The 46,322-nt window shown below is 64.3% G+C and carries 48 protein-coding genes and 1 pseudogene; 26 read left to right on the top strand and 23 right to left on the bottom strand.

Annotation, left to right across the window (positions count from 1 at the left end; translation table 11 throughout):
• Window positions 1-515: 515 nt before the first annotated feature.
• From rpsN to rpmB, 3 genes are read right to left on the bottom strand one after another with little or no spacing between them, the layout of a single operon-like run.
• The gene (gene rpsN / locus BMF89_RS11960) at window positions 516-821 is read right to left on the bottom strand and encodes a 30S ribosomal protein S14 (protein ID WP_028267656.1); all 306 of its coding nucleotides are present in this window, start codon (window positions 819-821) and stop codon (window positions 516-518) included.
• A gap of 2 nt (window positions 822-823) precedes the next feature.
• The gene (rpmG, locus tag BMF89_RS11955; protein ID WP_003798558.1) at window positions 824-991 is read right to left on the bottom strand and encodes a 50S ribosomal protein L33; all 168 of its coding nucleotides are present in this window, start codon (window positions 989-991) and stop codon (window positions 824-826) included.
• On the bottom strand, window positions 991-1,227 hold the full coding sequence (gene rpmB, locus BMF89_RS11950) for a 50S ribosomal protein L28 (protein WP_078107326.1): 237 nt from the start codon (window positions 1,225-1,227) through the stop codon (window positions 991-993). Before rpmB ends, rpmG begins: the two co-directional genes overlap by 1 nt.
• Before the next feature lie 427 nt (window positions 1,228-1,654).
• Here rpmB and BMF89_RS11945 point away from each other — a divergent pair, with 427 nt between their 5' ends.
• The 3 genes from BMF89_RS11945 to BMF89_RS11935 are packed head-to-tail and all read left to right on the top strand — an operon-like array spanning window position 1,655 to window position 4,519.
• The gene (locus BMF89_RS11945) at window positions 1,655-3,127 is read left to right on the top strand and encodes a ferredoxin reductase family protein (protein WP_078107325.1); all 1,473 of its coding nucleotides are present in this window, start codon (window positions 1,655-1,657) and stop codon (window positions 3,125-3,127) included.
• Window positions 3,124-3,687 (top strand): FMN-binding protein, encoded by a 564-nt coding sequence (locus BMF89_RS11940; protein ID WP_078107324.1) that lies wholly within the window; start codon window positions 3,124-3,126, stop codon window positions 3,685-3,687. The genes BMF89_RS11945 and BMF89_RS11940 overlap by 4 nt, the downstream gene beginning before the upstream one ends.
• A complete protein-coding gene (locus tag BMF89_RS11935; RefSeq protein ID WP_306876458.1) occupies window positions 3,671-4,519 on the top strand; it encodes an FAD:protein FMN transferase in 849 nt (282 codons plus the stop codon). Before BMF89_RS11940 ends, BMF89_RS11935 begins: the two co-directional genes overlap by 17 nt.
• On the opposite strand, the gene BMF89_RS11930 is transcribed toward BMF89_RS11935, so the two are convergent.
• Both BMF89_RS11930 and BMF89_RS11925 read right to left on the bottom strand, forming a co-directional pair.
• Entirely contained in the window at window positions 4,506-5,267 is a 762-nt protein-coding gene (locus BMF89_RS11930) for an SGNH/GDSL hydrolase family protein (RefSeq protein ID WP_078107322.1), read from the bottom strand. The genes BMF89_RS11935 and BMF89_RS11930 overlap by 14 nt on opposite strands.
• A gap of 74 nt (window positions 5,268-5,341) precedes the next feature.
• Complete coding sequence (locus BMF89_RS11925; protein WP_078107321.1) at window positions 5,342-5,821, bottom strand: MarR family transcriptional regulator; 480 nt, start codon at window positions 5,819-5,821, stop codon at window positions 5,342-5,344.
• 111 nt (window positions 5,822-5,932) lie between these two features.
• Between BMF89_RS11925 and BMF89_RS11920 the strand changes: the two genes are divergently transcribed.
• On the top strand, window positions 5,933-6,565 hold the full coding sequence (locus BMF89_RS11920) for an NADPH-dependent F420 reductase (RefSeq protein WP_078107320.1): 633 nt from the start codon (window positions 5,933-5,935) through the stop codon (window positions 6,563-6,565).
• Between the two features lie 56 nt (window positions 6,566-6,621).
• On the top strand, window positions 6,622-6,906 hold the full coding sequence (locus tag BMF89_RS11915) for a YciI family protein (protein WP_078107319.1): 285 nt from the start codon (window positions 6,622-6,624) through the stop codon (window positions 6,904-6,906).
• Window positions 6,907-6,954: 48 nt separating this feature from the next.
• On the opposite strand, the gene BMF89_RS11910 is transcribed toward BMF89_RS11915, so the two are convergent.
• From BMF89_RS11910 to BMF89_RS11880, 7 genes are all read right to left on the bottom strand, one after another.
• Complete coding sequence (locus tag BMF89_RS11910) at window positions 6,955-7,767, bottom strand: SGNH/GDSL hydrolase family protein (RefSeq protein ID WP_139359639.1); 813 nt, start codon at window positions 7,765-7,767, stop codon at window positions 6,955-6,957.
• A 2-nt stretch (window positions 7,768-7,769) separates the two neighbouring features.
• A complete protein-coding gene (locus BMF89_RS11905; RefSeq protein WP_253190801.1) occupies window positions 7,770-8,660 on the bottom strand; it encodes an SGNH/GDSL hydrolase family protein in 891 nt (296 codons plus the stop codon).
• A 190-nt stretch (window positions 8,661-8,850) separates the two neighbouring features.
• Window positions 8,851-9,966 carry a siderophore-interacting protein gene (locus tag BMF89_RS11900; protein WP_078107317.1) on the bottom strand — a complete coding sequence of 372 codons (1,116 nt, stop codon included), beginning with the start codon at window positions 9,964-9,966 and terminating at the stop codon, window positions 8,851-8,853.
• Window positions 9,963-10,802 carry an ABC transporter ATP-binding protein gene (locus BMF89_RS11895; RefSeq protein WP_078107316.1) on the bottom strand — a complete coding sequence of 280 codons (840 nt, stop codon included), beginning with the start codon at window positions 10,800-10,802 and terminating at the stop codon, window positions 9,963-9,965. The genes BMF89_RS11900 and BMF89_RS11895 overlap by 4 nt, the downstream gene beginning before the upstream one ends.
• A gap of 1 nt (window position 10,803) precedes the next feature.
• Window positions 10,804-11,841: an iron chelate uptake ABC transporter family permease subunit gene (locus BMF89_RS11890; protein WP_253190800.1), complete on the bottom strand. Its 1,038-nt coding sequence runs from the start codon at window positions 11,839-11,841 to the stop codon at window positions 10,804-10,806.
• Window positions 11,838-12,935, bottom strand: coding sequence for an iron ABC transporter permease (locus tag BMF89_RS11885; RefSeq protein WP_078107314.1), 1,098 nt, complete (start codon window positions 12,933-12,935; stop codon window positions 11,838-11,840). Before BMF89_RS11885 ends, BMF89_RS11890 begins: the two co-directional genes overlap by 4 nt.
• 14 nt (window positions 12,936-12,949) lie before the next feature.
• The gene (locus tag BMF89_RS11880) at window positions 12,950-14,020 is read right to left on the bottom strand and encodes an ABC transporter substrate-binding protein (protein WP_078107313.1); all 1,071 of its coding nucleotides are present in this window, start codon (window positions 14,018-14,020) and stop codon (window positions 12,950-12,952) included.
• Window positions 14,021-14,517: 497 nt separating this feature from the next.
• On the opposite strand from BMF89_RS11880, the gene BMF89_RS11875 reads away from it, so the two are divergent.
• Window positions 14,518-15,012 carry an FBP domain-containing protein gene (locus tag BMF89_RS11875; RefSeq protein WP_078107312.1) on the top strand — a complete coding sequence of 165 codons (495 nt, stop codon included), beginning with the start codon at window positions 14,518-14,520 and terminating at the stop codon, window positions 15,010-15,012.
• A gap of 141 nt (window positions 15,013-15,153) precedes the next feature.
• Here BMF89_RS11875 and BMF89_RS11870 read toward each other — a convergent pair whose 3' ends face one another.
• From BMF89_RS11870 to BMF89_RS11860, 3 genes and pseudogenes are all read right to left on the bottom strand, one after another.
• Window positions 15,154-18,633 carry an ATP-binding protein gene (locus BMF89_RS11870; RefSeq protein ID WP_078107311.1) on the bottom strand — a complete coding sequence of 1,160 codons (3,480 nt, stop codon included), beginning with the start codon at window positions 18,631-18,633 and terminating at the stop codon, window positions 15,154-15,156.
• A 278-nt stretch (window positions 18,634-18,911) separates the two neighbouring features.
• A pseudogene (locus BMF89_RS11865) lies at window positions 18,912-19,577 on the bottom strand (DUF4194 domain-containing protein); the annotation flags it as partial.
• Between the two features lie 163 nt (window positions 19,578-19,740).
• Window positions 19,741-21,198, bottom strand: coding sequence for a DUF3375 family protein (locus tag BMF89_RS11860; RefSeq protein ID WP_078107309.1), 1,458 nt, complete (start codon window positions 21,196-21,198; stop codon window positions 19,741-19,743).
• Between the two features lie 245 nt (window positions 21,199-21,443).
• On the opposite strand from BMF89_RS11860, the gene BMF89_RS11855 reads away from it, so the two are divergent.
• Entirely contained in the window at window positions 21,444-21,746 is a 303-nt protein-coding gene (locus BMF89_RS11855) for a hypothetical protein (protein WP_078107308.1), read from the top strand.
• Window positions 21,747-21,810: 64 nt separating this feature from the next.
• The gene (locus BMF89_RS11850) at window positions 21,811-23,763 is read left to right on the top strand and encodes an acyl-CoA dehydrogenase family protein (protein WP_078107307.1); all 1,953 of its coding nucleotides are present in this window, start codon (window positions 21,811-21,813) and stop codon (window positions 23,761-23,763) included.
• Here the strand turns inward: BMF89_RS11850 and BMF89_RS11845 are convergent.
• Window positions 23,760-24,164 (bottom strand): YchJ family protein, encoded by a 405-nt coding sequence (locus BMF89_RS11845; protein WP_078107306.1) that lies wholly within the window; start codon window positions 24,162-24,164, stop codon window positions 23,760-23,762. The two genes, BMF89_RS11850 and BMF89_RS11845, sit on opposite strands and share 4 nt — an antisense overlap.
• Before the next feature lie 191 nt (window positions 24,165-24,355).
• Here BMF89_RS11845 and BMF89_RS11840 point away from each other — a divergent pair, with 191 nt between their 5' ends.
• Window positions 24,356-25,093, top strand: coding sequence for a hypothetical protein (locus BMF89_RS11840; RefSeq protein ID WP_078107305.1), 738 nt, complete (start codon window positions 24,356-24,358; stop codon window positions 25,091-25,093).
• A 91-nt stretch (window positions 25,094-25,184) separates the two neighbouring features.
• Here the strand turns inward: BMF89_RS11840 and BMF89_RS11835 are convergent, their stop codons facing one another.
• A complete protein-coding gene (locus BMF89_RS11835) occupies window positions 25,185-25,676 on the bottom strand; it encodes a flavin reductase family protein (protein WP_078107304.1) in 492 nt (163 codons plus the stop codon).
• Between the two features lie 245 nt (window positions 25,677-25,921).
• Between BMF89_RS11835 and BMF89_RS11830 the strand changes: the two genes are divergently transcribed.
• The 3 genes from BMF89_RS11830 (at window position 25,922) to BMF89_RS11820 (ending at window position 28,181) form a co-directional block, all read left to right on the top strand.
• Window positions 25,922-26,956 carry an aldo/keto reductase gene (locus BMF89_RS11830; RefSeq protein ID WP_078107303.1) on the top strand — a complete coding sequence of 345 codons (1,035 nt, stop codon included), beginning with the start codon at window positions 25,922-25,924 and terminating at the stop codon, window positions 26,954-26,956.
• Window positions 26,957-27,010: 54 nt separating this feature from the next.
• Window positions 27,011-27,406, top strand: a complete 396-nt coding sequence (locus BMF89_RS11825; protein WP_078107302.1) for an RNA-binding S4 domain-containing protein — start codon at window positions 27,011-27,013, stop codon at window positions 27,404-27,406.
• 157 nt (window positions 27,407-27,563) lie between these two features.
• Window positions 27,564-28,181 (top strand): uracil-DNA glycosylase, encoded by a 618-nt coding sequence (locus tag BMF89_RS11820; protein WP_078107301.1) that lies wholly within the window; start codon window positions 27,564-27,566, stop codon window positions 28,179-28,181.
• A 13-nt stretch (window positions 28,182-28,194) separates the two neighbouring features.
• Here the strand turns inward: BMF89_RS11820 and BMF89_RS11815 are convergent, their stop codons facing one another.
• On the bottom strand, window positions 28,195-29,205 hold the full coding sequence (locus BMF89_RS11815; RefSeq protein WP_253190799.1) for a glycosyltransferase family 4 protein: 1,011 nt from the start codon (window positions 29,203-29,205) through the stop codon (window positions 28,195-28,197).
• A 135-nt stretch (window positions 29,206-29,340) separates the two neighbouring features.
• On the opposite strand from BMF89_RS11815, the gene BMF89_RS11810 reads away from it, so the two are divergent.
• Entirely contained in the window at window positions 29,341-29,847 is a 507-nt protein-coding gene (locus tag BMF89_RS11810) for a DUF1772 domain-containing protein (protein ID WP_078107300.1), read from the top strand.
• Window positions 29,848-29,916: 69 nt separating this feature from the next.
• Here the strand turns inward: BMF89_RS11810 and BMF89_RS11805 are convergent, their stop codons facing one another.
• Window positions 29,917-30,534, bottom strand: a complete 618-nt coding sequence (locus tag BMF89_RS11805) for a hypothetical protein (protein WP_078107299.1) — start codon at window positions 30,532-30,534, stop codon at window positions 29,917-29,919.
• A gap of 58 nt (window positions 30,535-30,592) precedes the next feature.
• Between BMF89_RS11805 and BMF89_RS11800 the strand changes: the two genes are divergently transcribed.
• The 11 genes from BMF89_RS11800 (at window position 30,593) to BMF89_RS11755 (ending at window position 41,579) form a co-directional block, all read left to right on the top strand.
• Window positions 30,593-31,399 (top strand): FadR/GntR family transcriptional regulator, encoded by an 807-nt coding sequence (locus BMF89_RS11800; protein WP_253190798.1) that lies wholly within the window; start codon window positions 30,593-30,595, stop codon window positions 31,397-31,399.
• 20 nt (window positions 31,400-31,419) lie between these two features.
• The gene (locus tag BMF89_RS11795; protein WP_078107327.1) at window positions 31,420-32,436 is read left to right on the top strand and encodes an asparaginase; all 1,017 of its coding nucleotides are present in this window, start codon (window positions 31,420-31,422) and stop codon (window positions 32,434-32,436) included.
• Window positions 32,437-32,471: 35 nt separating this feature from the next.
• Window positions 32,472-33,896: an aspartate ammonia-lyase gene (gene aspA / locus BMF89_RS11790; RefSeq protein ID WP_078107297.1), complete on the top strand. Its 1,425-nt coding sequence runs from the start codon at window positions 32,472-32,474 to the stop codon at window positions 33,894-33,896.
• Between the two features lie 123 nt (window positions 33,897-34,019).
• Entirely contained in the window at window positions 34,020-35,537 is a 1,518-nt protein-coding gene (locus BMF89_RS11785) for an amino acid permease (RefSeq protein WP_078107296.1), read from the top strand.
• A 259-nt stretch (window positions 35,538-35,796) separates the two neighbouring features.
• Window positions 35,797-36,666 (top strand): fumarylacetoacetate hydrolase family protein, encoded by an 870-nt coding sequence (locus BMF89_RS11780; RefSeq protein ID WP_078107295.1) that lies wholly within the window; start codon window positions 35,797-35,799, stop codon window positions 36,664-36,666.
• Window positions 36,667-36,752: 86 nt separating this feature from the next.
• Window positions 36,753-38,075 carry a GNAT family N-acetyltransferase gene (locus BMF89_RS11775; RefSeq protein ID WP_078107294.1) on the top strand — a complete coding sequence of 441 codons (1,323 nt, stop codon included), beginning with the start codon at window positions 36,753-36,755 and terminating at the stop codon, window positions 38,073-38,075.
• Window positions 38,076-38,155: 80 nt separating this feature from the next.
• Window positions 38,156-38,815, top strand: coding sequence for a hypothetical protein (locus tag BMF89_RS11770; RefSeq protein WP_078107293.1), 660 nt, complete (start codon window positions 38,156-38,158; stop codon window positions 38,813-38,815).
• 276 nt (window positions 38,816-39,091) lie between these two features.
• Complete coding sequence (locus BMF89_RS11765) at window positions 39,092-39,325, top strand: helix-turn-helix transcriptional regulator (RefSeq protein WP_139359637.1); 234 nt, start codon at window positions 39,092-39,094, stop codon at window positions 39,323-39,325.
• A complete protein-coding gene (locus BMF89_RS11760) occupies window positions 39,322-40,533 on the top strand; it encodes a HipA domain-containing protein (RefSeq protein WP_078107291.1) in 1,212 nt (403 codons plus the stop codon). The genes BMF89_RS11765 and BMF89_RS11760 overlap by 4 nt, the downstream gene beginning before the upstream one ends.
• A gap of 171 nt (window positions 40,534-40,704) precedes the next feature.
• Window positions 40,705-40,854: a lmo0937 family membrane protein gene (locus BMF89_RS21610; protein ID WP_139359636.1), complete on the top strand. Its 150-nt coding sequence runs from the start codon at window positions 40,705-40,707 to the stop codon at window positions 40,852-40,854.
• A gap of 182 nt (window positions 40,855-41,036) precedes the next feature.
• Window positions 41,037-41,579, top strand: coding sequence for a DUF1003 domain-containing protein (locus tag BMF89_RS11755; RefSeq protein ID WP_078107290.1), 543 nt, complete (start codon window positions 41,037-41,039; stop codon window positions 41,577-41,579).
• 26 nt (window positions 41,580-41,605) lie between these two features.
• Here BMF89_RS11755 and BMF89_RS11750 read toward each other — a convergent pair whose 3' ends face one another.
• The 4 genes from BMF89_RS11750 to gluQRS all read right to left on the bottom strand — a co-directional run bounded on the left by BMF89_RS11750 (window position 41,606) and on the right by gluQRS (window position 45,266).
• Window positions 41,606-42,139, bottom strand: a complete 534-nt coding sequence (locus BMF89_RS11750) for an HD domain-containing protein (RefSeq protein ID WP_078107289.1) — start codon at window positions 42,137-42,139, stop codon at window positions 41,606-41,608.
• An 8-nt stretch (window positions 42,140-42,147) separates the two neighbouring features.
• On the bottom strand, window positions 42,148-43,275 hold the full coding sequence (locus BMF89_RS11745; RefSeq protein ID WP_078107288.1) for a serine hydrolase domain-containing protein: 1,128 nt from the start codon (window positions 43,273-43,275) through the stop codon (window positions 42,148-42,150).
• Window positions 43,276-43,343: 68 nt separating this feature from the next.
• Window positions 43,344-44,357, bottom strand: coding sequence for an NADP-dependent oxidoreductase (locus tag BMF89_RS11740; RefSeq protein WP_078107287.1), 1,014 nt, complete (start codon window positions 44,355-44,357; stop codon window positions 43,344-43,346).
• On the bottom strand, window positions 44,358-45,266 hold the full coding sequence (gene gluQRS / locus BMF89_RS11735) for a tRNA glutamyl-Q(34) synthetase GluQRS (protein WP_078107286.1): 909 nt from the start codon (window positions 45,264-45,266) through the stop codon (window positions 44,358-44,360).
• Window positions 45,267-45,477: 211 nt separating this feature from the next.
• Here gluQRS and BMF89_RS21605 point away from each other — a divergent pair, with 211 nt between their 5' ends.
• Window positions 45,478-45,747, top strand: coding sequence for a hypothetical protein (locus BMF89_RS21605; protein WP_139359635.1), 270 nt, complete (start codon window positions 45,478-45,480; stop codon window positions 45,745-45,747).
• Window positions 45,748-45,786: 39 nt separating this feature from the next.
• Window positions 45,787-46,245, top strand: a complete 459-nt coding sequence (locus BMF89_RS11730; RefSeq protein ID WP_078107285.1) for an Lrp/AsnC family transcriptional regulator — start codon at window positions 45,787-45,789, stop codon at window positions 46,243-46,245.
• The last annotated feature ends 77 nt before the right edge of the window (window positions 46,246-46,322 follow it).

Raw genomic sequence — 46,322 nt, 5'->3', positions numbered from 1 at the left:
CAAAATCAACCAATCCATAAAAACAAATCGGTATCAACAAACTTGGCACACTATTGAGTTCTCAAACAACAGACACACCCGGCACCACCCACACCCACAAGGGTCCAAGATCGCTCCGGAGCAACTTCCCAAACTTACCCGAACTGCCAGCATCAAGCAAATCGGCGTTTCCGCGATTCACTGCTCAACAAGGGTCCCCACCCATCCACAGCACGCTAATCAGCACGCCATTTCCAGGCCGTTTATCAGAGGGGGTCGGTCGCTATCTTTCCGCATCAGCGGCGGCGACTCGATCTACTCTACACACCCCCAAGACCCCACGCAAATCACGCCTCAGGCGAGCAAGAACCGCGGTAATCCGGGACAAACGGCGGTTTCCGCGCAAAAAGAAGCCGCCGGCGTCGTAATTCAACACTGTGTCCTGCACCACTTAATCGCGAAGCCACAAGACCGCCGCCTTAAACGCAAGAAGGGCCGGCAACCAAACGGTTGCCGGCCCTTCTAGTGCTTCTGGATTACCAGGAAGACTTGGTGATGCCCGGGAGCTCACCGCGGTGAGCCATGTCGCGGAAGCGAACACGGGAGATACCGAACTTCTGGAAGGTACCGCGCGGGCGACCGTCGATGATGTCGCGGTTACGCAGACGGATCGGGGAGGCGTTGCGGGGCAGCTTCTGCAGGCCGAGGCGAGCCTCTTCGCGTGCTTCGTCAGTCGCGTTGGCGTCAACCAGGGTCTTCTTCAGTTCGAGACGCTTGGCAGCGTAACGCTCAACGATGACCTTGCGCTGCTCGTTGCGAGCAATCTTGGACTTCTTAGCCATGTTTAGCGCTCCTCTCGGAATTCGACGTGCTGGCGGATCTTGGGGTCGTACTTCTTCAGGACCAGACGGTCCGGGTCGTTACGACGGTTCTTGCGGGTTACGTAGGTGTAACCGGTTCCCGCAGTGGACTTCAGCTTGATGATCGGACGTACGTCCTTGTCTTTTGCCACTAGAGCTTCACCCCACGAGCCAGAACTTCGGCGACGACTGCGTCGATGCCGCGAACGTCGATGGTCTTGATGCCCTTGGCCGACAGGGTCAGCGTGACATTACGGCGCAGGGACGGAACCCAGTAGCGCTTCTTCTGGATGTTGGGGTCGAACCGACGCTTGTTGCGGCGGTGCGAGTGCGAAATGCTGTGTCCAAAGCCCGGCTCGGCTCCGGTCACCTGGCAGTTTGCTGCCATGACGACTCTCCTAAAAAGTAAAATGAAACGGGCAGCAGAGTTCCTGCTTCCCGTGCAATAGGCGACGTCCGCAACCAGTCCACACCGTTTTCGGTAGTTCCCGCAGCTCGGATCGCTCGACTGAAACCAGCCAATGATCACCGCTGCGGCGAAGGTAGTGGGTCCGGACAACAGGCCGGAATACTGGGCGAATACTGGAATGCACGCAACTTGAGCCCCTAACTACCGGCCCGCGGATCTCCTGTTGTTGCCAACAGTCACCGCCAACCGGAGCAATTGCACACGCTCCGCGCCACCTAGCGCCTAATAAGTCTAGGGGCTGGGGGAAATTAAGACCAATCGGGTGTATAAGAACCAGGCCACAAGTCATAAGCGGGGGCTAGCCCCTTCACAGGAGAACGAAAGGTTGAGCATTCAATCTTGAGGCATGAACTCACAACTCCTCGCCTCCCCGGGCCAACGCGTGGATACACCGCCAGGCCGTCGTCCTCAAACATCACCGCGTCGCAATCCGGCTAAGGGACGGTTCGCGGCGCAACATCGCCGGCGCATGCGCCGGGCGGACATGCTCACGGTTGCGCTTTGGGCATCCCTTGCGGCGGCGCTGGCGTTGTGGCTCGCCGACGGCGGAGTGTCGACCGTCGGCAACCTCACCCAGGCGGTCACCGCCGTCGGGATCCTGGCCGGACTCGCCGGCATGGACCTGGTCATCCTGATGCTTCTGCTCGCGGCACGCCTCCCTTTCGTGGACGGCGCAGTCGGGCATGACAGGGCACTGGAATTCCACCGGAAACTCGGCAAGCCGGCACTGTACTTGCTGTTGGCACATGGACTTCTCCTTGCCACCGGCTACGGCATGGCCGAGGGCCTGAATCCCGTCAGCGAGGCCGTTTCCCTGTGGGTCTTGGTACCCGATATGTGGCTGGCGTTCGTCTCCATGGCGTTGTTCATTGCCGTGGTGGTCACTTCGCTGGTGGCTGTGCGGCGCCGTTTTCCCTACGAATTCTGGTATTTCGTTCATCTGCTCACCTACCTTGCGGTAGCGACGGCAATCCCGCACCAATTCAGCGTGGGCGGCCTGTTCGCCGAAGGCACTTGGCAGCGCTGGTACTGGCTCCTGCTTTGCATCGGAACGGGCGCGGCGCTGGTTTGGTACCGCATTGCCCAACCGGTAATAGCCACCTACCGGCACCAACTGACGGTGCGCCGCGTAGTGCGGGTGTCCCCCGACGTCGTGAGCATCGAAATGACCGGGCTGCGATTGAACGAATTGTCGGGTAGCGGTGGCCGGTTCTTCGTGTGGCGCTTCCTCGCTCCCGGCATGTGGTGGCAGGCGCATCCATTCAGCTTGTCGGCAGAACCGCAAACCGGAAAGTCATCGCGGCAGCCGATGTTGCGGATCACTGTTCGGAACCTGGGGACCGGTTCGGGCCGCCTCGGCTCCCTCAAGCCGGGGACGAAAGTAGCGATCGAAGGACCATACGGGGTTTTCAGCACGGCAGCCCGAAGCAGGGACCGCGTCGTGATGATCGGTGCGGGAATCGGGATTACGCCCCTCCGGGCGCTCTTGGAATCAACTCCCTTCGCGCCAGGCCAGGCGACAGTCCTGCTGCGCGGCAGTAGCGCGGAGGAACTGTTCCTCGGAGACGAGATCATGGAACTGTGCCGGAAGCGTGGCGCGACCCTGTTCCACCTGACGGGTCCGCGGTCCGGCCATCCCCAAAGCGCCTGGCTGCCTGCCTCTGCAGGCTCCTCGAGTCTGCGGGACTTTGTGCCGGACATAGCGGACGCTGATGTTTACGTTTGCGGCCCGACAGCATGGGCCGGCGAGGTACTAGCCGAAGCAAAAAGCTCCGGCGTCCGGGAGGAACAACTCCACTACGAAAGGTTTGACTGGTGAGACTCAGGGCAGGAATTTCAGCAGCGCTGGCATCGGCGGCAATCCTCGTGGTCGGCTGGCAGGCGGGCACACAGGTGACGGCATCCAACGCCTCCACCGTCACGACGTCCGCGGCGGGAACCACCGGTGGGACCGCTTCAGGTACGGGCTCGACGGCGAATGGAACCACCGGGAGCAGCACGTCCGGGTCCTCGGGAACCGGGGCCGGAACGGGCTCCAGTTCCAGCACCAGTTCCGGCACAGGCTCCAGTTCCACTTCCACCCTGGGAGCCTCGGCCAAAGCGGGCGGCACCTACGCAGGCACGGCGGTGGAGACCCGTTTCGGAACAGTCCAGGTCCAGGTAACCATCAAGGCCGGCGTGATCACCGATGTCACAGCCCTGCATCTGACCGACCAGGAGCAACGATCCGTCCAGATCAGCGCCAGGGCAGCACCCCTGCTCCGCTCCGAAGTCCTGAGCGCCCAGTCGGCGAACGTGCAGACCATCGGCGGGGCCACTTATACCAGCGAGGCATATTTGACATCCCTCCAGGCGGCCCTCGATGCAGCCCACTTCTAAGCCAAGCGAGCCCGGACAGGGCAGCGCGGAACCCCGCCTTCGTTCCCGCACGTTCACCAGCATGGGCACCGTGGTGAGCCTGGCCATCCCCGCCGCTCCAAGGACGGCTCCCCAAGCTTCGGTGGAAGAGCTCGAGGCGACTACCGCCGTCGTCGAGCAGTTGTTCAAAGGGCTGGATCGGACATTTAGTCTCTACCGCCCCGACTCGGAGGCGAGCGCGTTGGCGCGGGGCGAGCTGGCTCTGAGGGACGCCTCCCCGGACATGCGCCGGCTGTACGTCGAGGCGAGCGAATGGCGCACCCTCACGGAAGGCGCGTTCACGGCGGAACGGCCCGACGGCGTCGTTGACTTGTCCGGGATCGTCAAGGCACACGCCATACGGGAAGCTGGAACGTCGCTGCTCGCGCTCGGCTTGAAGGATTGGTGCCTCAACGCGGGCGGGGACGTCCTGGTGGACGGTTCGCCGACGCCGGGCAGTGCGCGGCCGTGGCTGGCGGGGATTATCGACCCGGAGGACCGGTCGACGCTCCTGACCGCATTTCCGCTCGGCAACGCCGGCAAGCACGCGCTGGCGACCTCGGGAACGAGCGAACGCGGCCATCACATTTGGTCCGCGGGCCTCCAAGCGGCGCGGAACGAGGGGTTCCGCCAGGTTTCCGTGGCAGCGGCAGACATCATCACGGCCGACGTCCTGGCCACCGCCATCATGGCGGGCGGCGCCGCAACCCTGGCGCTGGCCACCTCACACTGGGACGTGGACGTGCTCGCGGTAAAGAACGACGGCGGGTTGCTCGCCACCCCGGGTTTCCGGAACCTCGCTACGGCCGGGTGAGCTGCGGGTACTTCGGGCTCAGGCCATCACCTGACGACTTGCCCGTAACGCGGCGGACGACCCACGGGGCGGCATGTTCACGGGCCCAACGCGCGTTGGCCCGCAACGCTTCCACCCGCGCGAGCTGGGGTTGCGGGACCGGCGGCGGGACCTCGAGGGAACCTTCGTGCTCCAGGACGGCGAGCACCCGGTTGGCCATGTTGATGTGACCGGCAGTGGACATGTGCATCCGGTCCTGCGCCCACATGTGCCAGTCGTGATACTCGCTGAAGCGCCAATAGTCCACCACCAGCGCCCCGTGGTTTTCCGCGATTTCCCGCAGCAGTTCGTTGTAAATCGCGGTGCGTCCGCGCATCGTGCCGAAAACTTTTGAACTGCGGGCATCGAAACCGGTGAAGAGAAGCAACGTAGCGCCGGTGGCACTGAGCTTCCCGATGCCGGCCTCGTAGTCCTCCATCAGCCTGTCGATATCGACTTTGGGGCGGAAGATGTCGTTCGCTCCCGCATACAGGGTCACCAGCGTCGGTTGAAGCGCGACGGCGGCATCCACCTGCTCTTTCATGACTTGCCGGAGCTTCTTGCCCCGGATGGCCAGGTTGGCGTAACCGAAATCGTCGTTGCTTTGAGCCAATTGGTGGGCGACGAGGTCCGCCCATCCCCTGACTCCGTTGGGGCGCGAGGGGTCGGCGTCGCCAAGTCCTTCGGTGAACGAGTCACCCAATGCCACGTATCGGGCAGAAAAATCCATGGCGCCAGTCTTTCATCAGTGCGGGGCGGCCGTCACGCTCAGCAGCCGCGGTCGCTGGTCCCGCCAGCCGCGGCTTAGCGTTCGCGCAGGATCCAGTGATCGTCGTCCAACCTGGCCACGATTTTCTCGGCGATCCGCGCGAGGTCCGCAACGTCGTCGTCGGTCATGGCGTCCAACATCAAGGCGCGGACCGCGTCCACATGACCCGGGGCGAGGGACACGATGGTGTCCATCCCGGACTCGGTCAGGTGCGCCACGGTGACACGGGCGTCGCCCGGATGGGCCTCGCGTTCCACCCAACCGCGTCTTTGGAGCTTGGTCACGACGTGCGACAACCTCGACAGGGAAGCGCTGGTGCGGGCGGCAAGCTCACTCATCGGCAGGAAACGCCCATCCGCTTCGGACAGCATCGCAAGCACGTTGTAGTCGAACAGCGACAATTTGCCGGCCGCTTGCAGTTGGGTATCCAAAGCTGCGGGCAGAAGGGTGTTGATGCTCAGGAGGGCCAGCCAGGCACGGCGTTCGTCGGCATTGAGCCAGCGCGGTTCGGTCATGGATTCATCTTAGAAGGAAATAAATACTTGACACTTCAACCCAAGCTCATTATTGTTTTAGTTGAAGCTTCAAGTAAATGAATCCACAGGACTCACGCGAAGGAAAAGACAATGACTGACATCACCATCATCGGCACGGGCAACATGGCGTCCGGCATCGCGGCCCGCGCTGCCACAGCAGGCAAGAGCGTCCAGATCCTCAGCCGCGACGCCGGCTCCGCTGCTGCGCTTGCGGCGACAGTCAACGGAACCTCCGGCATCACGGGATCCCCGGTGGAAGGCAGCATCGTGGTTCTGGCTACGCCGTTCGAGGCCTCCAAAGAAGTCCTTTCTTCCTACGGCTCAGCGCTCAACGGCAAGACCATCGTGGACATCTCCAACCCCGTGAACTTCGAGACCTTCGATTCCCTCACCGTTCCCGCCGGGACCTCGGCCGCCGAAGAACTGCAGGCCTTGGTGCCCGGCGCCTCGGTCGTCAAGGCGTTCAACACCGTCTTCGCCGCCACGCTCGCGGAGGGCGAAGTGGACGGCCAGACCCTCGACGTACTCGTGGCGGGCGACGACGCCGAGGCGACGGCCGCCGTCGTCGACTTCGTCAAAGGCGCCGGGCTGCGTCCGGTGAACGTCGGACCGCTGCGCCGCTCGCGTGAGCTCGAAGCCTTCCAGCTGCTCGTCATGACCCTGCAGATCAGCGAAGCCCACCCCGACTACAACTGGAACTCCGCAGTCAAGCTCCTGCCGTAGTTCATTTTCGGAGGGCGGCCCCTTGTGGCCGTCCTCCGCGTTGTAGGCTGGGCGGCATGTTCGTCGTCTCTCTGACCTACAAAGTTCCCGACGAGATCGTCGATTTCCACCGCCCGGCACATATGGATTGGGTCAAAGAAGCGTTCGACGCCGGCACGTTCCTCGCGTCCGGTCGTCGCGTTCCAGCCATCGGGGGCGTGCTGCTGTCCAACGTCGATCGCGCAACGCTGGACGCTTCGCTGGCGACGGATCCGTTCTACGTCAACGGGGTAGCGGACTTCGAAATCATCGAATTCACGGTGACCTCGGCATCCGCAGGGTTCGACAACCTGCTGGACTAGCCAGCCCGTCCGCAGCCAAAAAGTTGTCAGGCGTGACGCTTGACCATTTCAAAGCCTGACTGATTGACGGGACGTACCCAGCCGCTCCGGCAAGACAACGGGCATCAGGGCCGGCCAGCGGGCGCTCAGATGATCCCCGCTCGAAACTCCCCTGAAGCGACGCGAAAGCCAGGGTGCGACATCGCGCCTGAGCCACGCGGCGTCGTCGGCCATGATCCCGGCGCGGCTCCGCGGTTGCAGCGGCCCGAGTACCGGTGACTCGAGCGAGTGCGTGGCGCCCAAGACTTCCAGGACTTTCTTGGCCATGTAGCGGTGTCCTATACCGGACATATGCAGCCTGTCCGGAGCCCACATCCGGCGGTCCTGATACTTTTCGAAGCACCAATGGTCCACCAGAAGCGTTCCGTAGGCTGCCGAAATGCGCCGGATGTGCTTGTTGAAAACGGCCGTGCGCAGCTTAAGCGGCTCCAGAACGGGCGAGAGCGGCACGTTGTATTCGGTGAACAGCACGACCCGGGCACCACTTTGCGCGATCCTGGCAACGGCGGCCTCGAAACCACGGACCAGTAGGCGCATGTCCAGCCGTGCACCGAGGAGATCGTTGCCGCCGGCATGGAAGCTGACCAACGTGGGAGCCATCGCGAGCGCCGGCTCAAGTTGTTCAACCACGATCTGCTTGAGCCGCCGGCCGCGGAGGGCAAGGTTGGCGTACTGTGCCTGCGGCTGATGCCTGGCCAGTTCCTCTGCCACGCGATCGGCCCAGCCCCGGCAATCGTTGGGAAGACGAAGGTCTACGTCGCCGACGCCTTCGGTGAAGGAATCTCCGATGGCGACGAATCGAAGCGGTGTATGCGTAGCCATGGTCATGTCCCCCCGTTGTGGGCTTTTCCTGTTGTCTGGCTTCCAGAGTCGGTGGCCGCCGCTGCGGCTTGGCGCTCCGCGACCTTCCGCAGCCCGGCCTTCCGCGGCACCTTCACGGGCTCCGGCCAGCGCGGGCGCAAAGTGTCCCCAAGCGTGACGCCGCGAAGCTTCCGGCCGAACAAGGGCAGGACCCAATCGTTCACCCAGCGACGCTGTCGGCGTTCCCAATCGCGCAGCTTGAGGCGCTGTGGTGGTTCCCAGTCCTTGGGAGAGAACTTGTGCGGGACGCCGAGGTGATCCAGGACCTGCGACGCCATGTATTTGTGTCCGGCTTTCGACATGTGGAGACGGTCCGAGGCCCACATCCGGCGGTCGTGGTAGGCGTCAAGGCACCAATAATCCACCAGCACGGCCCCGTACATGGCGGCCAGTTCGCGGACGCGTTCGTTGTAGAGGGCGTTCCGCTTCTTGAACGGTTCCAGCACGGCCGAGACCTTGACGTCGTACCCCGTGAACAGGACCAACGTTGCTCCCGTGGCTGCAAGGCGCGCCACGAGCCTTTCATACTCGGCCATGAGAACCTCCATGTCGGTGCCGAAATCCAGGATGTCGTTGCCGCCCGCGTAAAGCGTGATAAGCGTGGGTTCCATGGCCAAGGCGCGGTCCAGTTGCTCGTCGACAATATGGCGGAGGCGCTTGCTCCGCACGGCAAGATTCGCATACTCCCAGCCAGGTTCGGCCTTGGCCAGCTTCTCGGCAACGCGGTCGGCCCAGCCCCGGACGCCGTTCGGCAGGCCCTCGTTCCGGTCCCCCACGCCTTCGGTGAAGGAATCGCCCAAGGCAACAAACCGCCGTCGTCCGTTCTGGTCAGCATCAAGCACGTTCCCAGCCACCCCGCCAGCGTAGCCCCGCCTGGTTGCCCGCCGGCAAAGCCCAGGTTAATTCGACGCCCGCTCACCTATGGCGCGTTCCGGGCAAACGCCCGCTCACATTGAAGAGCGAGCGTTCCGGCTTTTGGCCGTATACGTGAGCGAGCGTCAGGGAAAGTGACGATATATGTGAGCGGGCGTCGCCAGGGGCGGGCTAGAGTTCGGCTTTCCCCTTGCGCCAGTAGCCCATGAACGCCACCTGTTTCCGGTCGATCCCCACATCCCGGACGAGATACCGGCGGAGCTCCTTGATGACCCCTGCCTCGCCTGCGATCCAGGCATAGAACGGCGAGGCGCCGGCGGGAAGGCCAGGGTTGCGGCTCGCTTCAATCGCGGCCGCGTCCATGCGCAGCGGGGTTTCCCACAAGACGTCCTGGTCCACGTCGACGTCTTCAGGCTCGGGCCCTGCGGCGCCATCGAGCGGGACGATGCCCACCCAACCGGGGACGGGTACGGCTCCGCGGACGGCGCTCTTCAGCAACTCACCATGGGGGCGTGCCCGGGCGAGCGCCGCGCCGCGCGCGAGCCATGTGATTTCGATGTCGGCGTCGGTGTCGAGGTCTTGGAAATCCCCCGCCTCTGGTACTTCGAGGAAGGCATGCCCTGTGATTCCCGCGGGCAAGGATTCCAGGATCGCGCTGATGGCAGGGACCGCCGTTTCGTCGCCGGCAAGGAGGACCCGCTGCGCCAAGCCGGGACGCCATTCAATGCCGAAGTAAGTTTCCGCCGTGATGCAGTGGGCTGCCCGATTGTTGGGGCCGATGATCGTGATCGCATCCCCCGGTTTCGCGGCGAGCGCCCAATTAGCCGCGGGCCCGCCCGTCGGGTGAGTCGAACCGCCGTCGACGTCGGACCCCGCCACGCCGCTGCGCGGCCAGCCGCGGGCGCCGCCGCAGTCATCGAAGTGCATCACGAAGTCGACGTCGATCTCCGGGTAGACGGCGTCAAGCCTCTCGTTCCGCACAGTGTAGGTGCGCATCGAACCGCGCACCGTGGGGTCCATCGCCAACCATTCCTGGTACCAACCGGCGTCGCCCGTATTGAAGGCAGGCAGGGGCAGGGGGCGGCCGACGCCGTCGAGCGAGGGAATCATGAGCTTGATGCGCAGGTCCAGGGTGTCCCCCGAAACCCCGAAACCGCGCAGGCAATATCCCCCGAACGTGATGCGGCGGAAATTGGGTCCCAGGTCCTCGACGGCGGTGACGGTGACGTCGAACGCGAGGGTCATCGGCTCCGTGACGGCGTTTCGCACTGCGGCGTCTGCGTTCATGGGGCGAACTCCAATTCGATGGGTGTTGAGGGCGTGGCGGTGTGGTGCCGGCCGATCGGGAGAATGAGAGGAGTGCCGGAAATTGGGTCTGGAACCACCCGGGACTCCAAGCCGAAAACGTCGCGGACCAAGTCTTCAGTGAGCACATCCAGCGCCCGCCCCTCGGCGACGATCGCCCCGGCCTTCATCGCGATAACGTGGTCCGCGTATCGCGCTGCCAAGTTGAGGTCGTGCAGAACGATTGCCACGGTGGTTCCGCGGCTGCGGTTCAGATCGATCACCAGATCCAGCACCTCCACTTGGTGTGCCAGGTCAAGGTAGGTGGTGGGTTCGTCGAGGAGCAGGACATCCGTCTCCTGGGCAAGGGCCATCGCGATCCACACCCTCTGGCGTTGCCCGCCGGACAGTTCGTCGACGTTCCGTTCAGCAAGCTCAAGCGCTGAAGTGGTCTCGAGTGCGCTTTGGACGGCGAGATCATGCACCGACCGGTCGCCAGTCCTCCAGCTGCGGAAGAACCCTTGGTGCGGATAGCGTCCGCGGCCCACCAGTTCGCGGACGGTGATGCCATCCGGGGCTAGAGGGTGCTGCGGAAGAAGGCCGAGCGTGCGGGCGAGTTCGCGGGCCGGGCGGGAGTGGATGTCCTTGCCATCCAGAGTGACGACGCCGGCGCTCGGCTTCAGGAGCCTGGACAGCCCCCGGAGCAGCGTGGATTTTCCGCAGGCGTTGGCACCGACGATCATGGTCACTTTGCCTTCGGGAATCTGCGTCGAGAGTCCTTCGATCACCCGTCGCTGCTCGTATTGGAGCGTCAAGCCACGTGCGCTCATTCGTGCCATGTCAGGCTTCCTTTCGATTGGACGTGACCAGGAGCCACAACAGGAATGGAGCGCCGAGGGCGCCCGTAATGACTCCGACCGGGAGAACGGTGCCGCTCAATATCAGGGGCGCAACGTTGTACGCGACGTAATCGGCGGCGAGGACAATGCCGGCGCCCGTGAACGCCGACGCCGGCAGGCTGGGGCGCCCGACAATCCGCCGGGCGATCGGTCCGGCAAGGAACGCGACGAAGGCAACCGGCCCGGCAGCCGCCGTCGCCACTGCTGCGAGCGCGACGGCGGTGATCACCAGTCCGAAACGCACGGCCTGCACCTGGATCCCCAGTCCGGCCGCGGCGTCGTCCCCGAGCTCGAGCATGCGCAACGGACCGGCAAGAAAAGCCAGCGCGGGAACAAGCACTGCGAGCGAGGCGATGAGTACGCCCACGCGTTCCCAATCGGCTGAGTTCAAGGAACCGTTGAGCCAAATGAGGGCCTCGGATGCTGTCCGGATATCCGCCCGGGTCATGAGGAAGTTCACCACTGCCCCCAACGCGGCGGCGATCCCGACGCCGGCGAGGATAAGCCGGTTGCCTGCCGGGTTCCCGCCCCGGCCGCCCGATCCGCCACCTGAACCCCCGCCGCCTCGCGACATGGCATAGATGACGAGCGCGACGCCGATTGCACCAGCCAGCGCCGCACCGGACACGGCGGCACCGGACGCGCCGAACACGACAATGGCCAGGACAGCCGCGGCACTCGCACCGTAACTGATGCCGATGACGTCGGGGCTTGCGAGCGGGTTGCGGAGCATGGTCTGGAACAGCCCGCCCGAAAGGCCGAATGCCACGCCGATCAGGATTCCCAGCACGGCCCGGGGCAGTTTGTTTTCCATGACGATGAAGCTTGCGCCCGGGATCTTCTCGCCGCCGGTCAGATGGGCCGCCAGGATCCTGAAGAAATCGGGGACGGTAACCGTGTAGCTGCCAAGGAGCACGGTCACCGCAAAGAGGACAACGACGCCGGCGCCCAGGAGTGCGGTCCTGTTGCGGGGGCTCACAGCGACACTCCCTTGCCTCGGCGGACGAGCCAGACGAAGACGGGAGCACCGACGATGGCCGTCATGATGCCCGCCGGAACTTCGCCGGGCAGGAGCACCACCCGGCCGATCACGTCCGAAACCAGGAGGAGGGCCGGGGCGAGAACCATCGAGAACGGCAGGATCCAGCGGTAGTCCGGGCCCGTGAAGAAGCGCACTGCGTGCGGAACCACGAGTCCGACGAATCCAATGGGACCGGCCATCGCCGTGGCTGATCCGCAGAGCAGAACGATGCCGAGCGCGGCCACGCCCCTGGCCAGGGCCACGTTCTGGCCGAGGCCCCGCGCAACGTCGTCACCAAGGGCAAGACTGTTGAGTGTCCGGCCACTGCCGAGCACGATCACGGCCCCAAGCAGCAGGAACGGCAACCCGGTCAACACGATGGACCAGTCGCTGCCGGCAATTCCACCGACCTGCCAGAAACGGAACCGGTCCAACGTGTCCTGGCTCGAAACCAGGATCACGTTCATCAACGAGTAAAGCCCCGCACTCAGCGCCGCCCCCGCCAAAGCGAGCTTCACCGGCGTCGCACCGTCACGACCCATGGACGCAATCAGATAGACGACGACGGCGGCCGCGGCGGCGCCGACGAAAGCGAACCAGATGTAGCCGCTCGCCCCCGAAATACCGAAGAGGTAGATTCCGGCGACCACGGCCAGTGCCGCCCCGGCATTGACGCCCATGATTCCTGGGTCCGCCAGGGGGTTGCGGGAAACTCCCTGCATCGCGGCGCCGGCAAGGCCAAGGGCAGCCCCCGCCAGCAAACCGAGCACAGTGCGTGGAATCCGGGTGTGGACCACGGCATGGTTGCCGTCCGCGGGGTTGAACTGGGTGAGTGCTTGCCACACGGTTTCGAGGGACATGCCCCGCGCGCCGATCGCGAGCGAGGCCGCACACACCAGCGCAAGGACGACGACGGCGGCCACCAGCCAGGCGGCCTTCGCGCGGACTGGCAGGTGTTGCCCTTTGGAGTCGCTGTGAGGGGCAGGAGCTGCCAGTTCGCGCGCGGCGCCGTCCGCGGAAGGCGGGCCCGCCGTCGTCGTACTCTGTGTCATGTCGGGTGATTCGCTTACTTGGCTGCCGCGTCAGCGCCCTTGGCCAGCTGCGGCAGGAACATGTCCAATGCCCACGGGAGGCTCAGCGGCGAGGATGCGGAAATTGCCAGGGTGAGGGTGTTGTCGGAGCCGGCAACCAAGGCGCCCTTCTTGATCGCCGGAATCTGGCCGAGCAGGGGGTCCTGCTTGATCTGGTCCGTGGTCTTGGAATCCGGCACCCAGGTCACGAAGACGTCCGAGGAAAGCTCGTTGGCCTTTTCCGCGGACCACGGAACGAAGAACTCCTTGGAACCCTTGCTGGCGTTCTCCACCACAGGGGCGAGCTTCATGCCGATTTCGGACAGGAAACGCGGACGGTTGTCGTTGGCTGTGTAGACGTTGACGCCGTCGCCCTTCGCAGGCTCCAGGTTGCCGTAGATGAAGGACTTGCCGGCGAGCTGCGGGAACGCGGAGACCTTGGCCTTGATGGTGGCCTCGGTGTCCGAGACGAGCTTGGCCGCCTCCGGGTTCTTGCCCAAGGCCTTGCCGATGATCGTGGTGGCTTCCTGCCACGGCGTGCCGTACGCGAGTTCGGGCTGCGCCACGACGGGGGCAATTTCCGAGAGCTTCTTGTAATCGGCTTCTGTCAAGCCCGAGTAGGCGGCAAGGATGACGTCCGGGGCCAGCTTGGCGACCTCAGTGAAGTTGATGCCGTCTGCCTCGGAGAACTGGACCGGGGCCTTCGCGGTGCCGAAGCCGGCACCCAACTTCTCCAGCGCGATGTCTTTCCAGGGAGTGGAGCCCTTGTCGTTGTTGCCCCAGGCGACCTTGGGCACCCCGACCGGTACGACGCCGAGAGCCAAGGCGACGTCGTCGTTGACCCACGAGACGGTCACCACGCGCTGCGGTTGCGACTTGATGGTGGTGTCGCCGAAGACGTTCTTGATGGTGACCGGGAACTGGCTGCTTGGGGCCGGCATGGTGGCTGAACCGGCGGTGGTTGAGCCCGTTGAGCAAGCGGTGAGGGACAGTGCGACGGCGGCAAAGGCTGCCGTCGCTGAACCTGCGGTCTTCAGCAGGGCACGGCGTGAGGGGCGGGAAGCCACGGGACTCCTTAGGTAAGTGATGCAAACCTAAGTAAGGCTAGCCTACCCTTTGGGTAATTACGAAACGTTTGAATCACGTAATTACTTTTGTACTGCCGGGCCTCCCAACGCCCGCTCACCTATGGGCACCAAAACCCCAACGCCCGCTCACCTATAGGCACCAAAACCCCGGGGATTTTTGGACACCAAGGACGACCTTTGCAAAGATGACAGAGCCGGTTGATTCAATGAATTGCGCCGGGGCCGTAGACGCGGTAAAGATCGAGAGGATGAGCATGCGCACTGCACACGTTGGCGCTGCCGTGGTTTGCGAGGTGGCCGTGTCGGCCTACTTGGCGTCTCCCCCTGCGTCGGCCATCCCGCTCGGCGGCAAGGGAAACTAAACCCACCGCCCCCGCACTAGATTCACGCGAAGGCTTTCTTCGCCGCGCCCTCGGATCGCCAGACGCCAGCGTCCTTCCTCTTTGGAGCCCAAAACGATCTGAAAGAACTTCGCCGTGCAGAAAATCACCGCCCAGCAAATCCGTTCCTCATTCATCAATGCGAGCCGCTCGGAGGCCGCCAAACTCAACCTCCCGAAGGACTTCGATTCCCTAGACTGGGACAACCTCGAATTCCTTGGCTGGCGCGACGAGAAAATGCCGATGCGCGGCTATCTCGTCCTTCCGAACGAAGGTTCCCTCACTGGCATCATGCTCCGCGCGCCCGAGGGAGGCTCCGGCAAGAAGCGTTCGGTCCTTTGCGAACTGTGCCGCGACGTTTTTTCCAAGGACGATGTTTACCTTTGGGTTGCCAAGCGCGCGGGCCAATCGGGTCGCGACGGCAACACGGTGGGGACATTGATCTGCGCGGAATTCGGTTGCTGCACCAACGTCCGCAAGGAGCCCCCGGCGAATGAGATCAATCCGGACCCGGCCGCCGTCGTTGTTCGCCAAATCGCCGGACTGCAGTCCCGGACCGCCCAGTTCCTGGGGCGGGTCCAAGGAAAATAGGCGCCCCGCGGACGCTCGCTCACCTCAGGTGAGCGAGCGTCCGTCCGAAACCCCACATAGGTGAGCTAGCGTCGGCCGGAAGCGCGACATACGTGAGCGAGCGTCGGCCGGAAGCGCGACATACGTGAGCGAGCGTCCGGGCTAGCGGAGCACGATGTCCACGGGGTTGGCCTCGGAACGCCATTCGCCGGGCACGCCGGGGGCGCCGATAACGGGAGCAGTGAGCACGCCGGAGCGGTTGGTTCGTTTGTCGCGCAGGATTTCGGTGACCGATCCTAGGTGCCGGGAAAGGTCGATGACGTTCTCGGGCGCGGCCAGCAGCAACTGGAAACCGAACTCGTGCAGGGCCTTGATGCCCGCACCGGCGAACTCCTCAGAGGCCAGGACGAACGCCTCATCCATCATCACCGTTCCGTAGGTCGTGAAACCCTGCTCGGCGATGCCCAACTGGTAGCTCAGGGCCGCGGCCATGATGAACGCCGTGAATCTCTGCCGCTCGCCACCGGACATCGAGCCGGTGTCCGCGTGCATGTACACCTCGGTCTTCTTGCCACCCCGCGGGCCTTGGACGGAGCGGTGTTCCTTGCACTGGATGAAGAGATGCCCGCGGACATCCAGCACTTCGGCTCGCCAACGCCGGTCCTCGGGGGTCTGCGAACCGAGCCGTTTGACCAGCGTCTCGAGCGACTTGTAGCGGTTGGTGAGTTCGACGTCGTCGTCCGCTTCAGGCGGGACGCCGGCACCCGAAGCGCCGGCACCCGAAGCTGCGCCCGCCGCGCGGGACGGCCTCGAGTGACGCGTCTTCAACGCGTTGTGGATCGCGTCCTTGAACTGCTTTGCGGTGGCGGGCAGCGTCTGCTTGATGTCGAGTTCCAGGAAGCTCCCCTCGTGGAAATTGACCTCCGATAGGATGCCGTTGAGGGGCAGGATGCGGCTGGTGATGGCGCGGCGTTCCTCGTCGAGCAGGTGGAGCAGCGTGCTGAAGGATTCGTGCGTGCGCTGGTTGAAGAATTGCCTGAATTCGGCTTCCTGGGCGGGCAATCCTTCGCTGACGATCTGGTGGTAGCGGGACTCGAACTCCCCCGCGGCGCCAATCGAGGTGCCATGGTCCGCGGAAATCGCGGTGCCCCATTCGCGCACGAATCCTTCGAACATGCGCGTCAGCCGCTCGGCCAGCGCCTGCCCGCGCGACTCGGTGGCGTGCAGTTCGGCCAGGAGCTTGCTCCGGACTTCGGCAGCCAGGGTGTCGAGTTCGTGGAGCTCGCCCACCTCGCCGAATGCGCTGAAGTACGGTTCGAGGGCAGCAGCGGTAGCGCCCGACGGCGGCGCCTGGTCCAGGCGGTTGCGTGCGGCATCAAGGAGGGCGTCAGCCGTGGTCATCTGCTGGTCGAGCGTCTTGTATTCGCTCTGCAACACCGCCGCCGACCCTGTGGAGGACTGGTGCTTTTCGCGCACGGCCTCGATGTTTGCCCGCAGGGGTTCCAAGTCGGCCTGCGCGGCCAAGGCGTCCTTGAGCCGCTGTTCGATCCTCGCGAGCTCCTCCGCGGCCACCGCTGCGGAGACCTGTTCCCAGCGACGCTCATCGTCGGCGATGCGGCGCAAGGCTTCGAGCTGGCGCGTCATGCCCTGGTGGGAATCTTCGCGGCTTTGGGCAAGTTCCGCGGCTTTCAGAAGCTCGTTTTCGAGCTCGCCGACCTTCGCGGCCACGAGCTCCAGCTTGGAAGCGTTGTCGAAGCCGAGAACGTAGTCCTGCCGGCTCGTGAAGCGGTCGTCCTTCTCGACGGTGTGCCTGTTGCGCTTGACCACTCCGCCCAGGCTCAAGCCTTTGTCCAGCTTCGCGAGCTCGTCCGGGTCTTCGACGCAGGGGTAGGCGAAGTCGAGGGCGATCCGCTCACGGATCCATTCACCGGCGTCGGCGTTCGCCCCCAAGGTGAGGATGTTCAGCTTCGTCAGCAGCTCGCCGTCGGACACGTCCTCCACAGCCAAAGCGCCGCCCGCGAGCGGTTTGGAGACGTCCACTGCCCGCAGCGCGCCGCGGATGGAGTTGTCGTTGAGATAGCGCGTGACGGCTGCAAAGTGCTCGCCCGGAACCAGCAGCGTCGTGGCGAGGTTCCGCAGGGCGCGCTCGGCCGCGGGCCGCCACTGTTCCTCGCCCTCGGCGAGGTCGATCAGCTCGCCTCCAAACGGCATGCGGTCCTCGGGAACGCCGGTGGCTGCCGCGATCGCGGCACGGTTTTCGATGCTCGACGGCGGCAGCAGGGACTTGCGCGTCTTCAGCGAGACGAGTTCCTGCTGGGCTGCGGCGAGCTCACGTTTCTTGGTGGCGTGGCCGTCGAAGGCTTCGAAGCGGAGTTCCCGCAGCGCCTCCGAATCGTCCCTGAGTTCGGCGGAGCGGCTCGCGGCCTGCTCGTGGGCCTGCTCCCAACCCTCAGCCGTCCACTCGAGGTTGAGTCCGGCGTCGGCCAGTGCTTGGCGTGCCGCTTCCTCCACCTGCTGGCGGAGCTTGAGGCCGACCCGGGCATTTTCGAGCGACTGCTCGATCGCCGAAATCGCGTTACCGCCCTGGTTGTTGTAATCCGATTCGAGCTGGCGGAGGTCCTTGGCGAGCGCGTCCCGGACGCCTCGTTCAGTGCTGAGCTCCTTGGCTTTCGCCTGGGCAAGCTCCTTGAAACGGGCCAAAGTCTTGGCATGGACCGTGACCGAGAGCTGCTGCTTGTACGCGTCGAATTCTTCGCCGCTGAGCTCCCGGAGCCGGTTGGCCTCGAGCAATGACTGGGCATACTCCTTGTTCATCCCGGGCACGGGGGCGAGCTGGTCGCGCTGCTGGCGAACGTCCTCCAGCCGCTGCCTGATGGACATGAGGTTGCTGAATTCCTCGACGACGTCGTCCGCAGCCGTCAGCGTCGCCGGCGCGTCGAGCACCTGGTCGCGGAAGAACGTGTTGACGCTGCCCCCCAGCCCCTTGCCGGCCTGGATCACCCGCAAAAGCGGAAGCGCCTGGTCGGAGTTGATCCCGAGAAGCCGGCGGAAACGCTCGGCAAAGGCCTTGTGCACATCGAAGATCTGGGCATCCGGGAAGATGGACTCCAACGCGCCCTTCGTGAAGCGCTTCTCCGCGATTCCCTCAATCGCGCCGAGATCCAGGGGCTTGTTGTCGATCAAATAGAACCGGCCGACGCTGGACTCCGTGCCGTTCTTGGGCAGGTCAAAAAGGGCCGAGATGGTGGTCTTGGTTCCGGCCGCGTTGTCGAACGTCAGCGCGACGGCGGACCACGTGGCACCCGGTCGCTGGAAGGCACTCGCCGAACCCTCGCCCACGGCCTTGTCGCCCACTTTTCCACGCATGTACGTGAACGTGGTCCTCTTGTCCTCCACAGCCCCGCCGGCCCGCTGTGCAGCAGCCTCGTTGGAGCGCGGACGGGCATCGAAGACACGCAGCATGGCATCGAACAGCGTCGACTTGCCGACGCCCGAATTGCCCGTGAGTAGGGTGCCGTTGCGGTCCACGTGCATCGTGTGGGCGCCATGGAACGTGCCCCAGTTGACCACCTGGACCAAGGCGAGGCGCATTTGGCCCGGGTTCGTGAGTTCGCCGATCGGAAGCATCGTCGCAATGGTCATTTGGCCGCCTCCTTGTCGAACGAAACCCCATTGGAGCTGTGGTCACCTGTCGCGACGCCACCGGACACATGCTCTGCGTGCTCGCTCGTTCCTCCCCACGGCCCCCCTGGCCTCGCAGGCTCGGCCAGGGAACCCTGCCCGCGTGGGCTCTGCTTAGACGCATGCTGCCGCATGTCCCCGTCGTCGCCGCTACGGTCGGTCACCGGATCCTCGCCGTCCTCGACGTCGGACTCTGCGTCGCCGTTCGAGTTTGTGTCGCCGTCGTCGTCCGCGTCTGGTAGTTCGATCAGGGGTTCCGTACCTGATTCGTCGGCGGCTACTGCGATCAGCGCTTCGATTTGGGCCGGGATGTCGCCGATGTTTTCGAAGGGGAGGGCTAGCGGGAGGGCCCTGGAGATCGCGAAGGTATCTTCGATGCCCGTGGGCAGGAGGAGTTGGCGGGCCAGGAGCTTCGTGACCGTGCGGTTCACGACGTCGGTGTCGCGGAGGGCGTCTTGTTGGCCGGATGGCTGGTAGTGCGCCACGAGTTCGGCGATTTCTTCGCGGGTGATCACAGGGTCCGTCTGGGCCGTGACGTGGCGGTCGAGGAGGAGCCTCAAGCGCAGAAGCACGATGGTTTCCACCCGGCTCAACGCGCGCTGTTGGCGCAGGACGCTCGAACGGGTGCTTCCTCCGATGGCTTCGGGATCGACGGGTCGGAGCACCGCGATCTTGCGCTCGTGGTCCAGTTGCAGGTTCAGGAAAAGCTCGGAAAGCCTGCTGCGGAGGATCACTTGGTTGTCCAGCAGGGTTGTCCAGAGCTTTTCGTCGCGACCGCCGTCGACATAGGGGCCCTTGAGTAGCCGCACGAGGGCCTGCCGGACCTTCATGGGCAGCACGCCGGTGTCGCCCGGGAACAGCGCAGCGCCGTCGACGAACGTGTCGCGGGGCGTGACCCGGAACGGGTCCGGGTGGACATGTCCATCGGTGGGCACATCCCGACGAGCATGCCCGTCTTCCGCCCCAGTCAAGGAAGGCGCATGTCCATCCTGGGAAGTCTCGGAGCGGACATGCTGCCTTATGTCCACTCCTTGCTTCGAAGAGGGGGCATGCTCGGTGGGGTGGGCGTCAGTCATCGGAATCCTTAGTCAGCGTCACGAGCGGCAGGTACGCGGTGCGTGTGCTGCCATCGATTTGTTCGAAGTCGATGTTTTCCCAGGCGCCCCGGTCGAACGCCGCACCACCGTGCAGCGCTTCGGACAGGAGTGCCCGGACGGTGTTGATGTGCCGTTCTTCCTCCGGGAGGTTCGCCCAGGCCCCGGCCAGTGTGGAGGCACCCGCCATGGCAGAGCGGACGACGGCGGGCCTTGCCTTCGCGGAACGCAGCGAACGGACCCGGTCCGAATCGCTGAAGGCGATCGGGTCGGCGAGCTTCGGCGGCGCAGCGAACTCATCCGGATCGAAGAGCTTGACCATGGCGAGCGATTCGAATCCCGCATTGAACAACACCGGGCCGCGGACCAGTCCGGGACGGTCGCGCTCGTAGGGCATGGAACGGATGGCCTGTTCGGCTTCGCGCAGGACCTGCCGGAGCCGGACGGACTGGCGGATGTCGTCGCTCTGGATGTAGTTGTTGAGGCTTTCGGACAGCCGGCCGTAGATGCGCTGGATCTGGCTGTGCTGGGTACGCAGTTCCGCCACGAGGTTCTTGAGGGTTTCGCGGTCCTCATGGCTGAGGTCATCCGCGAATTGTCGGCTCAACACGTCGCCGATCGCCGACCGGAAGCGCAACTGTTGCTGCGGGTCCTCAAGGAATGCCGTGAAGGAGCGGAACGTGCGGCCTTCGGGACTCTGCCGCAAGCGCTTATCCGCCTCCAGGACCTGCGCCATGGTGGCACCCTTGCTGAGGGACTCCTCGATGATCTGGTTGCGGAGCTCGCCCACCAGCTCTTCGATCCGGTCGCGCATCTTCTTGTAGTCGGCAGGCAGGCTCGCCGCAAGGTCCAGGATGTTCCCGGCGGCTTCCACGGCTTCCTCATCGTCCAAAAGACCGTCGAAGTCGCCGGAACTGATGTCTTCGATCAGTTGCTGGCGCTCCTGGATCTCCTCTTCGAGGGATTCCAACCGGGCGCTTTGGTCCGGGTTCGTCTCGTTGGCGAGCTTTTCGACGTCGCCCAAGAGCGTCCCGAGGCGGGAACCGTTGAGGGTGGACCGTTCGCTGGACAGGCTGTCCAGGAATGCCAGGACGCGCGCGGCGGCCTCGGTGACTTCGTAGACGATCTGGCCGGACTGGCTGCGACGGGTCAGGAACTGCTTGCGGGTCCATTCGTCGGCAAAAGCCTTGCCACTCCCCTGCCCACCCAGCCCCGGATCCTGCCTGCGGAGCTGATCCAGGAAAGCGTCGACGTCGGCGTGGAACTCCTCGAGCGGAAGCTGCGGCCTCGTTCGGGTGAAGGATGCCTGGAGCACCGCGATGACCCAGGGCGCCGAGCGGGTGAGGGCCCACGCGGGACCTTTGGTCAGGAGTTCGAGGTCTCTGAGCCGTGCGCTGATGGCATCGGAGGAGGACATTGCTGAGCGGGACACTTACTCTCCTTCAGCTGCCGCGGAACCTTTTGGCAGCGGAAATCCCGAAAACTGCCCCGTACAAGGTTAACGCAGGGTGCGCCGCAACCCTTCCGTGATCTACCTCCCGGTAGGGTTTCGATCGCGTATCAACCGGCGCGACGCCGGTGTCGTTGCTGGCTGAACCGCCGATGCCGACCCTAGTGTCTACACCAACGACGCCGACACACCGACGTCGACTTTGGCAGCGTTGCGGAGGGGACCCAATGCAGTTCGACTTGACGACCTTAGACACCAGCACTTACGTCTTCGTGGGAACACTAATCCTTGGCCTGGTTCTGGCAGCCTTCATCGCGGTAGCCGCCATGGCCACGCTCGCGTTGGTCGGAGCCGGAAGCCTCGCCTGGTACACCGTGAAGAATGTGCTGGGTGGCCTGGTCCACGGCATCAATTTTGCGTGGGACCAGCTTGTCCACCAGGCCGGAAAGGTTGAACTTCCGGTCGATTTCCCAACGCAAACCGCCCCTAGCACAGGTACCTACCCGCGAGTAGCATTGAGGGACAGCTGAAGGGTCCACCACCCGAGGCGGATCCTGGGCTCGAACCGGCACAACCGGCAAGAGGAGTCCTCCCATGACCTCCGCCACTGACAACAAGAGCAACGGCGTCACGGCCGCAGAAGCCCGCGCAGTCGCAGAGGCCGCCCGCGATACCGAATGGAACCGTCCGAGTTTCGCCAAGGGGCTGTATCTGGGCGACTTCGATCTGGGACTGATCCATCCATGGCCCCAGGCAAAAGCCGAGGACGTCGAGCGCGGCGAAGAGTTCATGGCGAAGCTGACGGAGTTCTCCGGCACGATGTCCGGCCGCGTGATCGAACGCGATGCCAGGATCCCGGACGATTACCTCGCAGGCCTCACCGCATTAGGCGTTTTCGGCATGAAAATTCCGCGCGAGTACGGTGGCCTGGGCCTGTCGCTTGTCTATTACGGCCGGGCATTGGCGCTGTTGGGATCAGTCCATCCCAGCCTTGGCGCTCTGCTGTCGGCCCACCAGTCCATCGGCGTCCCGGAGCCGGTCAAAGTCTTCGGCACGCCCGAACAAAAGCAGGAATACTTGCCGCGGTGCGCCGCCGGCGCCGTCACGGCCTTCCTGCTGACAGAGCCCGACGTCGGCAGCGACCCCGCCCGGATGGGCTGCACCGCAGTGCCAAGCGACGACGGCGAGTCTTACGTTTTGGACGGCGTCAAACTTTGGACCACCAACGGCGTGATCGCCGAACTGGTAGTGGTCATGGCGGTTGTTCCTTCCCGCACTGCTCCCGATGGCACGGTGCTCAAGGGCGGCATCACGGCGTTCGTCGTGGAAATGGACTCCCCCGGCATCACGGTGGAGAACCGCAACGCCTTCATGGGCCTGCGCGGCATCGAGAACGGCGTGACCCGCTTCCACCAAGTCCGTGTGCCGGCAGCCAACCGTCTGGGCCGCGAAGGCCAGGGACTCAAGATCGCGCTCACTACCCTCAACACTGGCCGCCTCTCCATCCCCGGCCTCTGCGTGGCGGCGGGCAAGTGGTCGTTGAAGATCGCCCGCGAATGGTCCAACGCCCGCACCCAATGGGGCCGTCCGGTCGGAAAGCACGAAGCCGTCGGCAAGAAGATCGCGTTCATCGCCGCCACCACCTTTGCCTTGGAAGCCGTTTTTGAACTTTCCGCCGAGATGGCCGATGCCGGCCAGAAGGATGTGCGGATCGAGGCCGCGCTGGCCAAGCTTTGGTCCACTGAGCTGAGCTACACGGTGGCCGATGAGTTGGTGCAGATCCGTGGTGGCCGCGGCTTTGAGACGGCGGACTCCTTGGAAGCCCGTGGGGAGCGTGCCGTGGCCGCCGAGCAATTGCTGAGGGACATGCGCATCAACCGGATCTTCGAAGGCTCGTCCGAGATCATGCGGCTCCTCATTGCCCGCGAAGCCGTCGACGCCCACCTTTCGGCCGCGGGCGAGCTCGCTTCCGCGGACGCGACGCTTCAGGAAAAGGCGCGTGCCGCCGTCGGCGCCTCGGGTTTCTACGCCAAATGGCTCCCCAAGCTTGTGGCCGGGGCGGGCCTGGATCCCCGGTCCTACGGTGAGTTCGGGCGTCTCGCGAAGCAACTGAGGTATGTGGAGCGGGCTTCGCGGAGGCTCGCCAGGCAGACGTTCTACGGGATGGGCCGCTGGCAGGCGAGGCTCGAATACAAACAAGCGTTCCTCGGCAGGATCGTGGATATCGGAGCTGAGTTGTTTGCCATGGCAGCGTGCTGCTCAAGGGCCGAGATGCTGCTTCAGACCGCACCCGAGCGAGGCGCGGCGGCGTACGAACTTGCAGAGGCCTACTGCGAGCAGGCCCGGATTCGCGTGGATGGATACTTCGATCAGTTGTGGCGGAACACCGACGACGTCGATCACGAGTTGTCCTCGAACGTGCTCGCGGGCGACTACGCCTGGCTTGAGGCCGGAATCCTTGACCAATCAGAAGGAACGGGCCCATGGATCGCCGACGCCACCCCGGGCGCCTCGCCGAAGGAGAGCCTGCACCGGAAGTACCGCTAGCCGACGTCGCCGTCGAGATAGTACCAACGGCGCTCGATCCGCTTAAAGCGGCTGTTTTCGCGCTGGACTCCGCGTTCGCCGTCGGACCTGTAGTGCGCCGCGAACTCGACGGTCCCGTCGGCGTCCAGGGGGCCGCCCCGGCGCGTCGCCAAGATGTCCAGCCGGCGCCATTCAATATCCGGGTCCAGGTCCAGCGCGACGGGCCTCGTGTCAGGGTGCCAAGTGCGCAGAAGGTAATCGCTATCGAGAACCACAAAGGCCGAGTAGCGCGAACGCATGAGCTGTTCCGCCGTTGGCGCATCGGCGTCTCCGCGGTGGAAGCGTCCACAGCATTCGGTGTACTGCTCCCCCGACAAACAAGGGCAAGCGCCTAGGCGGAGGCGGGCCGGATCGACTGGCATTGAACCCTATCTGGAAGAGAACATGAGAGCTAGGTAACAAATTTTGTCACAGCAGATAACAGCTTCGAAACAACCTCGGCGAGCCGGAGTTTGGCGGATGATTCCTTAAGATTTCGCCCTTAGGCTAGAAGACATGCCCGCAGACCTTCGGTTGCGGCGACCACCCCACAACTCTGGCTTGAGGAGGCTACGTGGAGGATCCAACAACACTTGGCCTCAATCTGACTTTTTTCGGAACGCTCGGGGTGGCTTTGCTGATGTCCATTGGTTTGGGCCTGCTGATCGTGGTCACCTTGGTGCTGGCCGGCGTCGCGAAGCTGGTTTGGATCATCCTGCTCGCCATGGTGGGGGTCTTCCCGAAACGCCATGCCGAACCGGTGGTACACCTGCCCCCGAGGCCCCGGCGCACCCCCTCCCCGCTGGCGGATTCCGAGGAATCGGCGACGGCGGAAGACTTACTGGACGCGGGGCCTTTGGTCCCCCGGAAATCGCGTCCTGGAATCATTGCGACCGTCAGGTTGCTGTGGTCTGCTGTCCGGAACGTCCCCTGGAAGTCGCTTGTCAACCCGCGGACGTGGCCTAAGCCCGCCCAGGTCAAGGCCGGAATCACGGCCGCAGCCACAACCCAGGCCAAAGAACATCCGTTTGTGGTTGCGGTGAAGCAGGATCCTCTGGCCATGAACAGCGAATGGGCCGCCGCCGTCGCCGAGGCTGACGCCAGGGCCGCCGCCCGCGAAGCTGAACGGGCGCAGGAAGCGGGAGCTTCTGACACCGAACCGCCAGCCTCCGGCGAACCCGCCGGAGGGAACGCCGCGGAGTCGTCCGAGACGTCCGCGCCGGTGCGCGAACACCGGGGAGAGCCCCACGGTGGCAAGCCTGTGTCGTCCGGCCGCGTGACGGCCTCAGCTGGGGCGCGCCCGAGGGCTTAGCCTCCCGCAGCGCCCAACTGACTCGCATTAGGTGTCGTTTTGACGCGCGAAAACGACAACAAATGCGAGCTAGTTGGGGCCGGACCCAAGCTCAGGCGGCCAATTGCCTGAACCCTGCACCGTGGTAGATGAGGGGCTCGGCGTCGTGATTGATCTCCACGGACTTCACTTCGAGGACGACGATCGCGTGGTCGCCCGCAGGGGTTTCCGAGACCACTTCGCATTCAAGCACCAGCGCCGCGCCGTCGATCGACACCGCACCGGCGTCGCTCGTTGACGTCGTGAGGCCCGAGAACCGGTCCTGGGTCCGCGAGGAGAGCTGCAGGCACACGGCTTCCTGGCCCTGGGCAAGGATGGAAACACCCAGTCGAGGGGCGCGCCGGAGCTTGGGCCACGTCGTGGAGGAGTTCTGCACCGCAAACATGACCAGGGGTGGTTCCAGCGAGACTCCCACGGTGAAGCTCGATGCCACCAAGACCTCGGGCGCAAAGCCGACCAGGGCACTGAAGGCCGCCACGCCTGAGGGAAATTGCGCGAATGCCTGCTTGATCGAAGCGGCTCCATCCACCGTCGCCTGGGTCATGGCGGGTTCCTTCCTCTGTAGTTTCGTGCCTGCCTTTCTACTAATTCACTCGATGCCGATAACGGCAATATTTGTGTATTCACGTGTCGATTGAAGTCAATTCTTAATTCGTCATGCGCTGTCTTCATTACCCCGCAATACGAAAAGCGAAGAATTTGTACGTTTTCCGAGTGCGCCGGCCACGACATGTGTAGCGTCGTGTCAATCCATTGCACAGCCTTGATTTTTCACGGAGGAAGCCGGAGATGAGCCTCAACGAGCTTCGAACCCTGGGACGCACAGGCGCCCTGATCAGCCCCCTTACCCTGGGAACCCTCAACCTCGGGACGGGTTCGGCGCCCACGGGCGCCGAAGAAAGCATCCGCATCATCCATGCGGCGCTCGACGGCGGCATCACCAGCGTCGACACCGCCGACATCTATTCCCAAGGCGAGGCAGAGGCTATTGTTGGCCGGGCCCTTCATGGCAGGCGTGATGACGTTTTCCTTTCCACGAAGTTCCACGGGCAAATGGGGCCGAATCCCGCGCACGCGGGGAATTCCCGGCGCTGGATCATGAAAGCAGTGGAGGGCAGCCTGAACCGTTTGCAGACAGACCGGATCGACCTTTACCAAGCGCATCGTCCGGACTACAACACCGACGTCCTGGAAACCATCACGGCCCTCAACGACCTCATCCGGCAGGGCAAGATCCTCTACTACGGAACGTCGGTGTTCACGCCGTCGCAGCTTGTGGAGGCCCAGTGGATCGCCACAACGAACCACCTCATACCGCCCGTGGTGGACCAGGTGCCCTATTCCTTGCTGGTCCGCGCGAATGAGCGCGACGTCTTCGCAATCACGCAGCAGTACAACCTTGGCGTGCTCAGCTATGGACCGCTCGACGGCGGCTGGCTCTCCGGGAACTACCGCGTGGGAGTTCCCCAGCCCGAAAGCTCCCGCGCGTCGGCCGTTCCCGGGCGCTTCGACGTCTCGGCGCCGTTCAACAGGAACAAACTCCTCGCAGCCGATGCCTTGGGGCGCGTCGCCGAACGGCATGGACTGACCCTCATCCAGCTTGCTGTCGGTTTCGCATTGAATCATCCGGCCGTCAGCAGCGTGGTCATCGGTCCGCGCACGGAGGACCATCTGGTCGATTACCTCAAGGCCGCGGATATTGTCCTGAACGAAGCGGTCCTGGATGCCATTGACGATATCGTCGCGCCCGGTACCAACTTCCTGGAACGCGACGCGGGTACGGTCGTCCCGCACCTTGAATACGCGGAACTTCGACGCCGGTAATCGGCCGCTCGGACAATAGTTCAGGCCGCGCGCCGACTATACTCGTTCGCAATCATGACTAGCCTTCCGACCTCCGCCCAAACATCAAAAAGCGGCAATGTGCGCATTGACGCCTGGCTTTGGGCCATCCGTGCTTACAAGACACGCTCCGCAGCCACAACCGCGTGCAGGGCGGGGCACGTGCGAATCAACGGGAACCCGGTCAAAGCGTCCCAGTCTGTGATTATCGGCGACACCATCCGTGTACGGCAGCCCGGCTTCGAGCGCATCCTTGAGGTCCGCGGGCTCATTGCGAAAAGGGTTGGCGCCGAAGCAGCGTCCCATTGCTTCACCGACCACACCCCCGAGCGCCCCGCCGCGCCGGCACTCGGGCTGCCTCAGCGCGATCGCGGCGCAGGACGGCCCACGAAGAAGGACCGGCGCGACATGCAAAAGCTCAAGGGACAGTAGCAACCCGCACTAATGGCGGGGCGGGAAGCTCGCCGCGCCGACCGGCGTCGGGCAGTTTTGTCCCTCGGCTCAGCAGGAGCGTGAGCGACGCGTAAAGCGACGGCGTAAAGTGGCAAGGGACGCCGATTCTGGACGCCGCGCTGCCGAAGGAGAGAACGTGACTATTGACTGGGACGAAAAAAGGGCCTTGCTACAGGAGCCCAACATTGCTGCCGTAACGCAGCTGTGCGACGAACTGATGGCCAAAAGGCCTGGTTCTTCCGTGCCTTACATCGATCCGGTGCATGACGAAGATGAGTGCCGGATCGTCACCCTCCAGACCAGCCCGGGGCGGGCCCCCACCTCGGGTTTCGTATCGCACCTCAATGACGACGACGCCGCCCGACGTGCGCAGCTGATCTATGACTCAGCCGACTTGGACGTCCGTTATGTCATGCCGTGGAACTGCTACCCATGGGTCCGCGACCCCGAACTGCCCCCGGCACTGAGCGCACAAGAGAAGACCGACGGTCTCCGCCCGTTCCGCCAGTTCCTCAAGATCAACAAGAGGGTTTCCGCTGTCGTCGCGCACGGCGCGGAGGCCGCCGCTTTCCTGGCACTCTTCGAGAAGACCTACCACTCGCCGCTCCGGCAGCATGGGATCAAGGTCTACAAGGCCAGCGCGCTCGGTGGCCGGGCTTTTGCCCTGTCCGAGGCGAAGCAGCAGGAACTCCTGGCCAAGAACATCGAAACCTACAGGGACGCGATGCAAAGGGCGGGCATTCAGCACCTGTAGGGCGGGGAAGCCTTTAGGACGCCACGACGGCGCGGAGGACTTCCCGTGCCGTGTCTTCCCATCGCGGCAGCACACTGCTCGCTGCCTCGGCTGCTGACTGCCAGCCCTCGCGTAGTGCAGCGTCGCTGAGCCATCTCCGCAGGAACTTCTCCAACGATCCGATTCCTGCGCTGAGATCAATTGCTTCACCGGCACCGTGGGTACCGAGCGCTTCGACGGCGCCGGTTCCTTTTCGGACCACTACCGGTATGCCGTGGGCCAGGGACTCTTGGACCACCATGCCGAAGGACTCCGAGTGTGAGATCAACAGACTAAGGTCAGCCCGGTTCCACTGGTCTTCCAGAGCCGGGCCGGAGAGCTCGCCTGTTGTTTTCACCCGTTTTTCCAGTCCATTCCGAAGGATGCGCTCCTGCACGGCTGCGGCGTACGAGGGTTCTGCTTTGGTGGAGCCAACAAGCGCCGCTGTCCACGCCAGGTCCTTGATCCGGGCCAGAGCGTCGACGAAGAAAATCTGGTCCTTATTGGGAAGCAGTGCGCCCACCATGATGAAGTGTGCCGCCGCAGCGCCTCGCGGACCTGGGCGTGTTGGGCGATCTACCCCCGGGGTCGCCAGGTGCACGTCGCCCAACCCAAGGCTTCTGGCCGCTTCGGCGGTACGCGAGCCAGTGCAGAGAAGACCCGTCGCGGCGCGTAGCGCTCTCGTCTCAAGTGGGTCATCCGCGGACGGGGGCACGTGGAGCAACACCCAGACACGACGCCCGGCAGTGATTGCGGTCTCGATTTCCGTGGGAGCTCCCGAGGCAATCAGTCCGTCGACAATGTAGATGGCCTGTCCCTCTCCGGCAAGGGCGGCTGCAAAGCGGCTTCGGTCTCCGGCAGTTCCCGAAGGCCAGCCGCCGTCGAGCGTGCAGATCGAGACCTCTGCGCCCTGGGCGCGGAGGGCTTCAGCCAGCCTCGCGTTGTAGATGTTTCCCCCGGAACGATGTCGGACATTCGCGGGCAAAATCATGCGGATCTTGACCAAGGGCTGCTCCCCTCCATCGCTCAGGTCGTTTGGCCTCTCTGTGCTCGGACCATGGTGCTGACCATATAGGCCGGGCGGCTGACGTGGAAGGCGAACCACATGTCCGGCACCGAGCATCGGCGGTAGATTGTGGGCATGGGACAGACTTCTTCAGACCGCCGGGATGTGCTCGCTGATTGGCTCTTGGGCGTCGCGGAATTCACGCACGCACACTGGTTCTTCGGCAACCTCTATGAGGCCGTCGTCAAAATCCCGGACCGGGTCGCGGCCTCGGCACCGAGCAGCGATCTCCCTCGAACCCCGTTTGGCGCGGGGAGCCCCGGGCGCTACTACGCGCCGATCGCGCCCCTCAGTGCCCCTGCCGCCGTCGCTGCCCTCGTCGCCGGGTGGAAGCATTCCGACAACAAGGCTTGGCTGATGGTGGGTGCGGCCAGCTCCGCCACGGGAGCCGTAGCTACGGCGTACCTGCTTCGGTCCGTCAACCCCAAGCTTTTCTTCAGCCCCTATCCGCTCGAAGAGACGCGCCGCAGGCCCCTGTTGAAGCGCTGGTACAGGGTCCACGCCCTCAGGCTCACGGCCAGCGCGGTTGCCCTGGCCGCCATCCACCATGCCCGGACGATCCGGCTCAGAAGCAACGGATAGGAATTCCGGATACACGTTCGTCGAAACTGACGATGGCATCGAGGTGCTAATCGCCGCTTGCAGGTACCGCTATGGCAATTGAGGGAAGGTTTGGCGGTTCCTGATCCGGGATTCGCCGAACTCAATTCCCACCCGGCCAATCTCCCAAGGCCCGCGGCCCCTGTGCAATGGCTTGCCCACTGCCACATGGGGTACCCAGCGAGGCGAACGGAACCCAAGGGCAGGGGAGCTGAGGATGAAGTCGTCGATATTGTCGACAAGCAGTTCATCCAGTAGCCCGTGAAGGGCGTGCACGAGGGAGACCTGAAAGTCACGCACCGAGGCGGGCACCTCTATTTCCAGCCCGCACACTCCGCCGCTGCCGAGGACAATGAGCCTGCCGGCGGCCCCGGAAAAGCCGTCCAGCACCGGCAGAGCCTCGAGCCACGCAACAGTCTTGAGCAAGGCTGACTCTGTGCCGGTGTTGCCTTTGGTCCAACCGGCCACGTCCCGGCAGAAGTCATCCAGGGCACCCAAGTGCAACAGCGTCATGTGCAATCCCCGCGGCCTGCGCAGGGCAAACACGTAGCGCGCCAACTCTTCATAGTCCGAAGGCCCCGCCCCGATACCGACCACCGGCACCTCCACCGTGATGGGCGGTGTTACCTGCGTCGTTGAATCCCATCCCCCGCGCCGATGGTTGGCCATGGGAGTAATTATGCTCCCAACATTGACACCGCCCTGTGACCCGTGCCATATTCGTAGAGTGAACCTGTCAGACAGCCGGACAGCCGGACAGGCCGCCACTGGACAGCCAGCCGTCAGCCAGGAAGCTGCGGCTGGCCAGCGCACCGCCACAAGCGGCGCCGTCCCCCGGCTGGCCCAAGCGGCCAGGCTATCAAGCCCCCGGCCCCTCGCCCGCTTCAGTGCTGCGGAAGCCGTGTTCAGCGCCATCCGCCATGACATTGAAGACGGAACCGTGGAAGTGGGGGCCAAACTCAGCTCCGAAGCCACTCTGGCAGCACACTATGGGGTAAGCCGCTCGGTGATCCGTGAGGCACTCCGCTCCTGCACTGCGCTCGGACTGACGGTCACCAAGACCGGCAAGGGTACATTTGTCGTCGCGGACCGGGTAGCCAATGACCTCACGCTCGGTCAATACTCGGCAAGCGACCTCAACGAGGCACGCCCGCATATCGAAGTCCCGGCAGCCGGCCTGGCGGCGAAACGCCGCAGCCAGGAAGAACTCGAACACCTCAAGGAAATCGTCGGTTCAATGGCCGCCGAGACCGACCCTGAGACCTGGGTCAGCCTCGACGCCAGTTTCCATTCTGCCATCGCCCGTGCAAGCGGCAACAAGGTTTTCGAAAGCGTTGTCGCAGACATCCGCGAAGCCCTGGCCCATCAATCCGAAACCTTGAACATGGTGGCCGACCGCCAGCATGTTTCAGACGATGAACACCTCCGCATCGTCGAAGCCATCGAATCCGGCGACGCTCCCGCCGCCGAAGCCGCCATGGCCGACCATCTCAGCGCCGTCAGCGTTGCGTTGGACACCATCCTCAGCAAATGATCCACCAACTGAAGGAAGTCATGCCCACCCCGCATGCAACGCACACCGCCATGCCCGCATCCACCCCTGCGGCAACCACCCCACGCCATGTTCCCTTGGCGGAGCAGACCCGAGACGGCCTGGTGGAGAGCATCCACTACGGCTCCCTGATCGCCGTCGGGCCGGACGGCCAAACGCTCCTCGAAGCGGGCGAGCCCGAAGCCGCGTTCTACCCGCGGTCTTCGCTCAAGCCGCTGCAAGCGGTCGCCATGGTCCGCGCTGGACTCAAGCTTCCCGGGAACCTCCTCGCCCTCACCGCAGCCAGCCACTCCGGCGCCGCGATGCACCTCGACGGTGCCGCACGCATCCTCGAAATGCACGGCCTGGACAAAAACGCCCTGGAAAACAGCACCGACCTCCCGTACGGCACCGCCGAGCGCGAGGAATGGCTCCGCGCGGGCGGCAAGCCCACCCAGCTCGCACAGAACTGTTCCGGCAAGCACGCTTCCATGGCCGCGACGTGCGTGATCAACGGCTGGCCTGTCCAGGGCTACCTGAATCCCGAGCATCCCCTCCAGGTGCTCGTGAAGGACACAATCACCGAACTCACGGGAGAAGACGCAGCGGCCATCAGCACAGACGGTTGCGGCACTCCGCTCTTTGCCCACAGCCTGCGCGGGATGGCCAGGGCCTATGGCCGTATGGCGGCTGCGGACAGCGCGGTCGCAGAAGGCCAGGTAGCCCGTGCCATGCGCGCCTTCCCCGAGATGGTGGCCGGTGAGGGCCGCGACGTCACGGCGATCATGCGTACGGTTCCCGGGTTGCTCGCCAAGGACGGCTTCGAGGGACTCCAGCTCATCGGCCTGCGGAACGGCACCGGCGTCGCCATCAAGATTTCCGACGGCGGCGATCGCGCCCGCATGCCCGTCACCGTCCGCGTCCTTGAGGAACTAGGGCTCGACGGCGGCCAGCTCGCAACGCTCGCCAGTCCGCCTGTGTTGGGCGGCGGCCACCCTGTCGGCGTACTCCGTGCAGCAAACTTCCTCGCATCCAACTGACGCAGCCAAACAAGCGCAAAGACCAAAGGACAGCAATGACATCTGCCGTGCACTCCACGACAATTCCAGGTTTCCGCTCGGAACACGATCTGCTCGGTGACCGCGACGTCCCTGCCGATGCCTATTGGGGCGTGCACACGCTGCGCGCCATCGAGAACTTTCCCATCACCGGCCACCCCTTGGCCAGCAACGCCAACCTCGTCAAGGGCCTCGCCGCTGTCAAGCTCGCCGCGGCCCGCACCAACCGCGAGCTCGGCCTGCTGGACGACGAACGGGCGGACGCCATCGAGCAGGCATGCCAGGACATCCTGGACGGCAAGCTCCACGAGCAGTTCATGGTGGACGTGATCCAAGGCGGTGCCGGCACCAGCTCCAACATGAACGCCAACGAGGTCATTGCCAACCGCGCCCTTGAAATCCTCGGCCACCCCAAGGGCGACTACGCCAGGCTGCACCCGAACGACCACGTCAACTTGAGCCAGTCGACCAACGACGTCTACCCCACGGCCGTCAACCTGGCCACCATTTTCTCGGTCCAGGGACTTCTTGAGGCTCTTCAGGAACTCCAGGTCGCCTTCGCGGAGAAAGGCCAGGAATTCCGTACGGTGGTCAAGATGGGCCGCACCCAATTGCAGGACGCCGTCCCCATGACCCTCGGCCAGGAATTCGGCGGCTACGCGGTGACCGTGGGCGAGGACCGCGCTCGACTGGCCGAGTCCCAGCTGCTCATCCACGAGATCAACCTCGGCGCCACCGCCATCGGAACCGGCCTGAATGCCCCCGTCGGGTACGCCGCCGCAGCCTGCCGGCACCTGGCAGAGATCACCGGCCTGCCGCTCGTCACCTCGGTGGACCTCATCGAGGCCACCCAGGACGTGGGAGCGTTCGTCCACCTCTCCGGCGTGCTCAAGCGCGTCGCCGTCAAGCTTTCCAAGATTTGCAACGACCTCCGCTTGCTGTCCTCCGGACCGCGTGCGGGACTGGGCGAGATCAACCTCCCGGCTGTGCAGTCGGGATCGTCCATCATGCCAGGCAAGATCAATCCGGTGATCCCGGAAGTGGTCAGCCAAGTGGCCTATGAAGTCATCGGCAACGATGTCACGGTCACCATGGCAGCCGAAGCGGGACAGCTCCAGCTGAACGCCTTCGAACCGATAATTGTCCACAGCCTCCACAAGAGCATCTCCCACCTGGAAGCCGCGTGCCGCACACTCACGTCGCGCTGCATCCGGGGCATCACCGCGAATACCGAGCACCTGCGCCTCACGGTAGAGCAGTCGATCGGACTCGTCACGGCACTCAATCCGCACATCGGCTACGCCTCCGCCACTGCCATTGCGCAAGAAGCGCTGGCAAGTGGCAAGGGCGTCGCCGAGCTCGTTCTCGAACACGGCTTGCTGACCTCGGAGCAGCTCGATGAGCTCCTCCGCCCCGAACGCCTGGCCAACCTCAGCAATTAGACTGAGCCCCGGAGAGCGTCCGACGACGGCGCCACTCACCAGCCGCTGTCGGGCCTGAACGCGCGAAGAAACAGGCCGGACGGCACGATCCGGACCCCCAACAGGACACCCCTAAGGATTCCCATGACCAATGCACCCATCACGGACCACACGGTCCCATCACAGGCGCACTCCACTGAAAAGCTCCTCCATGCCGAGGACAAGGGCTATCACAAGAGCCTGAAGCCGCGTCAGATCCAGATGATCGCCATCGGCGGTGCCATCGGCACCGGCCTGTTCCTGGGCGCCGGAGGCCGCCTCAACGCGGCGGGCCCTTCCCTCGTCATCGCTTACGCAGTCTGCGGCTTCTTTGCCTTCCTGATCCTGCGCGCCCTCGGCGAACTCGTGCTGCACCGCCCGTCGTCGGGCTCCTTCGTCTCCTACGCCCGCGAGTTCTTCGGCGAGAAGGCCGCGTTTGTCTCCGGCTGGTTCTACTGGATCAACTGGGCGACCACCACCATCGTGGACACCACCGCCGCGGCCCTCTATATGAACTTCTTCGGCAAATATGTGCCTTGGATCGGCGTCGTTCCGCAGTGGGCGTGGGCACTGATCGCGCTTCTGGTGGTGCTTTGCCTGAATCTGGTCTCGGTCAAGGTCTTCGGCGAAATGGAGTTCTACTTCGCGCTCATCAAGGTGGCCGCGCTGGTTGCTTTCCTGTTGGTCGGCACCTTCTTCGTCATCTTCGGCACGCCGGTACCGGGCCAGGAAGTCGGCTTCAGCCTCCTGACAGACCATGGCGGGATTTTCCCCAACGGGATCCTGCCCATGATCATCCTCATGCAGGGTGTGCTGTTCGCCTACGCCTCGATTGAACTCGTGGGTACCGCAGCCGGTGAGACGGAGAACCCCGAGAAGATCATGCCCAAGGCCATCAACTCCGTGGTCTTCCGCATCGCCGTCTTCTACGTCGGTTCCGTTATCCTCTTGGCGCTCTTGCTGCCGTACACCTCCTACGTCAAGGGTGTCAGCCCGTTTGTGACCTTCTTCGGCCACATCGGTGTGCAGGGCGTGGACGTGATCATGAACCTCGTGGTCCTCACCGCTGCCCTGTCCTCCCTGAATGCCGGCTTGTACTCGACGGGCCGCATCCTGCGCTCCATGTCCGTGGCCGGTTCCGCTCCGAAGTTCGCCCAGCGCATGAACAAGGCCGGCGTCCCCTACGGCGGCATCGCCATCACGGCCGGCGTCTCCCTGCTCGGTGTTCCGCTGAACTACCTGGTCCCGGCCGACGCCTTCGAGATCGTCCTCAACGTCGCCTCCGTGGGCATCATCGTCACGTGGGCCACGATCGTCCTGTGCCAGATGCAGCTCAAGCGCTGGGCCGACAAGGGCTGGGTGAAGCGTCCCTCCTTCCGGATGTTCGGCGCCCCCTACACAGGCTACCTTTCGCTGCTTTTCCTGGTGGGCGTGCTGGTGATGGTGTTCATCGACTCTCCGCTCACCATGCTGGTTACGGCCATCGCCTGTGCGCTCATCGTGGTTGGTTGGTACATGTGCCGCAAGCAAATCCACGAGATCGCCGCAGCCCGGGACGGTTACACCGGCAGCTCCCCCGTGATCGCCAACCTGCCGGTTGCCGGCTCAGAGGACAAGATCTAGTCCCTCCAGTACTGAGTGCCCGACGGCGGCACCCGGGTTCCGTTCGCGCGGAACCCGGGTGCCGCCGTCGTGCGTTAACTCCCCCAACTGAGTCGCATTTGTTGTCGTTTTGGGGCCTGATAACGACAACAAATGCGAGTTAGTTGGGTGCCAGGAGCTGTGCGGCGCTTCGCCATCTGATTCCCGCGAAATGTGACCAGACCGATTTGAAGACCGGTGGCACCATGGAAGAAGGACAACCCGCAGCTCAAAGGAGAGAATGCACGTGAAATTTGCCCGTTTAGGACCGGTCGGCCACGAGCAGCCGGTGGTCATCGCCACAGATTCCGAAGGCCTGGAAAAGTCCTTCGACCTGCGCCCGCTAACTGCCGACATCGACGGCGCGTTCCTCGCCGGCGGCGGTATCGCCGCCACGCAGGATGCGCTCGACGCCGGGAGGTTGCCCGCCGTTCACACCGAAGGACTCCGGGTCGGCGCCCCGATTGCCCGGCCAGGCACCGTCGTCGGGATCGGGCTGAACTATGCCGCGCATGCGGCGGAGTCTGGAGCCACACCGCCGGAAGTGCCCGTCGTCTTCCTGAAGCCTTCCAACACCGTCGCGGGACCATTCGACGCCGCCCCCATTCCGCCTTCGTCGGAAAAATACGACTGGGAAGTGGAACTCGGAATTGTTGTCGGACGGGAAGCCACCTATTTGGCAGACCTAGACGAGGCTGCAGCGTGCATCGCAGGCTACGTTCTGGCCAACGACCTGTCCGAGCGTGAACTGCAGCTCCCCGGCGCTGCCGGGCAATGGACCAAAGGCAAGACCCTCCCGCAATCCACCCCACTAGGGCCGTGGCTGGTTCCCGCCGGCGAGATAGATGCAAGCGCACTACGGCTGCGCACGTGGGTGAATGGCGAGGCTCGCCAAGACTCCTCCACCGCGGACCTGATTTTTGATCCCGCCACGCTTGTCCACCACTTGAGCCAGCACATGGTGCTGGAGCCCGGAGACGTCATTATTACGGGTACGCCCGAAGGCGTGGCAATGTCCGGCCGCTTCCCGTATATCCAGACCGGAGACGTTGTAGAGATTGAAATAGAAGGGCTCGGCCGCCAGCGCAAAGAGTTCCACCCCGCCACGTAACGCAACGCCCACGCAACCCCTCTCCGCCAACGGTTCGCCTATGCTCAACACCAGGCAATCGATGGCGATCGACCAAGGAGCAGGGCATGAGCAATTGGCGTATCAGGGATTTCCATTCCTCGGACATGGACGGCATCCTGCACCTGTGGGAGTCGCTCAAAGCGGACAACGTGGACCCTGTCTATGCACTCTCCGAGGTCCTCGCGTCGTGCGAGAAGGACCACGCCGTGGTGGCGGTGCAGGGCGAGCAGGTGGTGGGTGCCGCCGTCGGACGTGCGGCCCATGACCAGGGCTGGATCGTTTTCCTGGCCACGCTGCCCGAGTTCCGTGGCCGCGGGATCGGCACCTCGCTGCTGGCCGCCGTCGAGAACCGGATGACCCCGCACGGGCTCAACAAGCTCTCGGCGCTCATGCCCGAGTCCGAAACCCGTGTCGAAGCGTTCCTGGGCCGCGGCTTCCTGCTCAAGCAAAACCTGCACTACTTCGAACGGACCATCCCGGTCCAGCGCCAGGAACTCGAACCGTTGAGCCAACTCGGCGGCCGCATCCTTGCCCGGGACCTGTGGGAAAACGTCGCCGGCATGCGCCGCGAAAAGGAACTCCTGGAACGCCGCCTGGTCCTGCCCCTGGCCGAAGCCGACCTCGCCGATCAATACGGCGTGGTGCCCCCGCGCGCCGTCGTGCTCTTCGGCCCGCCCGGGACCGGCAAGACCACGTTCGCCAAAGCCATCGCCTCCCGGCTCGAATGGCCCTTCGTGGAGGTCTTCCCCTCGCGGCTGGCCTCCGATCCCAAGGGACTGGCCGGGGCGCTGCGCGAGACGTTCCTGGAAATCGCCGAACTGGAGCACGCGGTCGTCTTCATCGACGAGGTCGAGGAGATCGCGTCCCAGCGCTCCGGCGAGCCGCCGTCCCCGCTGCAGGGCGTCACCAACGAGCTTCTCAAGATCATCCCCGCCTTCCGCGAACAGCCCGGCCGGCTGCTGGTGTGCGCCACCAACTTCATCCGCGCCCTGGACACCGCCTTCCTGCGCCACGGCCGCTTCGATTACGTCATCCCCATCGGCCTGCCCGACGTCCACGCCCGCGAGGCCATGTGGCAGCGCTTCATCCCCGCCAGCGTGGTGGACTCCGTGGACGTGGCGCTGCTGGTGTCACGGACGGAGGGTTTCTCCCCCGCGGACATTGAGTACGCGGCACGCAGCGCCTCCCAGCGCGCGTTGGAAAAAGCAGTCTACACAGCCGGCGCTCCCGGCGCGTCACCCACCGAAGGCGCCGCACCGGCGTCGAACGCCCGCAAGGGGCCGGTCACCCAGGACTACCTCGACGCCATCGCCGACACCCGCACGACCGTCAGCGACGAAGTCCACCAAGACTTCCTCGAGGACATCGACGCACTGGGCCGGGTTTAGAGCAACGCGGGGTCACTTACGGCCCATGTCGGGGCCCCTGATGGGCGCTAAGGGACCCCGCGTTGGAAGAAGGAGGAACCGTGAACCTGTTTCTGACCATCCTGAGCGGCGTCGCCTGGACGACGGTCTACATATGCGCGATCCGGATCGGGTTCCGCGACAGGACGTACGCCATCCCGGCAGCGGCACTGGGTCTGAACTTCGCGTGGGAGGTCATCTACTCCGTGCATTCGCTCAGCACGAGACTCTCCGTGCAGGGCGTCATCAACATTGCCTGGGCGTTGGCCGACATCGCGATTGTGTACACATTCTTCGCGTTTGGCCGGCGGGAGCTTCCCGGATTTGTCACGCGGCCTCTGTTCATCGGATGGGCGGTTTTGCTGGGCCTGGCGTCGTTCGCCGTGCAGTGGCTTTTCATCGCCGAGTTCGATTGGGATCCGGCCTCCCGGTACGCGGCTTTCCTCCAGAACCTCCTGATGTCCGGGCTATTCATCGCCATGTTCGCGGCCCGGCGCGGCGTGCGGGGCCAATCCATGGTGATCGCAGTGGCGAAATGGATCGGGACCCTGGCGCCCACCATCACCTTCGGGGTGCTTGAGAATTCACTGTTCATCCTGGGCGTTGGCGGCCTGTGCAGCATTTTCGACCTGACCTACATCGGGCTGCTGTTGTGGGCCAAAAGGAACCCGGGAGCCCTCACCAGGACCCGGGACCCAAGGGGCCTCCCGGCGGTACCCTGAACCATGTCCATGTATCCATTGCGCCATGCATTGTCGCGCATGGGCGGGCGCGATCCCCAGGAGCCGAATCGCACCGCCACGCGCCGCACGTCGGGAAGCGGCGCTCGAAAAGCTGAGGGCACACCCGGCCACTTAGAAAGAGACCGGCACGAACGTGCCGATTCCCGGCGGCGAACCCTTGATTCACCTCCCAGGTAGGCGGAAAATGGTGAAACCGGCACGAACGTGCCGGAGGTGCACAACGCGCATGCCCGCAAAAGACCCTGAAGGATGGACATGTCCCCCAAGGAATTCACCGAGTCCCTGGGCACCACGGTCCGTGCCCGCCGCGGTTCCCTCAGCCTGAGCCAGTCCGACCTCGCGGACCTCGCAGGAGTATCGGAACGATTCATCCGCTTCGTGGAGCAGGGGAAGACCACCGTCCAATTGGAACCACTCCTCGCGGTCCTCGGCACGCTGGGCCTTGAGCTCGCGGTGCAAGCCGCGGGCAAGCAATCCAAGCTGTCATGACCTTCCACCGCATCGCCGACGTCTACAAGCAGGGGGTCCTGGCTGCGCGCATCGAGCGGCATGAAGGCGGCACCAAGTTCAGCTACTTGCCGCGGTACCTCGACTCGGGCGGTCCGGCTGTCGCCACGACGCTCCCGCTGACGAAAGAAGCAGTGTTCACACCGAGCGGCGCGGTTCCGCCCTACTTCACGGGCCTCCTCCCGGAAGGCCGCCGCCTGAATTCCCTGCGCCGCGCGGTCAAGGCCAGCGCCGACGACGAGCTCGCGCTCCTCATGGGCGCGGGCGGCGATGCGGTGGGAGATGTCCAGACCGTCCCCCACGGTGAGCCGCCCACGGAGGGAGGCTCCGCCGTCGTCCTCGATTCGAAGCTGCCGCTCGACTTCGATGCGCTGCTGGGCGATTCGGGACTGATCGATCCCGTGGCTCTGGCGGGTGTGCAGGACAAGTTGTCGGCCGGGATGATCTCACTCCCGGTGGCGCAAGCGGGCAAGCGCTTCATCCTCAAACTCAATGCCCCGGAGTTCCCGTTCGTCGTGGAAAACGAGTTCCTCATGTTCCGTTATGCGCGCAAGCTGCGGATCCCGGTGAGCAGCGTGCAATTGGTGCACGACGTCGGCGGGCGGGCCGGGCTTCTCGTGGAGCGTTTCGATCGCCTCACCGGAGCCGACGGCGCTCCGGTACGTCTCGCCGTCGAGGACGGGGCCCAAGTGCTGGGACTCTATCCCGCGGACAAGTACAGCGTGCCGTTCGGCGAGGTTTGCGCGGCGTTGGCGGCCCACTGTTCCGCGCCCCTGCCGGCCTTGCGGAACCTGGCTATCCAGCTCGCGTTCGCCTGGCTCAGCGGCAACGGCGACCTCCACGCGAAGAACGTGTCGATGGTGCAGTCGCAGGCAGGGGTGCAGTCGCCGCAGGGCGAGTACACCATCGCGCCGGTTTACGACATCCCCTCCACAGTGGTCTACGGAGACAAGACCCTGGCGCTGGGAATCGGCGGCAAGAAGAGCGGAATCTCCCGGAAGCACTTCCTTGCCTGGGCCGGGAAGCTCGGGCTGACCGAGCGCGCGGCGGAGGGGGTTCTGGAACTCGCACTCAAGGCTGCGGGGCCGCTCATCGCAGAGCTCGATGCCGGCACCTTGCCATTCGGACCGCTGCAGACGAGGGACTGGGTCAAGGAGCTCAAGCATCGGCGAAGGTTGATGAGCGGGTAGTTTTCCCTGCTTCGGCCTCTTAAACCGGAACCCTGCTATCGCTTATTGCGTACCCGTTAACAGGGACCCGATCCTGACATAAGGTGAGGGCACCACGCGGTATCTGCGCAGGTCGCAGAGCTGCGGGGCGCAGAATCAGCAGTTCCATCTGTACACAAAAGGGAGACTCTTATGTTGCTTTGGATAGCCATCATTATCGCGGTCCTCTGGCTTCTCGGCTTTATCGGCAACATCGGCGGCGGGTTCATTCACCTGCTCTTGGTTATTGCCGTGATCGTCCTGATCTTCCACTTCCTTCGTGGAAGATCATCCCGCGTATAAGCACGAACCGCCTTCCACCACGCGGGCGCCGGGACAGGGCACCCCTTGCCCCGGCACTACCCCGCCCTGCCCCGACTCGGCGCATCTTGCACGAGCGTTGGATCCTAGGTTCGCGCGCATGGCAACGCTAGGCTCGCTCTCAGAGGCGAGATGGGCTCGCCGCGACCCAAGGGATTGAACGTATGGCACAGCAGGCCGGACAGCAATCGACACCCACCAAAGGCACTCTTCCGCATCCGCGCTCCTATCTGAGACCCACTCGATTGCTCTCTCAAAGCGAGCGGGAAAAGCTTCACCCATCGGTCCTGGCAGAGGCCGAGCGCCGGGCGGCAAGCATTCAGCTTCGAGTAGCGGATGCAATTACAGCCTTCGCCGGATCGATGAACTTCGTCTACCTGCATATATTGCTCTTCGCTGTGTGGATGCTCGTGTTCGAGCAGAGTCCGTGGCCGACGTTGACGCTGATCGTCTCGCTCGAAGCGATCTTCCTCTCGACCTTCGTCATGATCGGACAGAACCGTCAAGCGGCCTTCCAGCAGGTGAAGGCGGACCATGACTACAACGCCCAGGAGCACCTGCTCGAGGAGAACACCGACCTGACCCGTGCGATCCACGAGCTCACCGCCGAGATCCACCAGCGGGTCCTGGCGGAAGTCACGGCATCCATTACCCGGAAGGCTGCTGCCGCCACCAACCCGGGGCCGGATGACCCGGCCAAACCGTAGGCCGGCGGGACCTGCGGGCCGAACTGCTAGCCCGCCAGCCGGTCCATCTCGGAGAGCAGATCCGGGTTGATGCGCTGCAGGACCAAGTGGATTTCGCCCCGTGGGACCGCCTTGTAGAGCACTTGCCGGGCGTCTGCGTAGCGCGTGGTGGGCGCCTTGTCCGGCCATTTCTCGGCGAGCGCCCGCACCCGCTCCGGCACGGAGTTGTGGGCGTTGCATGCGATCTTGACGAGGGTGGCGTCATGGTCCTGTGCGATGTGCAGCATGACGGCTTCGTCGTTGTCAGAGTCGTCCTGGAAACGGCGCGTTACGCGTTCGATGATGGCCACGGCGCGCTCTGAAACACCCATGTCGAGCAACGCCTGCTTGGTAATGGGCGTGTCCTTGGCGATGTCGTGCAGGTAGCCTGCGATCCGGATGTCGTCATCGAAATCGGCGAGCGCATCCCCTACTGCGAGCACGTGCTCGCGGTAGGGCCGCTTCAGCTTGTCCTTCTGGCGATTGTGCGCCACTTCGGCAAGGACCATGGCTGTTTCAACGGTGAATCTCGGTTCGGTCATGCTTCATCCTACTGAGCCAGTTCGGTGACTGCTTTCCGCACGGCGGCGCTCAGTTCGAGGTTGCGGCATCCGGCTCCCCCTGGCTCGGCCTGCTGCGGCACGTATCCGAAAGCGAGTTCGTGCACAGGGTCGGCGAACCCCAAAGAGGCGCTGGCGCCGTCGTGCCCGAACGCCCGGTAGCTGCCGTACGGCGAGCGGGCATGCGATTTCATGAACACGGTCCCAAAGCAGCTGGTCTCGCCGAAGACCCGGTCGATGCCGAAGACCTGCTCGGCCGAGACGGCCTGGATGGTCTCCTCGCTGAGGAGGGGCGCGACGGCGGGTCGGTCGCCGTCGGCGGCCAGTCCCGTGAGTGCCGCAGCGTAAACGCGGGCCATGCCTTCGGCGCTGGCGACACCGGCGGCGGAACTCAGGCCGGCTGCGCGGACCTCGCGGATGTTGGGCAGGTCGAGGATCTCCCCGACCGATGAGTTCACCGAAAGGCCGAAGTGGCTGGCCGGATCAATCCACGGCTGGGAGGGGTCTGTGGCCCAACGAAGGGTGGCGTAGCGGGGCTCCTCGGACTCGGGCAGTCCCAGGAAGAAATGGGCGCCCGTGACCGAGCGGATCCGCTGTTCGTAGATTTCCTGGAGGGTGTACCCTGTGATCCTGCGGCAGAGCTCCTCCATGAAGACACCGATGGTCAGGGCGTGGTACCCGAAGGCGGTCCCGGGCTTCCACAGCGGCCGCATTTGAGCGAGTTTGGCGGCGGCCAGCTCCGAGTTGTTGTATTCCGCGAGGGTGAGTCCGCCTTCGACTCCCAGAAGTCCGGCCTGGTGGGAGAGCAGCTGGGCCACGGTAATCGCGGCCTTTCCTTCGGCGCCGAATTCCGGCCAGTACTTGACCACCTCGGCGTCGAGGTCCAGGAAGCCGTCCTGGACCAGCAGCGCGATGACCAGCCCGGCTACTCCCTTGGAGCAGGAGAAGACACCGGTGACGGAATCCGGTCGGCTGTGCGGCCCGCCGCTGATGTCCAACACCTTGACGCCTCGGTGGTAGGCCGCAAGCTGGGCTGAATATTCCGGGTCCTCGTTGAGGAAACGGCCAAAGAGTTCGGCTACCGGTTCGAATCCAGGGGCAATCGTCTGTGCATCCACCCGGACAGCCTAATCCCTTCTGCCCCCTAACCTCGCTACGTTCGGCCAAGGAACCCGGCAGAGTGGGCCTAGCCGCGAGTGTCCATGGTCACCACGATCTTGCCCTTGGCGCGTCCCTGCTCCAGGGTGGCGAAAGCATCGGCGATCTTTTCGAGCGGATAGCTGCTGTCCACCACTGGTTGCAGTTTCCCCTCGGAAACGAGGCGTGCCAGGAACTTCAGGTCCTCGCCGCTGGGGTGCATGAAAAGGTAGCGGTACCGGACGTTGGCCTCACGGGCACGCCTCCGGATTCCGAGGCTGACCGCCCAGAACAACACGGTCATCCAGGCCGGGGCCGCAAGGTCCTTCAATGCCGTCTGCGGTTCGGGCATCCCGGCGATGCTGACCACTTTCGCGCCCGGCTTGAGGATCTTGAACGTCTGGCCCAGCGTCTCGCCACCCACGAGGTCCAGCGCAGCGTCGAAGCCACTGAGCACTTCGCCCAGGTTTTCCTTCGTGTAGTCGACGACGGCGTCCGCCCCGAGCCGCCGTACCAACGCTTCTCCACGCGGGGACGCAGTGGTGGTCACCTCGGCACCAAAGTATTTGGCCAGCTGGATGGCAAGGGTTCCGACTCCGCCCGCGCCTCCGGAGATGAACAGCTTGGTCCCGGGCTTGACCTTGAGCTCGTCGCGCAATGCCTGCAACGCGGTGAGGCCGGCCAAGGGAAGGCTCGCGGCCTCCGTGTAGCTGAGCGACCGGGGCATGAGCGCCACAAGATCCTCGTGGACTGCAGCGTGCTCGGCAAAGGCTCCCAACAGGGTCTTGTCCACGCGCGCAAACACCCGGTCTCCCGTGGAAAAGCGGGTGACGCCCGGTCCCACGGCTTCCACGATCCCGGCCAGTTCGCTTCCGGCCACCAAAGGCAGCCTGGGCCTGGTGATCACCCGGACTGCCCCTTCGCGCTGTTTGTAGTCCACGGGGTTGAGCCCGGCGGCAAACACCCTGACCAAGACCTCGCCCGGACCGGCAATCGGCCTCGGGACGTCCTGCAGCTCCATTGCGTCGGCACCGCCGTAGCGGGTCAGCACATAGGCGAGCACTTAGGCCCCTTTCCGGAGGGTTGATTGCTGAATGCCATTCCATATCCATGGCCCGCGTGGCAATCGGGCCGGATCAAATCTACCCAAGGCCTCACCAAGGGGCCCTCCCGGCAAGCCGAGCGATTCCAGGATCACGTCCCGCACCTCCCCGGCAGGCAGCCCGACGGCGGCGAGCTCGCCGAGCATCACCGCACCGTCGCGCTTGGCCAGCCGGGCGCCGTCGCGATTCAGTACCAGGGGGACGTGGGCATATTCCGGAACGGGTACGCCCAACAAGGAGGCCAAATAGGCCTGGCGGGGTGTGGAGGACAGGAGGTCGTCCCCGCGGACCACTTGGTCCACGCCTTGCTCCGCGTCATCCACCACCACGGCCAGATTGTAGGCAGTGACGCCGTCATTCCGCCGGAGCACAAAGTCGTCCACGACGCCTGTGTAGGATCCGTGCAGCTTGTCTTCCACAGTCCATTCATGCGTTTCGGAGCGGAGCCGGATGGCGGCCGGGCGGGAGGCCCGCCGGATCTCGAGCTCCGCCGTCGAAAGGTTCCTACACGTGCCAGGGTAGGCGCCTCGCGGCGCGTGCGGGGCGGACGGCGCATCCTGGATTTCGCGCCGCGTGCAGAAGCACTCATACGTTAGTCCGGCGTCAGCGAGCTGCTCGATCGCGTCGTTGTACAGCCCGGCCCGGTCCGTCTGGCGAACGACGGCACCGTCCCACGTCACGCCGATTGCTTCAAGATCCCGGAGCTGGACTTCCTCGGCACCTGCCCGTGCGCGGTCGAGGTCTTCGACGCGCAGCAGGAAGCTCCGGCCCGTGGAACGCGCGAAGAGCCACGCGAGCATGGCGGTGCGCAGATTGCCCACGTGGAGCTCGCCGGAGGGGCTCGGAGCGAAGCGGCCAGTGGAAGTCATGGCACAAGACTATGCGTCGCCGGGCATGCCTGCAGGATTCCGGCGAGGGTGCGGGAGACTGGGAGAATTGCGTACCGTTAGTTGCCAAAGAGAGGACCCCCGTTCAACCCGGTCAGCACAAGAGCCCCTCAGCTACCGCAACGCGTTCGGTGGCTCAGGGGCTCTTATGGTGGTGCCGGCGCTCGGCCGACGGGGTGCGGAAAGACGATGTGTGAACAAGAGTCAATCAGCGGCTGCGTCTTTGCGGGACGGTGTTTCGGGTGGCCGGGTGGTGTACCGGAAGATCCGTAGCCTGCGGGGTCCGGCGGTAGCCTTTCCCTTCGTTGCCACTATTTCAACAGCAACACTACAGCTGGCGCAACGGACTCAATCACTACTGGTCAATCTGACCATTTTCTTGACAATTGATGGACAGGAGATGATCACTTTGCCGGAGTTGGTTCGGCGGGTGCGGGAGAATAGCTTCGGCTGGACATTCTGACCAACCGAACTCCCGGCAACCAGGCAGAAAGCGGCAGCGATGCAGGAACTGGATTCAACGGACAAGCGGATCCTTGCCGCGCTCGACGACGACCCCCGGGTGCCGATCATGGTCCTCGCCCAGCGCTTGGGCTTGGCGCGCGGAACCGTTCAGTCGCGCCTGGAGCGCATGTCGGCGTCGGGCGCTTTGCGTCCGAACAGCAGCCGGGTGCTGCCCTCGGCGCTGGGCCGCGGCGTCGCGGCGGCGGTGAGTGCAGAGTTGGATCAGAGCCGGCTGAACGAGGCGATCGCTGCCCTCCGCGACATCCCCGAGGTGCTTGAATGCCATGCGCCAGCAGGGGACACCGACCTCATCATCCGCGTGGTCGCCACGAGCCCAGACGATCTATACCGGGTCTCCGAAGAGATCAGGCTGTGCCCCGGAATCGTGCGCACGTCCACCAGCATGTTCCTGCGCGAGGTGATTCCATACCGCACGACGGGACTGCTGGGTGCGTGAGCTCATATTTGGAAGTAGTGGTTTCTTCGGGGTTTCCGCTGCGGGTCGGTGTGGGGTGGCGGGATGAACCAGGGGAT

The sequence above is a fragment of the Arthrobacter sp. SRS-W-1-2016 genome (assembly GCF_002009585.1).
In the GTDB taxonomy this organism is placed as follows: domain Bacteria; phylum Actinomycetota; class Actinomycetes; order Actinomycetales; family Micrococcaceae; genus Arthrobacter; species Arthrobacter bambusae_A.
The sequence above is the reverse complement of the archived record's forward strand: the minus strand, read 5'-3'. Positions and strand labels throughout refer to the sequence as shown.

Coding starts and splice junctions, on each gene's coding strand:
- BMF89_RS11760 (WP_078107291.1), top strand. CDS start 39,322: ATGACCTTCCACCGCATCGCCGACGTCTACAAGCAGGGGGTCCTGGCT.
- BMF89_RS11900 (WP_078107317.1), bottom strand. CDS start 9,966: ATGAACGCAGACGCCGCAGTGCGAAACGCCGTCACGGAGCCGATGACC.
- BMF89_RS11935 (WP_306876458.1), top strand. CDS start 3,671: ATGCAGCCCACTTCTAAGCCAAGCGAGCCCGGACAGGGCAGCGCGGAA.
- BMF89_RS11810 (WP_078107300.1), top strand. CDS start 29,341: ATGGGACAGACTTCTTCAGACCGCCGGGATGTGCTCGCTGATTGGCTC.
- BMF89_RS11870 (WP_078107311.1), bottom strand. CDS start 18,633: ATGACCATTGCGACGATGCTTCCGATCGGCGAACTCACGAACCCGGGC.
- BMF89_RS11780 (WP_078107295.1), top strand. CDS start 35,797: ATGCACGTGAAATTTGCCCGTTTAGGACCGGTCGGCCACGAGCAGCCG.
- BMF89_RS11805 (WP_078107299.1), bottom strand. CDS start 30,534: ATGGCCAACCATCGGCGCGGGGGATGGGATTCAACGACGCAGGTAACA.
- BMF89_RS11915 (WP_078107319.1), top strand. CDS start 6,622: ATGTTCGTCGTCTCTCTGACCTACAAAGTTCCCGACGAGATCGTCGAT.
- BMF89_RS11785 (WP_078107296.1), top strand. CDS start 34,020: ATGACCAATGCACCCATCACGGACCACACGGTCCCATCACAGGCGCAC.
- BMF89_RS11910 (WP_139359639.1), bottom strand. CDS start 7,767: ATGGCTACGCATACACCGCTTCGATTCGTCGCCATCGGAGATTCCTTC.
- BMF89_RS11895 (WP_078107316.1), bottom strand. CDS start 10,802: ATGGCACGAATGAGCGCACGTGGCTTGACGCTCCAATACGAGCAGCGA.
- BMF89_RS11795 (WP_078107327.1), top strand. CDS start 31,420: ATGCCCACCCCGCATGCAACGCACACCGCCATGCCCGCATCCACCCCT.
- BMF89_RS11830 (WP_078107303.1), top strand. CDS start 25,922: ATGAGCCTCAACGAGCTTCGAACCCTGGGACGCACAGGCGCCCTGATC.
- BMF89_RS11765 (WP_139359637.1), top strand. CDS start 39,092: ATGTCCCCCAAGGAATTCACCGAGTCCCTGGGCACCACGGTCCGTGCC.
- BMF89_RS11730 (WP_078107285.1), top strand. CDS start 45,787: ATGCAGGAACTGGATTCAACGGACAAGCGGATCCTTGCCGCGCTCGAC.
- BMF89_RS21610 (WP_139359636.1), top strand. CDS start 40,705: ATGTTGCTTTGGATAGCCATCATTATCGCGGTCCTCTGGCTTCTCGGC.
- BMF89_RS11825 (WP_078107302.1), top strand. CDS start 27,011: ATGACTAGCCTTCCGACCTCCGCCCAAACATCAAAAAGCGGCAATGTG.
- BMF89_RS11930 (WP_078107322.1), bottom strand. CDS start 5,267: ATGGATTTTTCTGCCCGATACGTGGCATTGGGTGACTCGTTCACCGAA.
- BMF89_RS11945 (WP_078107325.1), top strand. CDS start 1,655: ATGAACTCACAACTCCTCGCCTCCCCGGGCCAACGCGTGGATACACCG.
- aspA (WP_078107297.1), top strand. CDS start 32,472: ATGACATCTGCCGTGCACTCCACGACAATTCCAGGTTTCCGCTCGGAA.
- BMF89_RS11845 (WP_078107306.1), bottom strand. CDS start 24,164: ATGCCAGTCGATCCGGCCCGCCTCCGCCTAGGCGCTTGCCCTTGTTTG.
- BMF89_RS11855 (WP_078107308.1), top strand. CDS start 21,444: ATGCAGTTCGACTTGACGACCTTAGACACCAGCACTTACGTCTTCGTG.
- BMF89_RS11835 (WP_078107304.1), bottom strand. CDS start 25,676: ATGACCCAGGCGACGGTGGATGGAGCCGCTTCGATCAAGCAGGCATTC.
- BMF89_RS11750 (WP_078107289.1), bottom strand. CDS start 42,139: ATGACCGAACCGAGATTCACCGTTGAAACAGCCATGGTCCTTGCCGAA.
- rpmB (WP_078107326.1), bottom strand. CDS start 1,227: ATGGCAGCAAACTGCCAGGTGACCGGAGCCGAGCCGGGCTTTGGACAC.
- gluQRS (WP_078107286.1), bottom strand. CDS start 45,266: ATGACTTCCACTGGCCGCTTCGCTCCGAGCCCCTCCGGCGAGCTCCAC.
- rpsN (WP_028267656.1), bottom strand. CDS start 821: ATGGCTAAGAAGTCCAAGATTGCTCGCAACGAGCAGCGCAAGGTCATC.
- BMF89_RS11925 (WP_078107321.1), bottom strand. CDS start 5,821: ATGACCGAACCGCGCTGGCTCAATGCCGACGAACGCCGTGCCTGGCTG.
- BMF89_RS11850 (WP_078107307.1), top strand. CDS start 21,811: ATGACCTCCGCCACTGACAACAAGAGCAACGGCGTCACGGCCGCAGAA.
- BMF89_RS11920 (WP_078107320.1), top strand. CDS start 5,933: ATGACTGACATCACCATCATCGGCACGGGCAACATGGCGTCCGGCATC.
- BMF89_RS11755 (WP_078107290.1), top strand. CDS start 41,037: ATGGCACAGCAGGCCGGACAGCAATCGACACCCACCAAAGGCACTCTT.
- BMF89_RS11775 (WP_078107294.1), top strand. CDS start 36,753: ATGAGCAATTGGCGTATCAGGGATTTCCATTCCTCGGACATGGACGGC.
- BMF89_RS11885 (WP_078107314.1), bottom strand. CDS start 12,935: ATGACACAGAGTACGACGACGGCGGGCCCGCCTTCCGCGGACGGCGCC.